We start from the raw sequence: 57,386 nt of genomic DNA on the forward strand, positions 1-57,386 counted from the left end.
AGCCGCAATGGGAGTAAGGATCGCGTCTCGTGGACTCGGAGATGTTTACAAGAGCCGGGTCCCGCCCCTGGACGCCGCCGCGATCGACAGCCTGATCTCCGACGACGTCGCCCCGTACGTCCAGCCCGGCAACGACCGCCCGGCGGGGCTGCACGAGACCGGCCAGGACCCCGACCCGGCCCCCGCGGCCGAGGACCGCCCCCGGCGGAACCGGGGGGACGGCGCCCTGCGGATCGGCGTGCTGCTGCTGAGCGTGGCCACCGTCGGCAACGTCCTGCTCGCCTGGCTCGACGCCGCCGGCTGACCGCGACCGTCTGCCGCCGGTCGCGGCTGACCTGCGCGTCGGCGACCGGGTCTACGGTGCCGACATGGACCAGGTGCTCAGTCCCGAGGAGTTCCGCGCCGCCGAGGGCGTCGACGACTGGCGGGTGGTGCGGGGCGAGGCCCGCGCGCAGTTCCGCACGGGGTCGTTCACGACGGGTGTCGAGCTGGTGGACGCCGTCGGCGAGCTCGCGGACGCCGCCGACCACCACCCCGACGTCGAGCTGCGGTACGGGTCGGTGCTGGTGCGGCTGGTCTCCCACGACGTCGGCGGTCTCAGCGACCGGGACGTCGCGCTCGCCCGCCGGATCTCCGCGGCCGCCCGGGAGCTCGACGTGCCGGCCGACCCCGCGGCCCTGGAGCCGACCTCCCCGGGGCCCGTCGACCGGGACGAGCAGGGCCGCCCCGAGCCGCCGCTGGACGGCGACGAGGCCGCCACGCTGATCGGGTACCTCGAGTTCCAGCGGGCGACGCTCGCGTGGAAGACCGAAGGGCTGGACGCCGCAGGGCTCGCCGCGACGATCCACCCGACCACCATGACGCTCGGCGGGCTGCTCAAGCACCTCGCGTACGTCGAGGACGACTGGTGCACCCGGACGCTGCACGACCGTCCGCGCCCGGAGCCGTGGGCGTCAGTCGACTGGCAGGCCGACCCGGACTGGGACTGGCACTCCGCCGCGGACGACTCCCCGGAGCAGCTCCGGGACCAGTGGCGCACGTCGGTGGACCGGTCCCGAGCCGCGCTGGCCGAGGCGCTCGCGGAGGGCGGGCCCGGGTTCCGCGCGCGCCGGACGTGGCCCGACGGCCGCGCCCCGAGCCTGCGATGGGTCGTGACGCACCTCGTCGAGGAGTACGCGCGGCACAACGGGCACGCCGACCTGCTCCGCGAGGCGGTCGACGGGCGGACCGGCGAGTAGCGCCGGTTCAGTGACCTGCGTCACTCCGGGCGGACGCCCGGAATGGTCGCCGCGGGCACGGCCGTTGCGGCTCACGTGAGCCTCCTGATGTCGCCCGTGACCCTCCGTGGCACCACGTTCCGCAACCGCGCCTGGCTGGCGCCGATGTGCCAGTACTCCGCCGGCGCGGACGGCGTGCCGACCGACTGGCACCTCGCGCACCTGGGCGCCCGCGCGGTCGGCGGGTTCGGCCTCGTGCTGACCGAGGCCACCGCGGTGGTCCCCGAGGGCCGGATCACGCCGAACGACGTCGGCATCTGGTCGGACGAGCAGGTCGCGGCGTGGCGCCGGATCACCGACTTCGTGCGGAGCCGCGGGGCCGCCGTCGGCGTCCAGCTCGCGCACGCCGGCCGCAAGGCGTCGACGTACCGGGGCTTCGGCGAGGGCTCGGGCACCGTCCCCGCCGCGGACGGCGGCTGGACGACGGTCGGCCCGTCGGACGTCGCGTTCGCCGGCTACGACGCGCCGCAGGAGCTCACGGCCGAGCAGGTCGCGGACGTCCCGGGCCAGTTCGCCGCCGCCACCCGCCGGGCGCTCGACGCCGGCTTCGACCTGGTCGAGGTGCACGCCGCGCACGGGTACCTCCTGCACCAGTTCCTGTCCCCGCTCTCGAACCTCCGCACCGACGCCTGGGGCGGCTCGCTGGCCGACCGCGCGCGGCTGCTGCTCGACACGGTCGACGCGGTGCGTGCTGTGCTGCCGGAGGACCGGCCGCTGCTGGTCCGGGTCTCCGCGACCGACTGGACCGAGGGCGGGCTGACCGTCGAGGACGTCGCCCAGGTGGCCGTGTGGCTGCGCGAGCACGGCGTCGACCTGGTCGACGTCTCGACCGGCGGCAACGTCCACGCCACCATCCCGGTCGGCCCCGGGTACCAGGTGCCCGCCGCGCGGACGGTCCGGGAGACCGCCGGCGTCGCGACGTCCGCGGTCGGCCTCATCACCACGCCGGAGCAGGCCGAGCAGGTGCTCGCCGAGGGCTCAGCGGACGCCGTGATGCTCGGGCGCCCGGCGCTGTTCGACCCGCACTGGCCGCTGCGCGCCGCGCACACCCTGGACGACAAGACCCCGGTGCTCGCGCACGACGGCGGTCCCGGAGCGGCCGTCCTGCCGGGCGAGCCGACGGGCTGGCCGGTCCAGTACGCGCGGGGCGCCTGGGGCTGAGCCGTCAGGCGGGGTCGAGGACGAGCCCCGTGACGACCGTCAGCACCATCAGCGCAGTCCCGACCGTCCCCGCGACGATGCCGAACACCGCGCGGCCCCGCCCGTGGCCGCCGGTGCTCGCCCGGCGCAGCGCCCACAGCCCGAACCAGATCGCGAACGGCCCGAGCACCCAGATCCCCAGGCCGAGCAGCCCCACGTAGCCGGCGACGATCGACTGCCACGACCGCCCGACGGGCAGCACCCAGTGCAACGCCTCCCGCGGCCCGGGACCCGACCGGGCCGGGGCGTGCGGGTACCAGGGCACGGCGCCGGCAGCGGCGGTCGTGCGCGCGGGCGCCGACCAGCCGGGAGCGGGCGCGGCGTACGGGTGGCCGACGGGTGCCCACGCCGCTCCGGGGGCCACGGCGACGGCGGCCGGCGGCGGCGCGACAGGCCGGGCGGGGTCCGCGACGACCCGCTCGGTCCACGCCGCGCCGTCGAACCACCGCAGCACGCCCGGCGTCACCCCGTCGGGGTACCAGCCCGGCGCAGGGGCCGGCGTCGACTCCACCATGCGCAGGTCCTCGGCACGACGGGCCCGCCGCATGACCCGGGCGGGCGGATGTCCCACGTTCGGCGCAGCGGGCGCCGCCTCGGTACGGTCGTCACCGCGCACCGCCGCGCACGACCCGCCGACCCCGCGGACCACCCGCCCGCACCCGCCCGACGCATCAGCCCGACGCACCCTCAGGAGCCCGCATGACCGACGCACCGCACGGTGCCGCACCCCGCTCGCACGCCCGTGCGGTCACGGCGCTGCTGCTGCTGGGCGCGGCCCTGGTCGTGCTGGCCGTCACCGACCTGGGCGAGCGGTTCGCCGCCGCCCTGTGGATCGCTGCGGTCGTCGCGCTCCTGGCGGCGCTGGCCCTGGAGGTCCGGGACCTGCGGCTGCGACGTCGACCGGCCGGCCGCCGGCCGCGCTGACCCACGCGGGGCGCACGGACCGGCGTGTCGCCGGCGCGTCGCCCCCGCGCCGTAACCCGCCGGACACCTCCGGCGCGTACCTTCCCTCCACCGGGCGCGCCGCGGCTCCCGGACACGACCAGCGCGACCAGGAGGGGGCACGGGCGCATGTTCGAGCACGTCGACCCCTTCATCGGGACCGAGGCCACCGCGCTGCCGCCGCAGACGGGCCTCGCCGCGACGTGGTGGTGGCCGAAGCCGCAGGTGGGGAACACGCACCCCGGGGCCACGTACCCGCTCGGGATGGTCAGCGCGTGCGCGTACTCCGGGGCCTACCCGACCGGGTACGGCCGGTACGACCTGTCGACCGAGGGCCTGCCGCCGACGCTGCACACGACGCAGCGGGCGTCGGGGTTCACGCACTTCCAGCAGTCCGGCACGGGCGCGATCCGCAAGTACTACAACTACGTGCGCGTCACCCCGATGCTGCAGCCGCTCGACGACCTGGGCCGGCTGTACGAGCTCATCGACGAGCGCGCCGAGCCCGGCTACTACGCGGCGACCCTCGACTCCGGCATCCGCTGCGAGGTCACCGTCGGCCCGAAGTCCGCCGTGCACCGGTACACGTTCCCCGCGCACCGCGACGCCCGGCTGGTGATCGACCTCAGCCTCGGCGGGCTGGACATCCCGTACGGCCGGACCGTCCCGCTGCGGGCGCACCTGGAGTCGGTGGCCCCGGGCGTCGCGCAGGGCGAGATCACCGTCGAGGGCGCCCCGCTGGCGGTGCACGTCGAGTGCGACACCCTGCAGTGGCGGCAGCTGCTCTGGTACGACCGGCGGCTGATGCCCGGCGGCACGCGGCTCGACTTCGACCGCATCCGGCCGACCACGCTGCGCCCGTTCGGGCTGATGTGGGCGGGGCCGAGCGAGCCCGGGCAGGTCGTCGAGCTGCGGTTCGGGTTCTCGCTGCGCGGGGTCGAGCAGGCGCGGGCGAACCTGCTGCGCGAGTGCGGCCCCGGTCCGTCGTCGTTCACCGAGCGCCGCGCCCGGACCGCCCACGCCTGGCGGCACGAGCTCGCCAAGGTGCAGGTGGACACCCCCTCGGCGGACAAGCAGACGGTGCTGTCGACGGCGCTCTACCACTCGCTCATCAAGCCGTGCCTGGCGCCCGACGAGAGCCCGTTCTGGCCGACCGACACCCCGTTCGCCTACGACATCGCGACCATGTGGGACATCTACCGGACGCAGCTCCCGCTGCTCACGGCGCTGATGCCGGACAAGGCGGTCGAGCTGGCCACCGCGATCCTGCACATCGCCGAGGAGGAGGGGAACTTCCCGATCGGCTACCGGATGGCCCGCGGCGCTGACCGGTTCTCCCGGCAGGGCAGCGCGCTGGCGCACACGTTCCTCGCGGACCTGTGCGCCCTCGGGCTGCCGTTCGACTGGGACTGGGCGCTCGTGCACCTGCACAACGACCTGCGCCGGACGTACGGCGAGGAGTTCCTGCTGCACGGCCGGACCCACCCGATCAGCCACACCCTCGACATCGCGTTCGGTTACTTCTGCACCGCGGTCATCGCGCAGCAGGTGGGCGACCGCACGCTCGTCGGGCAGTTCGCGCCGCTCGCCGCCCGCTGGCGCAACGCGTTCGACCCGGCGACCGGGCTGCTCCGTGACTCGACGTTCTACGAGGGCGGCCGGTGGAACTACTCCTTCCGCCTGCTGCACGACATGGCCGCCCGCATCGACCTGGCCGGCGGTGACGAGGCCTTCGTGGCGCTGCTCGACCGGTTCTTCGGCTACGGCGCCGACCCCGTCCAGCAGCCCGGGCTCGCTCCCACCGAGGACGAGATGCTCGCCGGGTACGGCCTGCACCGCTTCGAGGGCCTGAACAACGAGCCCGACATGGAGGCGCCCTGGGCCTACCAGTACGCCGGCCGGCCGGACCGCACCGCGGACGTCGTGCACGCGATCACGCAGCAGCAGTTCGGGACCGGCCGCGGCGGTCTGCCCGGGAACGACGACTCCGGCGGCCTGTCGTCCTGGTACGTGTGGGCGACGCTCGGGCTGTTCCCCGTCGCCGGGCAGAACCTCTTCCTGCTCAACGCGCCGGCGTGGCGCGAGGCCCGCGTCGACGTCGGCGGCAGGCCGCTGACCATCGAGACCACCGGGTTCGTCGAACCCGAGCCCGACCGTCCCGCCCAGCACGTCCAGCGGGTGCTGCTGGACGGCGCCGAGCTGGGCCGCACGTGGCTCACCGGCACCGAGCTCCATGCGGGCGGGCGGCTGCAGGTCGACCTCGGCCCCGAGCCGGGCCCGTGGACCGCCGCCGCCCGGCCCCCGTCCCTCAGCACCCTGCCCCACGCACCCGTCCTCGGAGGCACGCCGTGACCGACTCCACCCTCATCGCCGCGACCGACGTCGCACCGCCCCGCCGCGTGGACCGCCGGCTCGTCATCGTCGTCCGCGCCGACCCGGTCATCTGCGGGCACTCCGGCGAGGCGCGCAACCTCGCGGAGGCCGCGCTCGACCGCGGGTTCGACGAGGTCCGCATCGTGACCTGGCCGATCGACCGCCTGCAGGCCGCGGGACTCCCGCTCAAGCCGCTCGACCGGGTGCTGCCGTACCGGGACGGCGTGGTCGTCGAGCGCCCCGACCCGGTCGGGGACTACAAGGTGCCGGACGGCCGCTGGGTCGCGGGGCTGATCGGGCGCCTGGTGGAGCTGTTCACCGACGGGGTGCCGACCGTCGCGCTGTCGCTCTACCTGAGCCCGCACGCCACCGCCGTCGCGGACGCCGTGCACGTCGCCCGCCGCACCGGCCTGCCCGTGAACGTGACGACCGTCGCGGAGGCCGTGGGCTCCGACGTCACGAACGTCGTCCGCGCCTGCGTCGAGGCGGACCGGTTCGGTGCCGCCGCGCACGTGCTCTCCTCCTACCTGGAGCACGACGTGTGCCTCGCCGTCTCGGAGTACACCCGCGACCTGATCGTCGCCGAGGCGGAGGCCGTCGACGCGAAGCACGGCACCACGTTCGCCGCGCAGTGCCGCGAGCGCGTCCGCATCTCCTACCCCGCGGTCGACGTCGCCCGGTACCTGTCCCGCGACGACGCCGAGACCGACGCCCTGCTCGCCGCGCGGGGCCTGGACCGGGACGGCTACGTGCTGTACCTGTCGCGGCTCGCGGCGGCCAAGGGCGTGGACGACCTCATCGACGGCTACGCCGCCAGCACCGCGCCGGGCACGCACCGGCTCGTGATCGCCGGCAACGGCCCGGACGCCGCCCGCCTGCGCGCGCACGCCGCGGCGTCGCCCGTCGCCGACCGCGTGCTGTTCCTCGACGACGTGTCCGACGACGAGAAGCCGCACCTCATGGCCGGCGCCGCCGCGTACGTGCTGCCGAGCAAGCCCCGGCCGGAGTTCGTGGAGACGTTCGGGATCGCGCTCGTCGAGAAGATGCTGTCCGGCGGCGGGCCCGTCATCACCACGGAGACCGGCGGCATCCCCGAGGCCGTCGGGGACACCGCGCTGATCGTGCCCGTGGACGACCCCGCGGCGATCGCCGCCGCGCTCGACCGGGCGCTGCGCATGGCACCGGAGGAGCGCGCGGCGCTGGGCGAGCGGGCGCGGGAGTTCGCGCTGCGGTTCGACCGCGCAGCCGTGCTGGACGCGATCCTCGCGCAGGTCGCGGAGGTGGCGCCGGCGCGGTGACGGGCGCGGCGGCCGGCGCGCCGGCCGTGGTCCACAGCCGCGAAGTCGGGCTGGACAGCGCAGAGCGCGGTGCGGCTAGCGTCGGCGGGACCGCGGACGACGGCCACCTGGGCCGGCACCGCCGCGCCGAGGAGGACCGATGCACCCCATCGTCGAGATCTGGACTCTCGAGGAGATCGCCGACCGCACGTCCTCCCTGCTGGCGGAGGCCGGGCTGGACCTCGAGACGCTCCGGGAGCGCGGTGAGGACGGGATGCTGTCGCCCGAGCAGTGGCCCATCCTGCGCGAGCTGGAGAGCCTCTTGATCCTCGTCGGGCGATGACGAGCTCCTCCGTGGACGACTTCGAACTGCTCGCCCGGGTGGAGCGGTTCGCCGCCGAGCTCCACGACACCGTCGCCGCGGTGCTCCCGGGTGAGCCCGGACCGTTCGTGGTCCGGAGGACGCCGGACGAGGTCCACGACGTCTCGGTACGCCAGAGCCCCGACGAGGGCATCCCGCTGACCGTCGACGGCCACGTGGTGCTGCGGCAGTTCCTCAGGTACCGCTGTGCGTGGGACCACACCCGCGGGTTCGTCGCCGTGCGCTGGTCGAGCCTCTCCGTCGCCGCGGACGGCTTCGCCGAGCCCCTGTTCCGGTACGACTACGACGAGTCCTCCGACGGGAAGGTCCCGGCCGCCCACCTCAACGTGCACGGCCACCGGGACGAGCTGGTCTTCGCCATGATTGCGGCCGGTCACCGGTTCCGGGGACGATCCCGGGCTGCGAGCGTCCGCCGCGGCCGCGTGCCGCGGGTGTCGACCCTGCACTTCCCGCTCGGCGGCCACCGGTTCCGGCCCGCGCTCGAGGACGTGCTCGAGATGGTGGTGCGGGAGTTCGGGCTGGACGCACGCGACGGCTGGGAGGGCGCGATCCGGGCGGGGCGGGAGCGGTGGCGGGACGTCCAGCTACGGGCGGCGGTGCGGGACGACCCCGCGGCGGCGACGGCGGCGCTCCTGGCCCTCGGCTACGCGGTCACGCCACCGAGAGTCCTGCCCGAGCAGCGCGGGAGGACGGCGGCGGTGTGACCGGGCGCCGCACCGCCGACGCCGCCACCGATGCCGGGATCAGTCGCAGTAGTCGCAGACGCCCGTCGCGGGCAGCGCCATCGAGCAGGTCGGGCACAGCCGCACGACCTCCTCGCGCTGCACGGCGCGGGGCTTGGCGGGCGCCGCGGCCCGCGCCCGGGGGGCGGCCGCGGCCCGGGTGCGCGCCGGTGCGGCCGCGCGAGCGCCGGCGGGCTCCGGCAGGTCGAAGCCCCGCCTGCGCAGCAGCGCCTCGATCGCCGGGTCGCCCCCGTGGAACTCGTCCACGGACGCCAGGCGGCCCGTCGCGAAGCGGTGGGCGACGCCCACGATCGCGACGCTCGGGTACCGGCGCCCCTCGTGCTCGAAGGTGCTGCCGGTCAGGGGGTAGCCGTAGACGCCGAGGAAGTCCTGCGCACCACGGGTGTCGTGCTCGGCCATGGCCTGGAGGATGTGCTGTCGCGTCACGGCGGAGAGGGTCGCCACGAGGTCGTACCTTACGTCGTCGGGCGACCGGCACCGGCCCCGGACGGGTCCTCCGACGGCCCCCGGGCCGGCCCTTCCCCGCGCGGACCAGCGCGGGAGCCGGTAGGAACGACGACATGACCCGCGTCGGCTTCCACAACTCGCACGAGCAGGTCCACCCCAGCGCGCTCCTCGCCGCGACCCAGCACGCGGAGGAGGCCGGCTTCGACGCCGCGATGTGCTCCGACCACTGGGCGCCGTGGAGCACCAACCAGGGCCACTCCGGGTTCGCCTGGACCTGGCTCGGGTCGGCCCTCGCCACGACCCGGCTGCCCTTCGGGGTGGTGAACGCCCCGGGCCAGCGGTACCACCCGGCGATCATCGCGCAGGCCGCGGCGACGCTGGCGGCCATGTACCCGGGCCGGTTCTGGGTCGCGCTCGGCTCGGGCGAGAACATGAACGAGCACATCACGGGCGACCCGTGGCCGCCGAAGCCGGAGCGGGACGCCCGGCTGCGGGAGTGCGTCCAGGTGATCCGCGCGCTGCTCGCCGGTGAGGAGGTCACCCACCACGGCCTGGTCACGGTGGACCACGCGCAGCTGTGGACGCTCCCCGACGTGCCGCCGCGGCTGATCGGCCCGGCGGTGACCGCCGAGACCGCGCGGGCGCACGCCGACTGGGCCGACGGTCTGGTCACCGTGAACCAGGAGCCGGAGAAGCTGCGCCGGGTGATCGGCGAGTACCGGGACGCCGGCGGCCGCGGCCCCGTGATCCTGCAGGCGCACGTGTCGTACGCGACGGACCCGGACGAGGCGTGGCGGCTGGCCCGCGAGCAGTGGGCGGGGAACGCGGCCGGACCTCCGGCGGCGTGGGACGTCGCGACCCCGGAGGGGTTCGACGAGCTGGCGCGGACGGTCGACGACGAGACGCTCGGGACCTCGGTGGTCGTCGAGCACGACCCGGAGCGGCTCCGCGACCGGCTGGTCGAGCTGGTCGAGATCGGGTTCGACGAGGTCTACCTGCACCAGGTGGCCACGGACGTGGTCCCGGACCACGACAAGCACGACGACGCGACACCGACCGTGACGCACCCGCCGTCGTCCCTGGACGCGTTCATCGACCTGGCCGCGGAGCACCTGCTGCCGGCCCTGAAGGCGCTGGACGCCGGGACCGGGGGGGACGACGCGTGAGGATCCGCGACACCGGCGACCTGTGGTGGAAGAACGCCGTCGTCTACTGCCTGGACGTCGAGACGTTCATGGACTGGAACGACGACGGCATCGGCGACCTCCCGGGCCTGGTGCAGCGGCTCGACCACCTCGCGGACCTGGGCATCACCTGCCTGTGGCTGATGCCGTTCTACCCGACGGCCGACCGTGACGACGGCTACGACATCACGGACTTCTACTCGGTCGACCCCCGGCTCGGCGACGCCGGTGACCTCGTGGAGCTGATCCGCACCGCCCGGGACCGGGGCATCCGCGTGATCGCGGACCTGGTGGTCAACCACACCTCGGACCGGCACCCGTGGTTCCGGTCCGCCCGCAGCAGCCCCGACAGCCCGTTCCGGGACTTCTACGTGTGGCGCACCGACGAGCCGCCGCCCACCTCCGACCAGGTGGTGTTCCCCGACCAGGAGCAGGGGATCTGGACGTTCGACGAGCAGGCCGGGGCCTGGTACCGGCACCGGTTCTACCGGCACCAGCCGGACCTCAACACGGCGAACCCGCAGGTGCGCGACGCCATCGCGAAGGTCGTCGGCTACTGGGCGCAGGTCGGGCTGTCCGGCTTCCGGGTGGACGCGGTGCCCTTCATGCTCGCCGACACCGCGAAGTCGCCGGCCGACGACATCGAGCACCCGCACGAGTTCCTCAAGGCCCTGCGTGCGTTCCTGACGCGCCGCACCGGGGACGCGATCCTCATGGGCGAGGTGAACCTCCCGTACGAGGAGCAGCGGCTGTTCTTCGGCGACGGCGACGGCGACGGCTCCGCCGAGGGCGACGAGCTGAACCTGCAGTTCGACTTCGTCGCGATGCAGCAGCTGTACCTGTCGCTGGCCCGGCAGGACGCCGGGGCGGTCGCCCAGGCGCTGCGCGACCGCCCGGAGATCCCGCACGACGCGCAGTGGGCGACGTTCGTGCGGAACCACGACGAGCTGACCCTGGACAAGCTGTCGGACGACGAGCGCGCGGAGGTGTTCGCCGCGTTCGGCCCGGACGAGGACATGCAGGTCTACGGGCGTGGCCTGCGGCGGCGGCTGCCCCCGATGCTCGGCGGCGACCCGCGGCGGGTCCGGATGGTCTACTCGCTGCTCTTCACGCTCCCCGGGACGCCGGTGCTGTTCTACGGCGAGGAGATCGGCATGGGCGAGAACCTGGCCGCCGACGGCCGGCTGGCGGTCCGCACCCCCATGCAGTGGACCTCCGGGACGAACGGTGGCTTCTCGGCGGCGCCCCGCCGCCGGCTGTCCGGTCCGGTGGTCGAGGGCGGCTTCGGCCCCGAGCACGTGAACGTCGCGGACCAGCGCCGGGACCCGGACTCGCTGCTCGCGTTCGTGCAGCTGCTGGTGCGCCGGTACCGCGAGTGCCCGGAGCTCGGCTGGGCGTCCCGCGCGGAGATCCTCGACCAGCCGCACGCCGCCGTGCTCGCGCACCGCTGCACGTGGCAGGACGCGTCGATGGTCGCCCTGCACAACCTCGGGCCCGAGGCCGTCACCGTCCCGCTCCGGCTGGCCGACACGGTCCGCACCCCGGGCGAGACGGGGCCGGCCGACGGGACCGCGTCGCGCGCGAGCGGCGCCGACGGGGACCCGGCGGTGCGCCTGGTGGACCTGCTCCAGGACGGCGAGACGGAGGTCGCCCCGGACGGCCGCGTCGAGGTCGAGCTGCCCGCCTACGGCTACCGCTGGCTGCGGGTGGTGCGCCCGGGCGCCCGCCGGCTGCTCTGACGCCGGGCCGGCGCCGGGCGGCGCCAGGCCCGCGCCAGGCCCGCGCCAGGCCCGCGCCGGGCCCGCGCCGGGTCGTCAGCCCCGCGTGACCGACCAGCGGCCCGCCGCGAGGTCGAGCAGGCGCGGCAGGATCACGTCGCCCGCGACCCGGAGCCCGTCGTGCAGGTGCTCGTTCGTCACCCACACCTGGGCGTTGCCGACGGCGTCCGCGGTGCCGAGGGCCAGGTCGAGGTCGACGTACGGGTCGTCCACGTACTGCACGGCCGCGACCGGCACCTCGTTCGACGCGAGCCGCTCCGGGTCGTAGAGCGCGGGCCAGGACGTGCGGGCCGCGAGCGCCTCGGCGGCCGCACGGAAGGGTCGCAGCGCGCGGATCTCCTCGAACATCCACGGGAACACCGCCTCGCCGGTCAGCCCCAGCGGCCGGGCAACGGGGTCGAGCCCGGGGTGCCGGTCGAGCTCCGCCTGCGCCGCCCAGCCGCCCGCGCGCTCGCCCTGGTGGTAGATCACCTCCTGCAGCACCGCGTACAGCGGGTTGGCGTCGAACCCGGTCTGCGTCTGCACCGCCAGGGCGAACGCGGCGTCCGGTGCCCCGCCGGCGTCGGGGTCCAGGGTGTCGAGCAGCCAGTGCAGACTGTCGACGCCGGTGCTCATCCCGAGCGGCATCCCGAGGGTCTGCAGGCGGCGCACGGTGAACGGGTCGCCGTCGGGCAGCACGACGTCCCCGGCGGCGAGCCGGTCCGCGAGCGCCCCGAGCCGTGCCACGTCGCCGGGGTACCGGCGGGCGAACGCCGCGACCCGCGCGGCCTGCCGGGGGAACGTCCGGGCGTACACGTCCTCGGCGGTGGCGTCGACGCCCGGCAACCCGCCGGTGACGTAGCAGGCGGTCAGCGCCCCGGGGTGCCGGGACAGGTACGCGAGCGTGAGGAACCCGCCGTACGACTGGCCGAGGGTCGCCCACCGGCGGCCGCCGTAGACCGCGTGCCGGACGACCTCCGCGTCCTCGACGATCGCGTCCCCCCGGAAGCACGCCAGGTAGTCCGCGGCCTCCTCCCCGGAACCGAACCGCGCCATGGTGCGGCCGTCGACCCGCCCGGAGCGGCCGGTGCCGCGCTGGTCGAGCAGCACCACCCGGTGCGTGCGCAGCGCCGTCGACCACCACCCGCCGCCGAGCGGGCGCGGGCCCATCCCGCCGGGTCCGCCCTGCAGGAACAGCAGCAGCGGGAGGTCCTCCGCGTCGCGCGCCGGGTCGACGACCTCCCGCGCGAACACCTCGATGTCGGGGTAGCGCGTGGGGTCGGCGCGGTCGACGGGGACGGGCACGCGGTGGTCGCGGACCAGCACCGGGGGGACGGCGACGGAGGTGGTCGTGGTCATCCCCGCACCCTAGGCCGACCCGGTCAGGCCCGGGGCGGCGCCGTGCTGCTCCGCGGGACGAGCGTGGTCGGCAGCCGGACGTGCTGCTCGTCGACCGGTGCGCCCTCGAGGAGCCGCAGCAGCAGGTCCACCGCACTCGCGCCGAGCTGCTGGATCTCCTGCCGGACGGTGGTCAGGGCCGGGGCGGTGGACGCCGACTCCGGGATGTCGTCGAAGCCCACGACGGACAGGTCCTCGGGGACGCGGCGCCCGAGGCGGTGCGCGGCGTCGAGGATGCCCATGGCGGACAGGTCGTTGGCCGCGAACACGGCGGTCGGCGGGTCGGCGAGGGCGAGCATCGCCTCGGTCGGCGCGGACGCGGCGTCCCGCCGGTACTCCGCGACGTGCATCAGCAGCGGGTCGACGTCGATCCCGGCCTCCGCGAGCGCCTGCCGGTAGCCGGCCTCGCGCAGCCGGGAGGACTCGAGGTCGGGCCGGCCGCCGAGGAAGCCGATCCGCCGGTGCCCCAGGTCCAGCAGGTGCCGGACGGCCAGGACCGCCCCGCGCTGGTTGTCCGAGTCGACGGTGGGCAGCCCGCCCGGCCCGGCGTGCGGGTCGACCGCGACCACGGGGACGCCGGCGTCGACCTCGACGACGGTCGGGGTGACGAGCACCGCCCCGTCGATGAGCGTTCCGCTGAGCCGGGACAGGTAGCGCTGCTCCCACCCGGCCTGCCCCGGCCGGCCGCCGCCGCCGGTGTACGCGAGCAGGGCGTAGGGCGTCCCGGCGAGCGCGGCGCCGGCGCCCTTGAGGATCTCGGTGCTGAACGGCTCGAACTCGGCGACGAGGATGCCGATGACGTGCGTCCGGTGGGAGCGCAGGCTGCGCGCGACCAGGCTGGACTCGTACCCGAGGTCCGCCACGACCTGCTGCACGTGCGCGGCGGTGGTGCGGGCGATGCCGTCCCGCCCGTTGATCACCTTGGACACCGTGGCCACCGAGACGCCGGCCTCGCGGGCGACGTCGGTGATCGTCACGCGATTCCTCATGTCCTGATCGTAGTGGTTGCGAAACCGTTATCGACATCGGTTGACACGTCAGTTCCACGGCTGCCAGAGTCGGCCCTGCAACCCCAGTCAGCGACGACGAGGAGCCCGTCATGGACGACGAGCGAGACCACGCACGGCACCGGTCGACGGGTCGCCCGGGCGCCACGCCGAGCGACTGAGCGCAGCACCCCGACGCACCAGGGCGTCGTCCGGCCCCCGGGCCGGCGCCCCGCGTCCGTACCTCCGGTCCCCCTCCCGGGGAGGCCGTCACTCTGTTCAACTCAACGAAGAGGGCAGATCTGATGAAGGCAAGGAAGACCCTGGCGGTCCCGGCCGTCCTCCTCCTGGGCGCACTGGGCCTCAGCGCCTGCGGCTCCGGCGGCGACGACTCGGGCTCGAGCGGTGGCGGGGACGTCGAGATGACGTTCTGGCACAACTCGACCACCGGCCCCGGCAAGGCGTACTGGGAGAGCACGGTCGCCGACTTCGAGGAGGCCAACCCGGGCGTCACGATCACCGTCCAGTCCATCCAGAACGAGGACATGGACGGCAAGCTGCAGACTGCCCTGAACTCGGGCGACGCGCCGGACATCTTCATGGCCCGCGGCGGCGGCAAGCTCGCCGACGTGGTCGAGGCCGGCCAGGCGCAGGACATCACCGACCTGATCGACGACTCGACCCGCGAGGCGGTCGGCGACGCGGCGCTCAACGCGTTCTCCGTCGACGGCAAGGTCTACGGCATGCCGACCGCGGTCCTGCCCGGCGGCATCTACTACAGCAAGGACCTGTTCGCGCAGGCCGGCATCACCGAGACGCCGACCACCTTCGCGGAGCTCGACGACGCCGTCACCAAGCTCAAGGCCGCCGGCATCCAGCCGATCGCCCTGGGCGCCAAGGACGCCTGGCCCGCCGCGCACTGGTACTACTTCTTCGCCCTGCGCGAGTGCTCGCAGGAGACGATGGACACCGCCGCCAAGGAGATGTCCTTCGACGACCCGTGCTGGACCGCCGCCGGGGAGGACCTGGAGGAGTTCGCCGGGACCGAGCCGTTCAACGAGGGCTACCTGACGACCACCGCCCAGCAGGGCGCCGGCTCGTCCGCCGGCCTGATCGCCAACCACCAGGCCGCCATGGAGCTCATGGGCGCCTGGGACCCGGGCGTCATCGCCTCCCTGACCGCCGACCAGAAGCCCCTGCCGGACCTCGGCTGGTTCCCCTTCCCGGCGGTCGACGGCGGCGAGGGCGACCCCACCGCGATGATGGGTGGCGTCGACGGCTTCACCTGCTCGGCCGAGGCGCCGCCGGAGTGCGCGGACTTCCTCAACTTCTTCATGCAGAAGGAGTACCAGGAGGGCTACGCGGAGGCGTTCGTGACGCTCCCCGCCAGCAAGGAGGCCCAGGGCGTCGTCACCGACCCCGCCCTGGCCGACGTGCTCGCGTCCTACAACGACGCCGCCTACGTCACGGTCTGGCTGGACACGATGTTCGGCCAGAACGTCGGCAACGCGCTGAACGCGGGCGTCGTCGAGATGCTCGCCGGTGACGGCGACGCGGCCGGGATCGTCGAGGCCGTGAACGCGGCAGCAGCCAAGGAGTAACCAGCACCATGAGCGACTACTCGCAGGGCGAGGGCCCGCTGGTCATGACGTCGCCCGGTGGTCGCTCCGCGGGCGGGGACGGTGCCGTCACGGCGCCGTCCCCGGCCCGCCGGCCGCGCCGCCGCGGGGGTGACTGGCGCCAGCGCCTGGAGATCACCCTCCTGTCCGGCCCGGCCATCCTGATCTTCCTGGCCTTCGTCATCTTCCCCGTCGTGATGGCGGCCTACTACGGGTTCTTCAAGTGGAAGGGCTTCGGCGCCCCCACCGACTTCGTCGGCCTGGAGAACTACGCCACGATCCTGCAGGACCCCACGTTCCTCGACGCGCTCCGGCACAACGCGGTCATCGTGATCCTGTCCCTGGTGCTCCAGGGGCCGGCCGCCGTGATCCTCGCGCTGCTGCTCAACCGCAGGATGCGCGGGCGCTCGATCATCCGGGTCCTGATCTTCGTCCCCTACGTGATCTCCGAGGTCATCGTCGGCACGGGCTGGAGCCTCATGCTCCAGACCACCGGGGCCGTGAACGACCTGCTCGGCAAGATCGGCCTCGAGGGGTGGGCCGTCGACTGGCTGTCCGACCCGGACGTCGCGATCTGGTCGCTGATGATCATCATCACCTGGAAGTACATCGGCTTCGCCGTCATCCTGTTCCTGGCCGGGCTGCAGTCCATCCCGGAGGAGCTGCACGAGGCCGCCGCGATCGACGGGGCCACCTACTGGCAGGCCCAGCGGGCCATCACGCTGCCGCTGCTCGGCCCGACCATCCGCATCTGGGCGTTCCTGTCGATCATCGGGTCGCTCCAGCTGTTCGACCTCGTCTACATCATCTGGGGCCAGTACGTCGCCGCCACGGCGGGCACGTCCACCATGGCCACCTACATGGTCGTCAACGGCCGCAACGCCGGGAACTACGGGTTCGGCAACGCCGTCGCCGTGCTCCTGTTCCTCATCTCGCTGGTCATCGCGCTGACCTACCAGCGGTTCGTGCTGCGGCGGGACACCGAGGGCGCGCTCACCGAGAGGAAGAAGTGATGGCCGCCACCGCCGTGCAGGCAACCCCGCTGCCCTCCCCGACCGCGACGCCGCGCCGCCGCCGGTCGACGCTGGACCGGGTCAACCCCATGGTCTACGTCGTCGCGTGGCTGCTGGTCGGCGTCTGCATCGGGCCCGTCGCGTACATCGTGCTCGGCGGCCTGCGGACCAACTCGCAGATCACGCAGGACCCGTCGGGCTTCCCCAGCACGTGGGAGTTCGGCAACTACGGGGACGTGCTCACCAGCTCGCTGTTCTGGCAGCAGTTCGGCAACTCGGTCATCTGCGGCATCGCGACGACCATCGGCGTGGTGGTCCTCGGGGTGATGGCGAGCTTCGTGCTCGCGCGCTACCAGTTCCGGGGCCGCGCGGCGATGTACTCGCTGTTCGCTGCGGGCCTGATGTTCCCGATGACGGTGGCGATCACGCCGCTGTACATCATGATCCGGAACCTCGGGCTGATGAACTCCCTGGGCGGCATCATCCTGCCGCAGATCGCGTTCGCCCTGCCGACGACCATCATCATCCTGGTGCCGTTCCTGCGGGCCATCCCCAAGGAGCTGGAGGAGGCCGCGTCCATCGACGGCGCGAGCCGGCTCGGGTTCTTCTTCCGGATGGTCGTCCCGCTGTCGGTGCCCGGCGTCGTGACCGTGGGCATCCTCGCGTTCGTGGCGAGCTGGAACAGCTACATGCTGCCGCTGTTCGTCCTGAACGACGAGTCGGCGTACACGCTGCCGCTCGGCGTGCAGTCGTTCGCGTCGCAGTACTCCGTGGACACGGCGCGGGTGCTCGCGTTCACGTCGCTGTCGATGATCCCGGCCCTGGTGTTCTTCTCACTGTTCGAGCGGCGGATCGTCGGCGGCCTCACCGGCGCCGTCAAGGGCTGACCCCCCGGCCGACCCGTCCGCCCCCGCTCCGCTCCACCTCGACGAAGGAGAAGGACCGCGTGTCCGAGATCCCTGCCCTGCCCACCGTCTCCGAGCGGGTCCGCGCCCTGCACGCGCAGATGACGCTGGAGGAGAAGCTCGCCCAGCTCGTGGGCTACTGGCTGGACCAGAACGGGACCGTGGCCCCGATGCAGTCCGAGATGGCCGCCGGGCAGAAGGACGCCGGGCTGCTGCCCGAGGTCACCCGGCACGGCCTGGGGCACTACACCCGGGTGTACGGCACCCGGCCCGTGGAGCCCGCCGAGCGGGCCGCGTGGCTGTGGGCGGAGCAGCGCCGGCTCAAGCGGGAGACCCGCCTGGGCATCCCCGCGCTGGTGCACGAGGAGTGCCTCACCGGCCTGGCCGCGTGGCAGGCCGCGACGTTCCCGACCCCGCTGGCGTGGGGCGCGGCGTTCGACCCCGACCTGGTCCACGAGGTCGGCCGGGCCATCGGCGACTCGATGCGCGAGCTCGGCGTGCACCAGGGCCTCGCCCCGGTGCTCGACGTGATCCAGGACCCGCGCTGGGGCCGGGTCGACGAGTGCATCGCCGAGGACCCGTACCTGGTCGGCACGGTCGGCACGGCGTACGTGCGCGGCATGCAGGAGGCCGGGGTGCACGCCACCCTCAAGCACTTCGTCGGGTACTCCGGCTCCCGGGCCGGCCGGAACCACGCGCCCGTGTCCGCCGGTCCGCGCGAGGTGGCCGACGTGTACCTCCCGCCGTTCGAGATGGCGGTGCGCGACGGCGGCGTCCGCTCGGTGATGAACGCCTACACCGAGATCGACGGCGTGCCCATGGCGTCGGACCCGACGTACCTGACCGGGGTGCTCCGCGAGCGCTGGGGCTTCGACGGCGTGGTCGTCGCGGACTACTTCGCCGTCGCGTTCCTCGAGGTGATGCACGCGGTGGCCGCGGACCGGGGCGACGCGGCTGCCCAGGCGCTGACCGCCGGCATCGACGTGGAGCTCCCGACCGGCGACGCCTACCTGGAGCCGCTCGCCGAGCGCGTCCGCTCGGGGCTGCTCGACGAGGGCTACGTCGACCGGGCCGTGCTGCGCGCCCTCGCGCAGAAGGAGGAGCTCGGGCTGCTCGACCCCGACGCGTACGAGGACGAGCCCCCCGCCACGGTGGACCTCGACTCCCCGCGGCACCGCGAGCTCGCCCGCCGCCTGGCGGACGAGTCGGTGGTGCTGCTCGCGAACGACGGGCTGCTGCCGCTGGCCGGCGGCACGGGCCCGGCGCCCGCCCGGGTCGCCGTGGTCGGGCCGAACGCCGCCCGCCCGCAGGCCCTGATGGGCTGCTACTCGTTCGCGAACCACGTGCTGGCGCACCACCCGGACGTGCCGCTCGGCTTCGAGATCGCGAGCGTCCTCGACGCGCTCGGCCCGGCCTTCGACGAGGCCGGCGCCCCCCGGCCGGAGATCGTGCACGCCCCCGGCTGCGCCGTCGAGGGCGACGACACGTCCGGCTTCGCCGCGGCCGTCGACGCCGTCGCGTCCGCGGACGTGGCCGTCGTGGTCGTCGGCGACGACGCCGGCCTGTTCGGCCGCGGGACCGTGGGCGAGGGCAACGACGTCGAGTCCCTGGAGCTGCCCGGCGTGCAGCGCCGCCTGGTCGAGGAGCTGCTCACCACCGGGACCCCGGTCGTGCTCGTGCTGCTCACCGGGCGGCCGTACGCGATCGGCTGGGCGCTGGACGGCGAGGGCCCGCGCCCCGCGGCCGTCGTGCAGGCGTTCTTCCCCGGCGAGCGGGGCGGCGAGGCGGTGGCCGGCGTGCTGACCGGCGCCGTGCACCCCTCCGGCCGGCTCCCCGTGTCCCTGCCGCGGTCGACCGGGTCGCAGCCCTACGGGTACCTGCACCCCCTGCTCGGCGGCCCGTCCGACGTCACGGCCGCCGACTCCACGCCGGTCCGGCCGTTCGGCTTCGGCCTGACGTACACGACCTTCGGGTACGACGACCTGGTGGTCGACCCCTCGATCGCGGCCGGCGGCACGTTCACGGCCGCCGTCACGGTCACCAACACGGGCGACCGCCGCGGCACCGAGACCGTCCAGCTCTACGCCCACGACGTCCTCGCGACGATCACGCGCCCGGTCGCGCAGCTGCTCGGCTACGCCCGCGTCGACCTGGAGCCCGGCGAGCAGCGCCGCGTCACGTTCACCGTGCCGACGACGCGGCTCGCGTTCTCCGACCGGCGGATGGTGCGCGTGGTGGAGCCCGGCGACGTCGAGGTGTGGGTCGCCTCGCACGCCGGCACCCCCGCCGGGCGCGAGCTCGGGGACACGACCGGCGGCGCGATCAGCAGCCACCGCGCGGGCGAGCGGCACACGTTCCCCGGCACCGCGACCCCCCGCGCCGTCCTCGCCGTCACGGGCGACGTGCACGAGGTCACCGGCGAGGACCCGCGGTTCGTCGAGGTGAAGGTCACCGCCCTGTGACGCAGGTCGACAACCCGGTCCTGCCGGGCTGCTACCCGGATCCCTCGATCTGCCGGGTCGGCGACGACTACTACCTGGTCACGTCGACGTTCGAGTACCTCCCGGGGCTGCCGGTGCTGCACAGCCGGGACCTCGTGTCCTGGGCGCAGGTCGGGCACGTCGTCGACCGCCCCGGCCAGCTCGACTACGCGGGCATCGGGTCCTCCGGCGGCCTGTACGCCCCGACGATCCGGCACCACGACGGCACGTTCTGGGTGGTCTGCACGCTCGTCGACCGCGACGACCCCGCGCGGGGCGGGCACTTCCTGGTCACCGCGACCGACCCGGCGGGCCCGTGGTCCGACCCGGTGTGGCTGGACGCCGACGGCATCGACCCGTCGATCTTCTTCGACGACGACGGCCGGGTCTGGGTGCACGGCACCCGCCTGGCCCGCGAGCCGCAGTGGCACGACCAGACCGAGGTGTGGATCCGGGAGCTCGACCCGGCGACCCTGGCGCTGACCGGCCCGGAGCACGTGGTGTGGACCGGGGCGCTCCGGGACGTCGTCTGGGCGGAGGGCCCGCACCTGTACCGGGTCGACGGGGCCTACTACCTGCTCGCGGCGGAGGGCGGCACCGAGTTCCACCACGCCGTCAGCGTCGCGCGCGCGGACCACGTCACCGGCCCGTACGTCGGGCACAGGGGCAACCCCGTGCTCACGCACCGGCACCTGGGCCGCGGCAGCGACGTGGTCGGGGTCGGTCACGCCGACCTGGTCCAGGCGGCCGACGGCAGCTGGTGGGCCGTCCTGCTCGGCATGCGCCCGTACGGCGGATACCACTACCCGCTCGGGCGCGAGACGTTCCTCGTGCCCGTCGTCTGGGAGGACGGCTGGCCGGTGTTCGCCCCCGGGGCGGGCCGCGTCCCCGCGTCGGTCGACGTGCCGTTCGCCCGGGCGTGGCGCCCCGGCGTCGTGCAGGGTCGGGCCTCCGGGGTCGTGCGGCCCGACGACCCGCGGTGGACGTCGCTGCGCGCGCTGCCGTCCGAGGTGGCGACGCCGCTCCACGACGGCTGGGACCTGCCGCTGCGGCCGACCACCCTCGCCGACCCCGAGGCGTCCGCGTTCCTCGGCGTGCGCCTGCAGCACCGCGCGGCGGACGTCCGGGCCACCGTGCACGCCGACCTGGCCGCTGGCGAGGAGTGCGGGATCGCCGTGCGGCAGTCCGAGGACGACCACGTGCGGCTCGCGGCGGCGCCGGACGGGGACGGGTCGTGGCGGGTCCGCGCGGTCCACCGGCAGGGCGGCACGGACCGCGTGCTCGGCGAGACGGCGCTGCCCGCGGCCGGGTCCGACGCGGACCTGGTGCTCACGGCCCGGGTCCGCGGCGTCGACGTCGACCTGCTGGCCGCCGCCGGCACCGGGGAGCCCGTCGTCGTGGCGCGGGCCGACGCCCGCACGCTCGACTCCGTGTCCACCGGCGGGTTCCTCGGCCTGTGGGTCGGGGTGCACGCCACCAGCCACGGCCGCCCGACGACGAGCCACGTGCGGCTGCGCACGCTGGAGTACCTGCCCGTCCTGTGACGCACCCGCGCCACCCACGCCCTGGAGAGCCGACGTGTACGTCGACCTGCCCGAGCCCGCGCTCTGGTCCCACCGCAGCGCCCTCGTCGACCCCGAGGACTTCGACGCGTTCTGGCGCGGGACGCTCGCGACGTCGCGCGCCGCGGCCACCGCCGTCGACGTGCGCCCCGTCCCGACGCCGCTGCGGACGATCGACACGTTCGACGTGACGTTCCCCGGCTACCGCGGCGACCCCGTACGGGCCTGGTACCGGCGGCCGGCGGGCGTCGCGGCCGACCTGCCCCTCGTCGTGCAGTACGTCGGGTACGGGGGCGGCCGCGGTCACGTCCTGGACAACCTCGGCTGGGCGTCGGCCGGCTTCGCGCACCTGTACATGGACACCCGCGGGCAGGGGTCCGGCTGGAGCACCGGCGACACCCCCGACCCGTGGGGCACCGGTCCCCAGGCGCCCGGGGTGATGACGCGCGGCATCGGCGCCCCGGAGACCTACTACTACACGCGGCTCATCACGGACGCGGTGCTGGCGGTCGACGCGGGACGCGCGCTGCCCGGCGTGGACCCGGGGCGCGTGGCCGTCGTCGGGGGAAGCCAGGGCGGGGCGCTGGCCATCGCGGCCGGTGCGCTCGCCGACGTCACCGCCGTGGTCGCCGACGTGCCGTTCCTGTGCGACGTCGCCCGCGCCATCGGGATCACCGACAGCCACCCGTTCGCGGAGGTCCGGGAGTACCTCGCCGTCCACCGCAGCCACGAGGAGCAGGTGCTGCGCACGCTGTCCTACGTCGACGGGGTGGCGTTCGCCCGCCGCGGCACCGCACCCGCCCGGTTCACGGTCGCGCTCATGGACACGATCGTGCCGCCGTCCACCGTGGTCGCCGCCCACCACGCCTGGGCCGGGCCGAAGGAGCTCCGGACGTGGCGCTGGAACGGCCACGAGTCCGGCGGCCCCGAGGAGCACGCGGAGGCCGTCGCGTACGTCACGGGCGCGCTGGGCGCGTAGCGGGCGGGTGCCGAGCGGGCGCCGGGCCGGCGCCGAGTGGAGCGTCCGGGCCGACACGCACCCGGCGTGTCGGGTCGAACGCTCCACTCGACAGCGCGGGCCGGGGGCGACGCGCGCGGCCGGCAGGGCACGGGCGTGTTTCCGCGACGTAGCCTCCGCCGCCCGGGGTAACACCTGCGTGAACTCCCGTCCGGCGTCCTTGTGGCCGACGACGGCGCCCGCCGAGACTCGGCTCGGGCCGACGGTCCGGCAGCGACGCGACACCCCGGGGGGCACCTGTGACGACCGACGACCCGACCGGGAGCACCGGTCTCGCGGACCCGGACCCGCCGTCCGGCCGGCTGCCGGTCGGCGCCCCGGCACCCTGGTGGCTGCACGCGGCGCTGTGCGCGGCCTGGGGCTGGGAGCCGGCACGGACGACGATCGACCTGATGGCGCTGTCCCACAACGCGACGTTCCGGGTGGCGGTCGACGGGACGACCGTCGCGGTGACCCGGGTCGCGCGCCCCGCCTACATGGAGGACACCGCGTCGGTGGAGTCCGAGGTGGCGTGGATGGCCGCGCTCGCCGCGTCGGGCACGGTCCGCGTCCCGACCACCGTGGCGCCGGTCGACGGCCGGGCCGTGGCGATGGTCGCCGGCGCCGACGAGCGGCACTGGGTGTGCCTCACCTGGGCCTACGTCCCGGGGCAGCCGCTCGACGACGTCCTGCCGGGCGCCGCGGACCCCGCCGCGTGGCACCGGCGGGTCGGCACCACCGCCGCCCTGCTGCACGAGCACGCGCTCGGCTTCCACCGGCCCCGCGACTTCGTCCGGCCCACGTGGGAGCCCGCCGACCTGGTCGGGCCCGACAGCCGGTGGGGTCCGTGGGAGGCCGCCTGCCTGCCGCCGGCGGACCTCGCGCTGCTGCGCCGGGCACGGGACGCCGCCCTCGACGCCTTGCACGACGCCTCCCGCGCGCCCGACGCGTGGGGCCTGGTGCACGCGGACCTGCGGCCGGGGAACCTGCTGCTCGACGGCGACGCGCTCACGATCATCGACTTCGACGACTCCGGGTTCTCCTGGTTCGTGCTCGACCTCGCCGCGCACCTGTCGTACGTCGAGCACCTGCCCGACGCGCCCGCGCGGGCCCAGGCGTGGGTCGCCGGCTACCAGGACGTGCGCCCGCTGACCAGCCACGACGCGCGCACGGCCTGCGCGCTGTCGATGCTCCGGCGGCTGCAGCTGCTCGGGCGGACCGTCACCGACCCCCGCGGCGGGCCGTCCGGCGCGCTCCGGGCCGAGCAGCCGGCCGGGACCGTCCTGGTCGCCGAGCAGTACCTGCGGTCCCCCACGTGGCTGCTGCGGTGAGGCGGCACGTGCCACGCTGGGCCGATGACCGACCAGTTCCCCGGGCCCGGTGACCTCGCGCGCCTCACCGCCCTGATCCGCGAGTTCAGCCAGGAGCGCGACTGGGAGCAGTTCCACGACCCGAAGTCCCTCGTCCTGGCGCTCGTCGGGGAGGTCGGGGAGCTCGCCGAGCTCGTGCAGTGGCTGCCCGCGGGCGACGCCGTCCAGCACTTCGCGGACCCCGACCGGCACCGCCGCGCGGGCGAGGAGATCGCCGACGTGCTCGTCTACCTGCTGCGGCTCGCGGACGTCCTGGGTGTGGACGTGCTGCAGGCGACGCTGGACAAGCAGGCCGAGGCGCGTCGCCGGTTCCCGGCGGACTCCGTGCGGGGCGTCGCGCCGCGCAAGGACTGACGGCTCAGGTCGCCGGGCGCCGCCGCGGCAGCCCGATCCGGTCGAGGTCGCGCGCAAGCCGCACGGTCGCCGCGCCCGCGGTCGCCCGGGCCTGCGCCGCCAGGGGCTCCAGGTCCTCGTACCGGCCCGAGAAGTGGGTGAGCACCAGCGCCCGGGCGCCGGCGCCCGCCGCCAGCGCGCCCGCCTGGCCCGCCGTCAGGTGCAGGTACTCCGCCGCCAGCGCCGCGTCCTCGTCGGCGAACGTGCACTCCGCCAGCAGCAGGTCCACCCCGTCCGCGAGCGCCTCCGCCCCCGCGCACGGCGCCGTGTCCATGACGACGGCCACCCGCTGCCCGCGGCGGGGGACGCTCACGTCCTCGAGCCGCACCCGCCCGGACCGCCCGGACCGCTGCAGCTCTCCGACCGCCGGGCCGGTGATCCCCGCCGCAGCCAACCGGTCCGGCAGCAGCGTGCGCCCGTCCGGCTCGACCAGCCGGTAGCCGAACGCGGCGACGCGGTGCCGCAGCGGCTCCACGACCAGGCCGTCCGCGACCGGCCCGGGCTCGGCGTGCGGGTGCAGCCGCAGGTCCAGCCCCGGCGTCGCCAGCCCGACGAGCGCCCGGACGACGGACTCGCCCTCCGCCGGGTAGTGCAGGTCCACGGGGTGCTGCACCCCGTCCAGCACCATCCGCGACAGCACACCCGGCAGGCCGTAGCAGTGGTCGCCGTGCACGTGCGTGAGGCAGATCCGCGTGATCCCGCTCGGCGCCACGCCCGCGAACGTCATCTGGCGCTGCGTGCCCTCCCCCGGGTCGAACAGCAGGCCCTCCCCGTCCCAGCGGAGCAGGTAGCCGTTGTGGTTGCGCGACCGGGTCGGCACCTGGGAGGCCGTCCCGAGGACGACGAGCTCGCGCACCACGGGCCCAGTGTGGCGCCAGGTCGGGTGCGGGCGCCCGGCGACCCGCACGTCCCCGCGGCACCGAGCCGTCCCCAGCTGGGAGACGGGTGCGTCGTCCCCAGGCCATGACGTCACGCGGGGCGGCGGCCGGCCGGTGCCGACAGGCTCAGGCGCGGGCGGCACGCCGGGTGCCGCCCCAGCAGCGGGAGGCGAGCGTGACGAGTCCGGACGTGGTCAGCACCCCCACGGCGTACCAGAGCAGGTCGGTCGCCACGAACGTCGTGCCGAGCAGGTACCGCAGCGGCGCCCACGCCTGGACGGCGGCGGCCGGTCCCCCGGTCGCCTGCGCCGCCTCGACCGCCCAGCACAGGCCGATCGCGATGGCCGCCTGCGAGCGGCGTCGCAGCGCGGGCCACGCCAGCCGGACCAGCAGCAGCACCAGCGCCGCGTACAGCGCGTCCCCCAGGGCGTCCCCGACCGGGCCGGACCCGGAACGCGCGGACGCGAGCCCCGCCACCACCACGAGCCCGCCCGCCACCGCGGTGCTCACCCACGGACGCCGGAGACGCACTCCGGTCGCCCTCCCCCGCGCGGTGGTGCGCTCGCTGGTCATGTCGCCTCCCCGCGTCAACCTAGGCGGGCGCCTCGGCCGCGGGGCGACGCGCCGGGCCGTGCGGGGAGGAGGTGCTGTGTCGGTGCTGTGTGCGACCGTTCCGCGGTGATCCGCCCGACCTCCCGCGCCCGCCGTCCGTCCTCCGGAACCGGGAGCCGCGGCCGCCGGATCGGGTGGGCGTGGCTCGTCCTCGTGGTGTCGGTGGCGCTCGGCGCCGGGCTGCCCGTGTGGTCGCAAGCACGCGAGTCCGCACGGTTCCCGGTGACGGCGGCAGACCTGGACCGGGCCCGCACGGAGCTCGACGGCCTCCCCGTGAAGGGCCGCGCGCCGAAGACCGGGTACTCCCGTGAGGAGTTCGGGCCCGCGTGGGCCGACGTCGACCGCAACGGGTGCGACACCCGCAACGACGTGCTCGCGCGCGACCTCACGGACGTGGTGCTGGAGGAGGGCACGCATGACTGCGTCGTCCTGGCCGGCACGCTCGCCGACCCGTTCAGCGGGGAGAGCATCGCCTTCGAGCGGGGGCCCCGCAGCGCCGACGTGCAGATCGACCACGTGGTGCCGCTGTCCGACGCCTGGCAGAAGGGCGCCCAGCAGTGGGACGCCGAGAAACGCCGGCAGTTCGCGAACGACCCCGCGAACCTGCTCGCCGTCGACGGTCCGCTGAACTCCGCGAAGGGCGACGGGGACGCGGCGACCTGGCTGCCGCCCAGCACCGGCTACCGGTGCGCGTACGTCGTCCGGCAGGTCCGCGTGAAGGCGGCCTACGGGCTGTGGGTGACGCAGGCCGAGCACGACGCGATGGACCGGCAGCTGGACGGGTGCGCCGTCGCGGAGTGACCAGCGCGCGCGGCGGCGTCGCGTCAGAGCAGCGGCCGGTCCAGGATCCACGAGCCGCCGAGCACCAGCGCCCCGCCGCACACGAGCAGGAACGCGCACACCCAGAACCCGCCGGGCAGCGGCGTGAGCCGGCCGAGGATGTCCGCGTCCGACGTCCCCCGCCCGCGCGCCCGCCGCCGCTGGGACTGCATCTCCAGCACGGCGCGCGGCGACCCGAGCAGCAGGTACCAGGTGACCGCGTACGCGACGGCGACCTGCACCGGTTCGGAGCCCCACCATGTCACGCCGACCAGGACCACGCCGGTGACGAGCACCGCCCACAGCCCGTACCAGTTCCGGATCTGCACCAGCAGCAGCGCCAGCGCGAGCACCAGCGCCCACAGCAGGCCCACCGCGTACCCGCGGCCGAGCAGCCAGGCGGCACCGAGCCCGAGCACCGCGGGGCCGACGTAGCCGGCGAAGGCCGTCGCGACCATGCCGGGGCCACGCGGCCTGCCGACCGAGACCGTGAGGCCGGAGGTGTCGGAGTGCACGCGGATCCCGGACAGCCGTCGCCCGGACAGCACCGCGACGAGGCCGTGCGCCGCCTCGTGCACGATCGTCAGCACGTGCCGCGACAGGTGCCAGAGCCACGGCACCACCAGGCACACCAGGGCGAACGCGAGGGTGCCGAGCACCACCGCCTCGCCCGGGGCGGGCTGGACCGTCGTCGCGCGGTCCCAGATCTGGCCCGGCAGCGCCCGCAGCGTGTCGCCGAGGCCGGTCACAGCTGGTCGACGGTGACGTCGTCGAGCTCGACCACGAGGTGCAGGCCGTCGGCCTCGACGGTCGCTCCCGTGATCTGCGCGCCGGCCGGCATCTGGTCCGCGACGTCGAACTCGGTGAAGCGGGAGGCGAGGCCGTCGGGGAGCAGCGAGGCGTCGATGCTCAGGCCCGCGAGGGAGGCGCTGGTCACCGCGGCCGTGAGTCCCTCGGCGCCGGCGGGCGCCACCGTGAACGCGACCGACGCGGGGACACCCGCCGCCGCGCCGCCCGCGACCAGCGTCTCGCCGTCGACCGTGAGCGTGAGGTCCCAGCCGGTCCGCTCGCGCAGCAGGCTCTCGAGCGCCGCGGTCGGGACCGTCGCGGTGGCGACGACGTGCTCCGCGCCGCGCGGCTCCTGCACGGCGACGCCCGTGGCGGTCACGTCCAGGTCGACGACGGACAGCCCCTGCACCGTGGCGGTGGGAGCGGTCATCCGGACGTCGTCGAGGGTGCCGCCGAGCACCTGCGTGAGGAACGGGAAACCCTCGATGCTGACGTCGAGGTCGGACGCGGAGAGCTTCGAGCGGACGGCGTCCGCGGCGACGTCCTGCGCGATCGAGTGCGTCACGCGGTCGGCGAGCAGCGCGCCGCCTACCAGCACCACGACCGCGATGACGGATCCGACGAGGCAGCCGACGCGGCGGCGGGAGGTGCGGGTGCGGGTCACGCCCCGAGGGTACGAGGCGGACGAGCGCGGGGGGCCGGAACGGCGCGGCGTCCGCAGGACCTTCACCGGTTGCGGCTCCCCGGACCCCGACGTTGACTCGATCCGGGACACGACCTTTCGACGACGGGAGCGGACATGGGCATCGGGGACTTCGTCGACAAGGCCAAGCGGGCCGTCGCCGGGCGCGAGGACCAGATCGCGGGCGCGATCGACAAGGCCGCGGGGGTCGCCAAGACGCGGACCTCGGCGTCGACCGACCGGAAGATCGACCAGGCGAGCAGCAAGGCCCGGGACTTCCTCGAGAAGCAGAAGCGGGCCGGTGGCTCCGGCCACCCGCCGACGGGACCGGCCGACCCGACCGGCCCGACCCACCCCAACGGCCCGTCGGCGCGCTGAGGCGGAGCCGGATGACCACCACCACGACCCCCGACGACCGGCCCGTCCTCCTGGTGCTGCACGGCGCCCGCGGGGACCTGGCGCAGCGCATGGTCTACCCGGGCATCGCGCAGCTGGCCCGGCGCGGCCTGCTGCCGGAGCACTGGCTGCTGATCGGCACCGGCCGCAAGCCGGTCGACGACGGCGAGTTCGCCGAGCTGGTCCGCGACTCCCTCACCGAGCACGGCGACGCGGACCACGCGGACGTCCTGGACGGGCACCTGCGGTACGCCGCGACGTTCACCGAGGACGACCCGGGCGAGCTGGTCGACGCGATCGGCACGGCGCGCCAGGAGCTCGCCGAGGCGGCCGACGACGGCGAGGTCTCCGTCGTGCACTACCTCGCGGTCCCGCCGTCGGCGTTCGCGCCGACCACGCGAGGGCTGCGCGCGCACGACCTGGCCGACGGGGTGCGGGTCGTCTACGAGAAGCCGTACGGCACGTCCCCCGAGTCGTTCGACGAGCTCGACGCGCTGGTGCACGAGGTGCTCGACGAGGACCAGGTGTTCCGGATCGACCACTTCCTCGGCAAGGAGGCGACGCAGAACCTGCACGTGCTGCGGTTCGCCAACGAGCTGTTCGGCGGGGTGTGGAACCGGCGGCACGTCGCCCAGGTGCAGGTCGACGTGCCGGAGACGCTGGACGTCGCGGACCGTGCGGACTTCTACGACGAGACCGGCGCGGCGCTGGACATGCTGGTGACGCACCTGTTCCAGGTCGCGGCGGAGGTCGCGATGGAGCCGCCGGCCCGGATGGACGCCGCGCACCTCGCGGCGGCCCGCGAGAAGGTCATCGGCTCCTTCCGCCCGCTCGACCCCGGGAACGACGTGGTGCTGGGCCAGTTCGAGGGGTACCGGGACATCGACGGGATCGCGGACGACTCGACGACGGACACGTTCGTCGCGGCCCGGCTGTGGATCGACAACGACCGGTGGCGTGACGTGCCGTTCCTGCTGCGGACCGGCAAGCGGATGGCGGCGTCGGGCCAGCGCGTCACGCTCGTGCTGAAGACCCCCGACGAGCTGTTCGGCGAGCCGACCGGCCCCGGCCGGATCAGCGTCTCGCTGGCGGGCGACGGCGGGATCGACATCACGACGACCGTCAAGCAGCCCGGGCCGGACCTGCGTCTGGCGACCGGTACCGCGTCGCTGGCGCTGGACGACGTGTCGCCCGGCGAGCCCCTGCCGCCGTACGCCTCGCTGCTGCACGACGTCCTGGCCGGCGACCGCACGCTCTTCACCACGCCGGGGGGTCTGCGGGCGGCGTGGGCGGCCTTCGCCCCGCTGCTGGGCCCGGGCCGCCCGGAGGCCGAGCCGTACGAGCCGGGGACGTGGGGACCCGCCCGGGCCGACGCGCTCGCCGGCCCGGACGGGTGGGTGCTGGGTCGGGGCTGACGCCCGTCACTCGTAGCTGACGGCGTCCAGCACCCGCATCCGCGCCGCCCGGGTGGCCGGCCAGAGCGCGGCCAGCACCCCGACGACGACCGCGAGCGCCAGCATCCCGCCGAGGCTGCCCCACGGGATCACCAGCTCGGACAGGCCCTGCTCGGCGTACACGGTCGGCAGGGCGGAGGCGAGGCCGACCCCGACGACGAGCCCAACCACCGTCCCGAACACCGCGGTCAGCACGGACTCGACCATCACCGTCCCGGCGAGCTGGACCCGCCCGAGGCCGACGGCCCGCAGCAGCCCGATCTCCCGGGTCCGCTCGATGACCGACAGCGCCAGCGTGTTCACGATGCCCAGCACCGCGATGACGACGGACAGCCCGAGCAGCGCGTACAGGATGACCAGCACCTGGTTCACCTGGTCGGCGAGGTTCGACACGAACTCGTCCTGCGTGAGCACCGAGACGACCACGTAGGGCGCGACCGCCGCGGTGACGTCGTCCTGCAGCTCGGCGGTCGTGACGCCGTCCGCGGCGCTGACCAGGACGGTGTCGACCGTCTGCTGCTCCGGGGGGGCGAGCGTGTCGAGGACGTCCTGCGCGACCACCACGGCCGATCCCAGCACGTTGCTGGAGAACACCGCGCCGATGGTCAGGTCCTGCGGCCCGGTCGCCGACGCGACGGTCAGCGTGTCACCGACCGCCCACCCGTTCGCGTCGGCGGCCGCCTCCTGCACCCCCGCCCGGCCGTCGCCGAGCGTGGCGAGGTCGCCGTCGATGGTCTCGGCGTCGACGGACCGCCCGAACAGGTCGTCCGGCACGCCGGCCACGTACTGCAGGGCGGCGTCGTCCCCGTCGGCGCCCACGGACAGCGGCGCGAACGCGATGGCGTCCGACGTCCCGACCTCCGGGAGCGCCTCGACGTCCGCCACGGCGCCCGCGGGGATCTGGAAGGTCGCGGACTGGAGCACCAGGTCGGCGTGGGTCTGCGACTCGACGACGCCCGCCACGGACTGCTGCGCGGACACCGCGATCACCGACACGGCGCCGACGAGCGCCATGCCGATCATGAGCGCACCGGCCGTGTTGGCCGTGCGGCGCGGGTTGCGGACCACGTTCCCGCGGGCCAGGCGACCGACGGGCCGGATCAGGCGGACGAACGGCCACGCCAGCACACCGATCACGCTGCGCGCGAGGCTCGGCGCGAGCATCAGCGCCCCGACCAGGACGGCGGCCGCACCCGCCCCGAGCGCGGTCCCGGCGCGCTCGGCCTCCGGGTTCAGCACCGCCGCGAGCACCCCCGCCACGCCCGCGCCGGCGACCACCAGGCCGAGCACCGCCCGGACCCGCATGGACCGCTCCGGCACGGTCACGTCGTCCCGCATCGCCTCGACCGGCGGGACCAGCGCCGCGCGCCGGGCGGGCACGGCCGCGGCCAGCACGCTGACGAGCGTGCCGACCACCAGGGAGACCCCGATGGTGGCGGCGTCGACGGGGATGTCACCCGCGAGGTCCATGCCCATCGCCTCGAACACGGCCTTGAGCCCCTGCACGAGGCCCAGCCCGCCGGCGATCCCGATCGCGGAGCCGAGCAGCCCCACGACGGCCGCCTGCACGAGGATCGACGCGAACACCTGCGCCGGGGACGCGCCGACCGCCCGCAGCAGGGCGAACTCCCGCATCCGCTGCCGCACCGACATCGCGAAGGTGTTGGAGATGATGAACGCCCCGACGAACAGCGCGATCGCGGCGAAGACCAGCAGGAACGTCGTGACGAAGCCCAGCATGTCGTCGATCGCGGCCTTGTTGTCCTCGCGGAGCTCTGCACCCGTGACGGCCTGGAGGTCGCCCGTGGCGAACGGCTCCAGGCGCTCGACGAGCTGCTCGGGCGTGGTCCCGTCCGCGGCGTACAGCGCGATGTCCGCGACGCCGCCGTCCGGGGCGAACAGGTCGAACCCGGTGTCCTCGTCGACCAGCACGATCGTCGCGCCGGCCATCGGGCCGCCCAGGTCGATCCGGCCCACGATCTCGACGTCGGTGACCTGGCCGGCGAGCACGGCCGTCGTGGTGTCGCCGATCGCGAGGCCCGACGACTCGAGCGTGGCCGTCTCCAGCGCGACCTCGCCCGCGCGCTCGGGGCCGCGGCCCTCCGCGACGTCGATCGACGGGTCGTCCGGCACCCACGGGAACGCGAAGCTCGGCGCCTGGGTGCTCTGCACGGCCGTGCCGTCCGCCCCCACGAGGACGATCGACCCCTGGGCCTCGGGGATCGCGTGCGCGACCCCGTCGAGGTCGGCGATCTCGGCGGCCAGCTCCCGCGGGACGGTGCCGGTGACCGCGGCGTCCTCCACCATCGAGGCCCCGTCCGCGGGCTGCGGCCGGAGGTAGGCGTCGGCCGGTGCCGCGGCGTCGACGATGCCGTCGAACGTGCTCGACATCATGGTCCGCAGCGAGAAGGTGCCGGCGACGAACGCCACGCCCAGCGCCACGGCCAGCAGCGACAGCACGAAGCGGACCAGGTGCGCGCGGATCCCGCGCAGCGCCACGCGGCCCATCAGACGACCGCGCCGTCGGCGACGTGCGCCCCCACCGGCGCCGCGGCGACCGGGCGCAGGGCGGCGAGCGCCGCGAGGACGGTGTCGGGGGTCGGGTCGGTGATCTCCCCGACCAGGCGCCCGTCCGCGAGGAACAGCACCCGGTGCGCGTAGGAGGCGGCGGTCGGGTCGTGCGTGACCATGACGACGGACTGCCCGAGGTCGTCGACGGACCGGCGCAGGAAGCCGAGCACCTCGCCCGACGACGTGGAGTCGAGGTTGCCGGTGGGCTCGTCGGCGAAGACGACCGCCGGGCGGGACACGAGCGCCCGGGCGCACGCGACGCGCTGCTGCTGGCCGCCGGACAGCTCGGCGGGCTTGTGGTCGAGGCGGTCCGCCAGGCCCACGGCCTGCACGACGGCGTCCAGGTGCGCGCGGTCGACGGGCCGGCGGGCGATGTCGAGCGGCAGCGTGATGTTCTCCAGCGCCGTCAGGGTCGGCACCAGGTTGAACGCCTGGAACACGAACCCGAGCCGGTCGCGGCGCAGGCGGGTCAGCTGGCGCTCGTTCATCTGCCCGACCTGCAGCCCGTCGACGACCACGGAGCCCGAGTCGACGCGGTCGAGGCCCGCCATGCAGTGCATGAGGGTCGACTTGCCGGACCCGGACGGCCCCATGATCGCGGTGAGCTCGCCCCGGCCGAAGTCGACGTCCACCCCCGCCAGCGCGCGCACCGCGGTGTCGCCCTTGCCGTACGTCTTGACCAGGCCGCGGGCGCTGGCGATCGGTGTGACGTCGTCGCTGGTCATGGTGTCCTGTTCCTTCGCGTCGAGTGGTGGCCGGTCGATCGTCCCGCCGTGCGGGACGCCACCGGCATCCGTGAGCACCCTGGTCGGTCCCTGATCCGACCCCGGGGCCGAAGGTCCCTCACCCTGACCCGGAGACCCGGGCCGGAGTGTGGCGTGTGTCACACCGCGGATCTAGTGTGGTGCACGAGGTGCTCCGATGGCGTGGTCGCTGCTGATCTGGATGGTGCTACCGGCGTTCACCTTCGCCGCCCTGCTGCGACTCGCCCCGGGCGCCGAGGTGTCGCCACGGCGGCGCGCGGCCCGGGAGCGGCACCGGGCGCGGGTGGCCGGGGTGCTCGACCGGGTGGCGTCGCGGGTCCGGCACGGGAACCACGCGCCGCCGGCGCCCGACCCGTTCGACGCGCTGCACGTGCAGATGCGGCTGGGCATCGTGGCGGACCACCTGCAGCGGCTGGAGGAGGACCGGCACGCCTGGGCGCGGGCGGAGCGGATCATCGCGAGCCAGCTGGCGTACGACGCGCTGCTGGCGGACGCGTGCAAGCTCGCCGGCGTGGAGGTGCTGCCGCGGGCCAAGGGCGACCCGTGGGAGCGGATGCGCGAGGAGGTCGAGCTCGCCGCCCGCGGCTGGACGTGGTGACGCGCGGCGTCAGCCCGCGACGACGGTCAGGGTGCTCGACCCGTCCCCCCGCCGCCGGACCTCGATCCGCTCGGCGACCGCCTGCTTGAGCGCGTCCACGTGCGAGACGACGCCGACGACCCGGCCCCCGGCGCGCAGCCGGCCGAGCTCGGCGAGCACCGCGTCGAGCGTGTGCGGGTCGAGCGTTCCGAACCCCTCGTCGATGAACAGGGTGCCGAGCTCGACGCCGCCCGCCTCGGCGGTGACGACGTCCGCCATGCCGAGCGCCAGGCACAGCGAGACGTAGAAGGTCTCGCCGCCCGACAGCGTGCGCGGGTCGCGGGCGGAGCCGGTGGTGTGGTCGACGACCCGCATGGCCAGGCCGGTCCGCCGGGTGCTGACGTCCTCGCGCTCGTCGCTCCGCTCGAGCTCGTACCGGCCGTCGGACATCACGCGGAGCCGGTCGTTGGCCGCCGCCACGACGTCCTCGAACCGCCGGACCAGGACGTACGTGGCCAGGGAGAGCGCGCGGGCGTTGTCGGCGTCCGCTCCCCCGGCCAGCCGGGCCATCCGGCTCACGGGCGCCGCGTCGGCCTCCGCCGCGGCGAGGGCGCCGGCCGACGCCGTGACGTGCGCGGCGGCCTCGGTCGCGCGCTCGACCCGGTCCCGCACGGACCCGAGGGCGGCGCCGGCGGTGTCGGCGGCGGCGAGCGCCTCGGTCACCTCGGCGTCGAGCTCCGCGGCGTGGGCGGTGAGCTCGTCGGGGTCCGCGGCCGCGAGGTCGGCGAGCTCGGGGTCGCGCAGCCCGTCCTCGACCCGCGCGACCGCCGTCCGGTAGGCCTCGACGGTGCGCTCGACCGCCGCGACGTCGCCGGTCTCGGCGATCGCCGTGCGCGCGCCGTCCTCGTCGGCGAAGCCGTGCTCGTCCAGCACGTCCGCGAGCTCCGCGGAGCGCCCGGTGACGGACGCCGCGGCCTGCGCGTACCGGGCGAGCGCGTCGGTCACGGAGTCCGCCGCGTCGACGCGCGCCTGCTCGGCACCCTGCCGCGCGAGCACGGTGGGGTGGTCGTCCCGGGCTGCCTCGACCTCGTCGTGGTCGCGTGCCAGGTCCTGCTCGGCACGGTCCAGGGCGTGGCCGGCGGCGGCGTGCTCCTCGGCGACCGCGGCGCGGGTCGCCCGCAGCTCCTCGGTGTCGCGGTCGTGCGCGGCGAGGTCCCGGCGGAGCCGGTCCCGGGCGGTCGCGGCGGTCTCCGCCTCCGCGAGCGCGGCGCGGCGCTCCTGCACGGCGGCACGGGCGACGTCCTCCTGCCCGGCGGCGAGCCCGCCGGTGCGCTCCCGCAGCGCGGCGCACCGCTCGGTGAGGGCGACGACGCGTGCGTCGCGGTCCCGCACTGCCTCCTCCGCGGCGCGCCGGCGGTCCTCCGCGGCGGCGACGTCGTCCTCGTCGACGTGGTCCGCGTGCAGCGGGGCCGGCCGCGGGTGCTCGGTGCCCCCGCAGACGGGGCAGGGGTCGCCGGCGGTCAGGCCCGCGGCGAGCTCCCCGGCGAAGCCGTCGAGGCGGGCGGTGCGCAGCCGCGCCTCTTCCTGGACGGCGGCGACGGCCGCTGCCGCCGCCTCGCCGCGGGCGGACTCCGCCCGGGTGAGCTGGTCCTGCGCCGCGGCGAGGTCGCGCACGGCGGCGAGCACGGCCTCGGCGTCGGCGAGCTCGTGCGCGCGTGCCGGCGCGGTCGCGGCCAGGTCGGTCGCGGCCTCGAGGGCGTCGGCAAGGGCGGTGCGGGCTGCCGGGCGGGCGGCGAGCAGCTCGTCGGCCTCGGCCATCGTCGCGGCGCGCGCCGCCTGGACGCCCCGCAGCCGCTCGACGTCCGCGCGCCGGCGGGCGAGGGCCTGCTCCAGGTCGACGACCCGCCGGAGCGTGGCGACCAGGGCGGCGCTGGCCGCCCGCACCGCGAACAGGACCGTGGGCAGCGCCGGGTCGGCCAGCGCGGCGTCGACGTCCCGGGGGGCGAGGCCCGCGGGTGCGGCGTCGAGCGCCGCGCGCAGCTCCTTCTCCGTCCCGGCGAGTGCGGCGCGCGCGTCGTCGAGCCCGCGCAGCACCGGGCGGACGACCGCGGCACGGCGGGCGCGGTCCAGCCGGGCGACGTCGGCGGCGTGCGCGTCCGCACCGGCCGCCAGCCGGTCCTGCTCGGCGACGAGGGCGACCCGGCGCCGCACCAGCCGCAGCCGGCCCGTCGCCTCGTCCGAGGCGGCCCTCGCGGCAGCCGCCCGGTCGGCGGCGTCCCGTGCGGCGGCGCGCGCCCTGCCGTACTCGGCGCGGAGCACATCCAGGCGGGCCTCGACGAGCGCGCCCAGCCCGGCCGGGTCGTCGGCGGCGGCCTCCCGCAGCGCGGCGGCGGTCTGGTCGTCCGCACCGGACGCCCCGGCGAACCGGGCGGTGCACTCCTGCACGCCCGCGCGCGCGTCGGCGAGGCCGCGCTGGGCCTCGCGCCGCATCTCGTCGAGCCGCTGCTGGACCCGCTCGTACACCTCGGTGCCGAAGATCCGCTGGAGCAGCCCGCGACGCCGCTCGGGGTCGGCGCGCAGGAACGAGGCGAACTCGCCCTGCGGGAGCACCATGGTCTGGGTGAGCTGCGCGCGGTCGAGGCCGACGATCCGGGTCAGCTCGGCACCGGCCTCGTCGAGGCGGGTCGACATCAGCTCGCCGGCCGGCTCGGTGCCGTCGGCCGCGGGTGCCTCGGGTGCTGCCGTCAGCCGCCAGAGCTTCACGGTCGCCTGCTGCCGAGCGCGTCCGGTGCCGCGGCGCTTGGCCCGCTCGTACGCCGGCGTCCGCCGGACCCGGTAGACGCCGGAGCCGGTCTCGAACACCAGGTCCACCACGGTCTCGGTGTCGTCCGCGGCGAACGCCGAGCGCAGGCGGTCCTCGCTGGCCGCGGCCGACGCCACCTTGCCGTACAGCGCGAACACGATCGCGTCGATGACGGTCGACTTGCCCGCGCCGGTGGGCCCCTCCAGCAGGAAGAGGCCGCCCGCGGACAGGGCGGCGAAGTCGACGGTGTGCCGGCCCGCGAACGGGCCCACGGCCTGCAGGGTGAGCGAGTGCAGCCGCATCAGGCGCTCCGCTCCGCCGCGGCGACGTGCTCGTACGCCTGCCGCAGCACCGCGGTCTCCGCGTCGGTCGGCCGCCTGCCGCTGACGTGCGCGACGAACTCCGCCGCGACCTCCAGCGGGTCCCGCGCGGCGGTGACCTCGGCCGGGCGGGCGCCGGCATCCTGCACCGGCGGCTGGTGCTGCACGACGAGGGCGTGCGGGAACCGGGCACGCACGCGGCGGTACAGGTCGGCGGGACGGTGCGCGTCGGTCACCGTGACCCGCACCCAGTCGTCCAGGTGCGGCTCACCCGCGGCTCCCAGCAGCTCGTCGAGCGCGCCCGCGAGGTCGGTCATCCGGCGCGGCACCGGCGCCGGCACCAGGCGCACCTCGGCCGGGCCCGACGCACCGAGCTCGACCAGCGCGGTCGACTTCGTGTGCCGGGCCTCCGAGAACGAGTACGCGAGCGGCGACCCGGAGTACCGCAGGACGGTCGGCGCCCCGGGGTCGCCCACGCGCTGCGGGCCGTGCAGGTGCCCGAGCGCGACGTAGTCCACGCCGTCGAACACCGCGGCGGGGGCGTGGTCCACACCGCCGACGCGGATGTCCCGCTCGGACTCCGTCGCGGCGCCCCCGACGACGAAGGCGTGGGCCAGGACGACGGAGCGCGGCGCGGGGCGTCCGGCGGCGGCCGACGCGTCCCGGCGGGCAGCGAGGTCGGCCCGCACCCGGTCCATCGCCGCGCCCAGGACGGCGGCGTGCGACCGGGCGAGCGGCTCGTCGCCGTCCGCGAGCGTGTGCCGGGCCGCGTCGGGGTCGAGGTAGGGCAAGCCGTACACCAGCACGTCGGCGTCCTCGCCGTCCGCTCCGGGCAGCACCACCGGCCGGCCGACGTCCTGCGGGCGGGCGAGCACGCGCACCCGGTCCTGCATGAGGTCGGCGCCGAACCCGAGCCGGATCGCGGAGTCGTGGTTGCCCGGCGTCACGACGACCACCGCGTGCTCGGCCAGCCGCCGGAGCGCGTCCGACAGCTGCGCGACGGCCTCGACCGGGGGGATCGCCCGGTCGTAGACGTCGCCCGCCACCAGCACCGCGTCCACCCGCTCGTCACGGACGACGTCGACCAGGTGGTCGAGGAACGTCTGCTGGTGCGCCGTCAGGTCGACGCCGTGCAGGGTGCGACCGAGGTGCCAGTCGGAGGTGTGGAGCAGCCGCATGCCCCGAACGTAGCCGCCGGCACCGACATCACCGCGCAGCGCCGGCGTCACCTGTGGACGAGCGGCGTGGCGCCGGCCTGTGGTCGTCTCGGCACCCCCACGTCGCGCGGCGGACGGCCCGGGGGTCAGGCGATCGCGCGCTCGGGCTCCAGCTCGAGCTCCCCCGCCATGCCCAGCATGTCCAGCTTCTCCAGCACCTCGCGGTGCGGGTCGCGCAGCGTCAGGGTCTGCCCCGTCTCCGTCGCCGCCAGGTGCAGCTGCAGGATGAACGCCAGGCCCGAGGAGTCGATGAACGTCACCCCGGTCGTGTCCACCACGATCGGCGCGGTGCTCGCGAGCGCCTGCGCCATCGAGCTGCTGGCCTCGGCCCGCAGCGCGCCGTCGACCTCGCCCCACAACCGGACCACGGTGCGTCCGTGCACGGCGGTCACGTCGATCCCCCCGACAGGGGTGGGATCCTCGGTCAGGTCCATCGGTCCTCGTCTTCTTCGTCGTTCGTGGGGCCGCGGAGATCATGGACCGTCCGCGCCTGCCCCGCACCCGCAGGCGTCGTCCTCATCTGCGTCAACGCGACGCCCGCCGCCATCGTTCCCCGACCGTGCGGGGCGCATTCCAGGCGGGGAGGTCACTCCCCGGCGTCGGGTACCGGCTCGGTGACGTCCGCCACGGTCGCGCCCAGCGCCCGCACGAGGTCGTCCCCGTCCACCGTCGCGCCGACGCCGTGCCCCCCGCCGCCGATCGACGCGGGCCGCCCCGGGACGCGGGAGTCCGCGACGACCGGCCACGCGCGCAGCGACCCGAAGGGCGTGATCGTGCCCCGCTCGTAGCCGGTGACCTCCTTGGCCGTCGCCGCGTCGGGCATCGACATGCGGCTCACGCCGAGCAGCGTCCGCAGCTTCGGCCACGAGATGGTCCGGTCCCCCGGCACGAGCACGAACAGGTAGTCGTCGTCCCCGCGGCGCACCACCAGGGTCTTGACGATGCCTGACGGGTCGATGCCACGGGCGGCGGCGGCCTCGGCGAGGGACCGTGCGGGCCCGTGCCGCACGATCCGGTACGCGATACCGGCGTCCTCCAGGGCCTGCGCCGCGCGCTGCTCACCCTCCGTGGGCGGCACCGCGCCGTCGTCCGTGCTGGTCATGCCCGCCACCCTACGAGGGGCCTACGACACGAGCCGCCCGTCGACCACCTCCGCGCGCGTCCCGTGCCACGTCCGCCGCAGCCACCGGTCGTGCGACGCGACGACCACGGCACCCGGGGCGGACCGCAGCGCGTCGGCCAGCTCGTCCGCGAGCGCGAGGGAGATGTGGTTGGTCGGCTCGTCGAGCAGCAGCAGGTCGGGCGCCTGGGCGACGAGGAGCGCCAGCACGACCCGCCGGCGCTGCCCGACCGACAGCTCGCGCAACGGCCGGTCCACGTCGCGCGGGGCGACGAGCCCGAGCTCCACCAGCGGGACCGCGTCGGGCACGCCGTCCGTGACGAGCCCGTAGACCCCGCGGGGGGTGCGCGGGTCGTCGGCGAGCCCCACGTCCTGCTCCAGGAGCGCGACCCGCGCACCGCGCGCCCGGTGCACGGTGCCCCGCGCCGGGCTCAGGTCCCCGGCGAGCAGGTGCAGCAGCGTCGACTTCCCGGAGCCGTTGGGCCCGGTGACCAGCAGCGCGGTGTCGCGGTGCACGTCGAGCGCGTCCACGACGAGCCGCCGCGGCACCTCGGCGCCCCGGACCGCCACCACGGACCCGTCCGTGCGGGCGGCGGCGGTGAGGGTGCCGCGGAACCGCAGCTCGCGCGGCGGGCGGGGCACCGGGGCGGCCTCGAGGTCGGCGAGGCGCCGGCGGGCGTCCCGCACCCGGTGCGCCACCTGGTGGCCCACGCGGTCGCCGTACCGGCCGTAGGCCATCTTGTTCCGGTCCGTCATGGCGCGACCGGGAGCCACCGCGCGGGCGGTGCCGTCGCCGGCCAGCGAGGCCCGCAGCAGCGCCACCTGCTCCCGCTCGGCCTCCCAGCGCTCCTGCCACTGCCGCCGGGCGGTGCGCTGGGCGTCGAGGTAGTCGGCGAACCGGCCGCCCACGACGCGGGGCCCGCCCAGCACCGGGTCGAGGTCGAGGACCTCGGTGCAGACCTCGTCCAGGAACACCCGGTCGTGGCTGGCGAGCACCACCGCGCCGGGGAGCTCGACGAGCGAGGCGGCCAGGAACTCGGCCGCGGCGTCGTCCAGGTGGTTCGTCGGCTCGTCGAGCAGCACCGCACCGGGCCTGCGGACCAGCACCGCCGCGAGCGCGAGGCGGCTGCGCTGACCCCCGGACAGGGTGCCGCTCGGCCGCGCCGGGTGGACGCCCGCCAGGCCGAGGCCGGCCAGGACGCGCTGCGCACGCGCGTCGGCGTCCCACACCTCGGCGGCCTGCGCCCGGGCGAGGGCGAGGTCGTACCGGGTGGCCGCGTCGCCGTCCGGGCCGTCGTCGCCGGTGAGCGCCGTCGCCGCGCGCTCGAGGTCGTCGGCCAGGGCCCGGACCGCCGAGAGTGCCTCCTCGACCACGTCGTGGAGCGTCGCGTCCGGACCGAACGGCGGCTCCTGGTGCAGGTGGGCGAGGTCGGCCGGCCGGTGCACGGTGCCGGCGTCGGGCCGGTCCGCACCGGCGAGCAGCCGGAGCAGCGTCGACTTGCCCGCGCCGTTCTCGCCGACGACCCCGAGCCGGTGCCCGGGCGCGACGGCGAGGCTGACGTCGGTGAGCACCCGGCGGTCGCCGAACAGGCGGGACACGCCGACGGCGCGGAGGACGGGGGACTCGGGGGTGCGGACCTCGGGGTCCGCGGGGCTGCCGGGTACCGGCACGCAGATCACCACCAGCGGCGCCGACGCCGCGTGCGCGGGGTCGGCAGAGTCGGGACGTCGGGACTCGGGGCCGCTCAGATCCACATGGTGACGACGCTACGTCCGAGGCGCGGGACGGGTCGAGGGATTTCCGGGCGGTTGCGCGGGACGGCGGAGGCGGCGGCGGGGCGAGTCCCGAGGTCAGCGTCGCGCCCGGGGGCTCCGGCGCGCGCGCGGCGTCATTGGCCGGGGCAAGCACTCCTTGACCATCCCCGGGACGGGTGACGTACTGAGCACCGGCGGGGACGGCCGGTCGGGAGCGGTGCCGGCGGGTCCTCGTGCAACAGGGGGTGTCGATGATGCATCCAGGAACCCGGCGCGTGAGCGTGCCCGCCGTCCTCGCGGCGCTGGCGCTGACCGTCCCGATCGGCAGCGCGGCTGCGGCCGAGGACGACCCGGCGGTCGAGAGGGCCGTCACGGAGAGCCTGCAGGAGGGGCTCTCGTTCCCCACGGACTTCTGGTGGGACGAGTCCCCCGACGACACGGCGCGGGCCCGGGCGCTGGTGCGGCAGATGACCCTCGACGAGAAGGTCGACATGCTGCACGGGGAGCTCAACAACTACTACGGGTTCTACAACCGGCCGCTCGAGCGCCTGGGCATCCCCGCCCTGACCATGGCCGACGGGCCGGCGGGCGTGCGGATCGCCAACCCCGACGTCAACGAGCAGCAGTCGACGCAGCTGCCGTCCCCGCTCGCGCTCGCCGCGACGTGGGACACGGCCCTGGCGCAGGAGTACGGCCGGCGCTCGGGCGACGAGGCCCTGCGCACCGGGCACAACGTCCTGCTGTCCCCGGCGGTCGACATCGCGCGGGTGGCCCAGGCGGGGCGTGCGTTCGAGGCGTTCGGCGAGGACCCGCTGCTGTCCGGCACGCTCGGCGCGGCCGGGATCCGCGGCATCCAGGCCAACCCGGTGGTCGCGGACATCAAGCACTACAACGTCTACACGCAGGAGCAGAACCGCCTGGCGGGCGGCAACGCCGTCGTCGACGAGCGGACGCTCCAGGAGATCTACACCCGCCCGTTCGACATCGGCGTCCGCGACGGCCGGCCCGGCTCGGCCATGTGCGCGTTCAACAAGGTGAACGGCGCCTTCGCGTGCGAGAACGACGAGCTCCTCAACCAGATCCTCAAGCAGCAGCTCGGGTTCCAGGGCTGGGTCATGAGCGACTACGGCGCCACGCACAGCACCGTCCCCGCGATCCTCGCGGGGCTGGACCAGGAGATGCCCGGCAACACCACGCCCGAGGTCGGGCCCGGCACGTGCTTCTTCTGCGGTCCGCTGCTCGACGCGGTCCGGTCGGGCCAGGTCCCGATGTCGCGGATCGACGACGCGGTGCTGCGGATCCTGCGGCCGGTCGTCGCGCTCGGGCTGCTGGACAACCCGGCGACGGTCCGACCGCTGCCCGAGGCCGCGAACTCCGCGTTCGCCCGCTCGGTGTCCGAGCGTGCCTCGGTGCTGCTGAAGAACGACGCGGGCGCGCTGCCGCTGGCCGCGACCGTCGGCTCGATCGCCGTCATCGGCACGGACGCCGACGCGGTGGTGCAGGGCGGCGGCTCCTCGCAGGTGATCCCGACGCAGACGGTCAGCCCGCTGCAGGGCATCCAGGCGCGCGTCGGCGCGGGGGTCTCCGTGACCCACACGCCCGGCACCGACCCGGTGACGTCCGCCGCGCTGCTCCCGGGGCCGGACGCGATCCCGTCCGACTTCCTCACGTCGGCGCTGGGCGACGGGGAGGGCCTGCGGGTCGAGTACTTCGACACCCCCGACCGGTCCGGCATGCCGGCGGTCGACCGCACGGAGCCGTTCGCCGGCATCTTCGGCGGGTTCTTCCTGTTCGAGGGCTTCAACGCGCAGTCCCCGCACTTCCCGCTGCAGGACAACGAGCACAACGCGTCGATCCGCTGGACGGGCACGCTCACGCCGCCGGTCTCCGGGACGTACGAGCTCGCCGTCACCACCAACGGCACCAGCACGGTGTACCTGGACGACGAGCCGGTGCTGACGACCGGGCCGTCGGGCGACCCCGCGGTCACCACGGCGTCGGTCGACCTGACCGCCGGCACGACGTACGCCCTGCGCGCCGAGTACACCAACGACTCCCCGCAGGGCACCGACGCCGGGGCCGCGTTCCGGCTCGGCTGGACCCCGCCGGAGCCGGTCGTCACGCCCTCCGTGCAGGCCGCGGCGCAGGCCGCCCGGTCCGCGCAGACGGCGGTCGTCGTGGTCCGCGACTACTCCAGCGAGGGCGGCGACAAGCCGAGCCTCGACCTGCCGAACGGGCAGGCGGAGCTGATCCGGCAGGTCGCCGCTGCCAACCCGCGCACGATCGTCGTGCTCGAGGCCGGCGGCGTCGTGCAGACGTCCGACTGGGACGGTGCCGTCCCGGCCGTCCTGCACAACTGGTTCGGCGGGCAGGAGCAGGGCAACGCCATCGCGCGGATCCTGTTCGGCGACGTCAACCCGTCCGGCCGGCTGCCGGTCACCATCCCCGTCGACGAGGCGTCCACCCCGGTCAGCGACGCGTCGCAGTACCCGGGTGACGGGCTGGACCAGCAGTTCAGCGAGGGCATCTTCGTCGGGTACCGGGGCTACGCCGAGCAAGGCATCGAGCCGCAGTACCCGTTCGGGCACGGGCTGTCCTACACGTCGTACGCGTACGCGAACCTGCGCACCGCCGCCGTCCCCGACCCGGACGGCGAGGGCACGCAGCTCCAGGCCACGGTCGACGTCACGAACACCGGGGCGGTCGCCGGTACGGAGACCGTCCAGGTCTACGTGGGGAACCTGCCGACCCGCCGGGTCAGCAGCGCGTCCGAATCCCTGGCCGGGTGGGGCACCGTGACGCTCGCGCCCGGGCAGACGCAGGCGGTCACCGTGACCCTCAGCCCGGAGTCGCTGTCCTACTGGGACGTCGACCTCGACGCCTGGCGGACCCCGACGGGGACCATCCCGGTGCTGGTCGGGGCGTCCGTGCAGGACATCCGGCTGCGCGGGTCCATGGCGATCTCGGACCGGCTGCTCCGGTAGCCGCACGCAGGGTCGCCACGCCGGGACCGGTTCCTCGACGCACCGGTCCCGGCGTCCGCGTGCCTCCGGGCGCGCGTGCTGGGAGATCGCCCTGATCGCCCTGCGCGAATCGGGATCGCCGCGCACGGCCCGTGCGGTGACAATGGAGGCCCGTGACTGCCACCGACCCGACCTCCGCCGCGCCCGCACCCCGGGACGACGCGCGCCCCGGGGACGCCCCCGAGCGGACCGACGCGCCGCGGCGACGCGGGCGGCGCGGGGGACGCGGCGGCCGTCCGCGCGAGGCGCAGCCGACCCGCACCACCGAGGCCCGCACCGAGGGGCGCGAGTCCCGCAGCCAGGGGCGCGACGCCCGCGACCAGGGCCGTGACGGCCGCGCGCAGGGCCGCGACACCCGCAACCAGGGCCGTGACGGCCGCGCGCAGGGCCGCGAGGGCCGGACCCGGCGCCTCGCCGCGCTCGCCGACGCCCGCCGCGCGGTGGCGCTCCCGCCGGTCGTCTACCCCGAGCAGCTGCCCGTGTCGGCCCGCCGCGCGGAGATCGCCGCCGCCATCCGCGACCACCAGGTCGTGATCGTCGCGGGCGAGACCGGCTCCGGGAAGACGACGCAGCTGCCCAAGATCGCCCTCGAGCTCGGCCGGGGGCGCGACGGCCAGATCGGCCACACCCAGCCCCGCCGGATCGCCGCGCGCACCGTGGCGGAGCGGATCGCCGAGGAGCTGGGCACGAGCATCGGCGAGCTGGTGGGCTACCAGGTGCGGTTCACCGACGAGTCCTCGGAGCGGACGCTCGTCAAGGTGATGACCGACGGGATCCTGCTCGCGCAGATCCAGCGCGACCCGGAGCTGCGCGCCTACGACACCCTGATCATCGACGAGGCCCACGAGCGCTCGCTCAACATCGACTTCATCCTCGGCTACCTGGCGCAGCTGCTGCCCCGCCGCCCCGAGCTCAAGGTCGTCATCACGTCGGCGACGATCGACTCGGCCCGGTTCGCGGCGCACTTCGCCGGGCCGGCCACCCCCGAGCACCCCGAGGGCGCGCCGGCCCCGGTCGTCGAGGTCACCGGCCGCACCTACCCGGTCGAGATCCGGTACCGGCCCCTGTCCCCCGACCGGCCGACGGACGACCCCGACGACCTGGACGACGCCGCCCCCGCGCGCCCGGCCGCCCGCGCGAAGACGCCGCCCGCGCCGGCCCGCGGCGAGGAGCGGGACCTCATGACGGCCATCTGCGAGGCCGTCGACGAGCTCGCGACCGAGGGCCCGGGCGACGTCCTCGTGTTCCTGTCCGGCGAGCGCGAGATCCGCGACGCCGAGGAGGCCCTGCGCGGGCACCTCGGCCCGCGGGTCCAGGACGCGCGCCGGCCCGACGCGGTCGAGCTGCTGCCGCTGTACGGCCGGCTGTCGGCCGCCGAGCAGCACCGCGTATTCCAGCAGCACGGCACCCGCCGCGTCGTCCTCGCGACGAACGTGGCCGAGACCTCCCTGACGGTGCCGGGCATCCGGTACGTCGTCGACCCCGGGACCGCGCGCATCTCCCGGTACTCGAAGGCCACGAAGGTGCAGCGGCTGCCCATCGAGCCGATCTCGCAGGCGTCGGCGAACCAGCGGTCCGGCCGGTGCGGGCGCGTGGCGGACGGCATCGCGATCCGGCTGTACTCCGAGGAGGACTTCGCGTCGCGCCCCCGGTTCACCGAGCCGGAGATCCTGCGCACGTCCCTAGCGTCCGTGATCCTGCAGATGATCTCCGTGGGCGTCGCGGCCGGGCCGGACGACGTGGCGGACTTCCCGTTCGTGGACCCGCCGGACGTGCGGGCGGTCCGCGACGGCGTGCAGCTGCTCACCGAGCTCGGCGCGCTGGAGCAGGGACCCGGCGGGACGCGGCTGACCGACACCGGCCGCGCGCTCGCCCAGCTGCCGATGGACCCGCGGCTGGCCCGGATGATCGTCGAGGGAGGCCGGCGCGGCGTGGCCCGCGAGGTCATGGTCATCGCGGCGGCGCTGTCGATCCAGGACCCGCGGGAGCGCCCGGTCGAGCAGCGCCCGCAGGCCGACCAGCTGCACGCCCGGTTCGCGGACCCGACGTCGGACTTCCTCACGTACCTGAACCTCTGGCAGTACGTGCGGGACGCGCAGCGGGACCTGTCGGGCTCGGCGTTCCGGCGGATGTGCCGGTCCGAGTACCTCAACTACCTGCGGCTGCGCGAGTGGCAGGACGTCGTCACCCAGCTCAAGGAGCTCGCGAAGCCGCTGGGCATCACGGTGAACCCGCCGCGGCGCACCGACCGGGACCTCGCTGCCGACCGCGACCCGGCGACCGAGGGCCGCGGCGCCCTGCGCCTGGAGTGGGACGCCGACCGCGTGCACGTCGCGCTGCTCGCGGGCCTGCTGTCGCAGATCGGGATGCAGGAGGCGTCCGACCTGTCGGGCGGCGCTCCCCCGCGCGGCAAGGGCGGCCGGGACGGCGGCCGGACACCCGACCGGCGCGCGCGGAACGAGTACCTGGGCGCGCGCGGCGCCCGGTTCGCGATCTTCCCGGGCTCCGGCCTGGCCAAGAAGCCCCCGGCCTGGGTGATGGCGGGCGAGCTCGTGGAGACGTCCCGCCTGTGGGGCCGCGATGTCGCCCGCATCCAGCCGGAGTGGGCCGAGGACCTCGCGGTGCACCTGGTGAAGCGGTCGTACTCGGAGCCGTCGTGGTCCTCCAAGCAGGGCGCGGCGACGGCCCTGGAGCGCGTGACGCTCTACGGCGTCCCGATCGTCACCGGCCGGCGCGTGCTGTTCGGCAAGGTCGACGCCGAGCACGCCCGGGAGCTGTTCATCCGGCACGCGCTCGTCGAGGGCGACTGGACGACGCACCACGCGTTCTTCGCGGAGAACCGGCGCCTGCTCCAGGAGGCGGAGGACCTGGAGGCGCGGTCCCGGCGCCGCGGCCTGGTGGTCGACGACGACGCGCTGTTCGACTTCTACGACGAGCGGATCCCCGACGACGTCGTCTCGGCCCGGCACTTCGACCAGTGGTGGAAGGGCGCCCGGCGCACGCAGCCGGACCTGCTGAGCTTCACGCGCGAGCTGCTGGTCGCCGACGACGCCGGGGTGGACGAGTCGTCGTTCCCGTCGACCTGGCCGCAGGGCGACCTCGCGCTGCCGCTGACCTACCAGTTCCAGCCCGGAGCCGACGCGGACGGCGTCACGGTGCACGTGCCGCTCGTCGCCCTGGCCCGGGTGCGTCCCGAGGGCTTCGACTGGATGGTGCCGGGGCTGCGCGAGGAGCTGGCGACCGCCACCATCCGCGCCCTGCCGAAGCCGGTGCGGGTCCAGCTCGTGCCCGCGCCCGACGTCGCGCGGGACGTGGTCGCCTGGCTCGACGCGCACACCGCGTCGTGGGAGGACACCGTCCGGGCGGCGGACGCGGCGCCGTCGTTCCACGACGCGTTCCGGCAGGCGGTGCGTGCCCTGCGGGACGTCGACGTGCCGGCCGACGCGTTCGACGACGACCGGCTGCCGCCGCACCTGCGCGTGACGTTCCGGGTGGTCGACGACCGCGGGCGCGTGGTCGACGAGGGCAAGGAGCTCGCGGTGCTGCAGCGGCGGCTCGCGGCGCGCACGCAGGACGCCGTCAGCACCGCGGTGCGCAGCGCCGTCCGCGACGCGATGCAGGACGCCCGGGCGGCGGACGGGTCCCGTTCGCGGGGGGCGGACGGCTCCCGGGCGGTCGCGGCCCCGGCGCCGCGGCCCGCCGCCGGACCCCGCGCCGCCGCGCCGCCGGCCCTGCCCGGGTTCGACGGCGCCGACCTCACCACCTGGCCCGCGGACCTCCCCGGCGGGACGCTCCCGGAGCGGGTCGAGACCCAGGACCCGAGCGGGCTGACCGTCCGCGGCTACCCCGCGCTGGTCGAGCACGGGCGTGGCGCCGCGGCGACCGTCCGGGTCGAGGTCCTCGCCGACGCCGGCGAGCAGGCGCTGCGGCACCGCGCCGGGCTCCGCCGCCTGCTGCTGCTCGACGTGGGGCTGGCCACCGGCCGGATCACGTCCCGGTGGACCGGCACCGAGGCGCTCACCCTCGCCGCCAGCCCGTACCCGAGCACCGACGCCCTGGTGGCGGACGTGCAGCTCACGGCGGTCGACGCGCTGCTCGGCGAGCACCTGGCCGGGCGCCCGGCGACCACGGTCCGGAGCGCCGACGCCTACGCCGCCGCCCGCTCGTTCGTCCGCGACCGCCTCGAGGACGCGGTGCACCGCGTCGTGGGCGACCTCGTGCCGGTGCTCACCGCCGCGCGCGAGCTGGACGGGGCCGTGCGCGGCACCCGGTCGCTCGCGCTGCTCGGGACCGTGCAGGACGTGAAGGCCCAGGCCGAGGCGCTGGTGCACGACGGCTTCGTCTCCGAGACCGGCGCCGGGCGGCTGCCCCGGCTGAGCCGCTACCTCCGCGCCGCGGCGTACCGGCTCGACCGGGCCTCGTCGAACCCCGCCCGGGACGAGCAGCTCGCGTGGCAGGTGCGGGACCTGGAGCAGCTGCTCGGCCAGACCCGCGCCCGCGTCACGTCCCGCACGCCGGTCCCCGCCGACCTCGCCGCCCTGACCGAGGTGCGGTGGCTGCTCGAGGAGCTCCGCGTGAGCCTGTTCGCCCAGCAGCTCGGCACGCCGGTCCCGGTCAGCGAGAAGCGCATCCGCAAGGCCCTCGCGGCGCTGGCGTAGCAGTCCCGGACGCGCCGCGGGCCGGACGCGCGCGAGGTCGTCACCCCGGCGCGAGGTCGTCCGTCAGACGTGACGACCTCGGCCGGGAGTGACGACCTCGGCGGGGGCGGGGCTGCTCAGGCCTCGTGGGAGAGGCGGCCGTAGTCCTGGTCCTTCGTCTCGCGCGTGAGGATCAGCGCGACGAGGGTCAGGACGGCGGCGCCCGACAGGTACACCCCGACCAGCCAGGTGCTGCCGTCGGCCGCCGACCACAGCGCCAGCGCGACGATCGGCGCCAGCGCGGCACCCAGGATCGACGACACGTTGTAGGCGATCGCGGAGCCGGTGTACCGGACGTTCGTCGGGAACAGCTCCGGCAGCAGCGCACCCATCGGGCCGAAGGTCGCGCCCATGAGCGTGAACCCGAACACCAGGAACGCCTGCGTCATCGCGCCGGTGAACGCGACGTCCTCCCGCACGGTCAGGAACAGGCTGAAGCTCAGGCCGAACACGATGATCAGGGACGTCACCCAGAGCAGGAGCTTGCGGCGGCCGACCCGGTCGGCCAGCGGGCCGGCGAGCAGCGTGAAGATCCCGAAGAACACCACGCCGATGATCTGCATGAGCACGAAGTGCACGTAGGGGATGCCCAGGCCGCCGGGCTCGCCGTCCTCCGGCGCCACCGCGCGGGTGCCGTAGGTGAGCGTGAAGTTCGTCATCAGGTAGAACAGCACGTACGTCGCCAGCATGATGAACGTGCCGAGCAGCGTGGCGCGCCAGTGGAACTTCAGCGTCGTGCCGAGCGGGATCTTGGTGATCTGCCCCTTCTTCTCCGCGGCGGTGAACGCCTCGGACTCCACCAGCCGCAGCCGCACCCACAGGCCGATGACGACCATGACGGCGGAGAACAGGAACGGCACGCGCCAGCCCCAGGACATGAACGCGTCGGAGCCCTCGCCGAGCACGCCGTTGATGACGAGGAATAGGCCGTTCGCGATGATGAACCCGAGCGGCGCGCCGAGCTGCGGGAAGGTGCCGTACCAGGCGCGCTTCCCGGCCGGGGCGTTCTCGGTGGCGACCAGCGCCGCCCCGGACCACTCGCCGCCGAGCGCGAAGCCCTGCGCGAGCCGGAGCACCAGCAGGGCGACCGTCGCCGCCACGCCGATGTGGCCGAACGTCGGCAGCACGCCGATGAGGAACGTCGCGACGCCCATGGTCAGCAGGGACAGCACGAGCGTGGTCTTGCGGCCGCGCCGGTCCCCGAGGTGGCCGAAGAAGATCGCGCCGATCGGGCGTGCGACCATCGCGGCGCCGAACACCGCGAAGGACGCGAGCAGGGCCGTGGTGTCGTTCCCGGTGGGGAAGAACAGCTTGGGGAACACGAGCACAGCGGCGGTCGCGTAGACGTAGAAGTCGTAGAACTCGATGGTGGTGCCCACGAGGCTCGCCGCGATCACGCGGGACGGCGAGTTCAGCGGCCGCGGGGCGGCCGGCGTGGTGGTGGGCACTGCTGGTGCTGACATGGCGGGAGGGCTCCGGTTCGGCGACGGTCGACGGCACGCGGACCACCGTGGACGTCCCGGTGGTGGTCGGCTCGCAGGTCGGCTCAGGTGACGCTCGTGGTGCTCCAGCGCGGGATGGACCTTACGCCGTCTCAGTGCGTAGACGCATCTGGTCCACATGTCGGACGGTCGGCTGATCGCCGGGTGCCGAGCCGACCACAGGCCGGCCGGCCCGCGCGGGCTGTGGAGGACGCCCGCGCGGTGTGGGCGCCGTGGGGCAGAGTGACGGCCATGACGAGCGCAGACACCCCCGACGACGGCCCGCTCCCGCCGGGCGACGTGCACCCGGTCACCGCCGCCACGGCCGGACCGACCACCCCCGGCCGCCGGTGCTTCGGCGACGGCGACCCGCTGTACGAGCGCTACCACGACGAGGAGTGGGGCCGACCCGTTCACGGGGAGCGCGAGCTCTACGAGCGCCTGACCCTCGAGGCCTTCCAATCCGGCCTCGCCTGGATCACCGTGCTCCGCAAGCGCGAGGCGTTCCGCGAGGCCTTCGCCGGCTTCGACGCCGCGGTCGTCGCGACCTACGACGAGCACGACGTGGAGCGCCTCATGTCGGACGCGGGGATCATCCGGAACCGCGCGAAGATCGTCGCCGCCGTGGCGAACGCGCGGGCGCTCCTCGACCTGCACGACGCGGGCGGGACCCTCGACGAGCTGTTCTGGTCCTACGCCGTGGACCGCGCGGACGCGCCCCGCCCCCGCAGCTTCGCGGAGGTGCCGGCGACCACGCCGTCGTCCGTCGCGCTCGCGAAGGAGCTCAAGCGGCGGGGGTTCCGGTTCGTCGGGCCGACCACCGCGTACGCGGCGATGCAGGCGTGCGGGATCGTCGACGACCACCTCGCGGACTGCCCGGTCGTGCTGGCCCGCACCGCGGGCTGACCGGAGAAACACACCAGGCTGTCTAGTGCCTCCTTGCCTTGAAAGTCTAGTGCGGACAGGACTACTCTCGTGATGCGCACGGAGGTGCTCCGGCGTCTTCGTCGCGCCGCCCGTTCTGCGGACGTGCCGTTCGAGGTGGTCGAGCTGACCAACCACACGGGCGTGATCGTGGGCGGACGGCGGTCGACGCTGGGGCGCCACGCGGAGATCGACGACGTCACGGCGCGCCGGTTCTTCGACCAGTTCGCGGACGTCCTCGGGAAGGGATGGTGGCGATGACCGTCTACACCGTCACCGCGGAGCGCGGGCGCCGCTGGTGGTCGCTGCAGTGCGTCGAGCACCCCGGGGCGCTGTCCGAGGTCGCCCGGCTCGACCAGGCAGCGGACGCGATGCGGGAGGCCATCGCCTTCGTCGCCCAGGTCGACCCCGCGAGCGTGGAGATCACCCTCGTGCCGGCCGTCCCGGCGGAGGTGGGCGGGCACGTGGAGGCCGCGGCCCACTACCGGGAGCAGGCCCACCGGGCGAACCGCGAGGCAGCGCGCGAGTCGCGCGCCGCCGCCCGCGCGCTGCGGGACGCCGGCCTCTCCGTCCGTGACGTCGGCACCGTGCTCGGCGTCTCGCACCAGCGGGCGCACCAGCTCCTGGTCGGCTGACGCGAGGACGTGCCGGCGTGCGCCCCCCGGTGCCGCGCTGACTCGGTCGCCGCGCGCCGGCTCACCGGTCCGCGAACCGCGGCACCGGCAGCCCGTCGACCGTGACGTCGCACCCGAGCACCGCCCCGCCCAGCGGATCGCCCTCGGCCGCGGCGGTCGTCACGAACAGCCGCCCCGCACCCGGCGCCCCGAACCCCGGGCACGTCACGTTCGGCGTCGGCGCCTCGACCACGCCGAGCGGCGTCCCGTCCGGCGAGACCCGCAGCACGCACCCGGCGCCGTACACCGCCAGCCACAGGCACCCCTCGGCGTCCACCGCGGTGCCGTCGGGGGTCGGCCCGTCCGGGTCGAACGCGAGCAGGACCTCCGGCTCGCCGCACGTGCCCGATGCGACGTCGTACGACATCCGGAACACCACCCCGGCCGCGGTGTCCGTCAGGTAGGACGTGCCGCCGTCGGGGCTCCACGCCAGCCCGTTCCCGACCCCGATCCCCGTGTGCACGGCCTGGACGTCGAGCCCGTCCCCACCGGCGGACGCGCCGGCTGCGACCCGGTAGACCGTGCCGTCACCCGGCGACCCGTCCCGCGGCATGCTCGCGACCCAGAACCGCCCGGCAGGGTCGCAGCCGCCGTCGTTGAACCGGTACCCGGCCGGCATGTCGCGGGGGCGGGTGACCGGCCCGAGCGTGGTGCCGTCGTGGACGCCGAGCCCGTCGGCAGTCGCGAGCAGCAGCCCGCCGGACACCGTCGGCCACGCGACGCCGACCTGCGACGGGACGTTCGACAGGCTGTCCCGCAGCGGGTCGCCGCCGGCCCACCGGTGCACGGTGCGGCCGTCGATGTCGACCCAGACCAGCGCGTCCGCGGACGCGTCCCAGAGGGGTCGCTCCCCCAGGTCCGCGCGCGCGTCCCCGAGCACCTCGGCGCGACCGGTCACGGTGCCGGCAGCCCGGGCGGCGGCCACCAGGTCCGGGACCCGCAGGCGGGTGGCGGGCAGCGGGACGGCACGCAGGTCGGTCATCGGCCGACCCTGGCACGCCGCCCCGCGACCCGCACGCGCTGCAGCCGGCGATGTGGTCCCGGTCACGAGTAGGTGACGCATCAGGGGCACTGGACACCCTCCGGGGCGGGCTCTACGGTTGCCACACCATCCAGAGCGGCCGAGAGACCTGGCTCGTCGACGTCGCAGCAACCCCCCTCCTCGTGAGGGTGTGGGTGCTTCCGCCAGGTTCGATGGAGCTGACGATGAGCAGTACCGGCGCACCCGCGCACCCCACGGCCGACGACGCGGTGGCCGACGGCCTCGGTGCCGTCGACCGCCCCACCGTGTCGTTCGAGCTGTTCCCGCCGCGGAACCCGGACGCCGCCCCGCGGCTGTGGTCCACGGTGCAGCAGCTCGCCGCGGCGCGCCCGGACTTCGTGTCCGTCACCTACGGCGCGTCCGGCAGCACCCGGCAGACCACCCGGGCGCTCGTGCGGCGGCTGCTGCGCGAGACGTCGCTCAGCCCGATCGCGCACCTGACCTGCGTGGGCACCTCGCGGGAGGACCTGACCCGCACGGTCGAGGAGTTCCTCGACGAGGGCGTCCGCTCGTTCCTGGCGCTGCGCGGCGACCCGCCCGCCGACGAGTCGTGGCGGCCGCACCCCGAGGGCCTGCCGACGGCGAGCGACCTGGTCGCTCTGCTCCGGGAGATCGAGCGGCGCCGGTGCGCCACCAGCCCCGCGCAGGCCGTCCGCGCGGCGAGCCGCCCGCTGTCGGTCGCGGTCGCCGCGTTCCCGCGCGGCAACGCCGGGTCGGGCAGCACCCGGGAGCAGGACGTCGCCGCGCTGCTGGCCAAGCAGGAGGCCGGCGCCGACTTCGCGATCACCCAGGTGTTCTACGACGTCGACTCGTACTGCGAGCTCGTGGCGCTGGCCCGGGACGCGGGCGTCGTCGTCCCGATCATCCCGGGGATCATCCCGATGACCGACCCGGCCCGCCTGCGCCGCGTCCAGCAGCTCACCGGCGTGGAGGTGCCGGCGCAGGTCCTGGAGGTGCTCGACGCGTTCGACCCCGACGACCCCGTCGACGTCGGCCGCCGGCACCGCGCGGGCACCCGCCTGGGCGTCGACCTGGCGAACGCCGTGCTCGACGGCGGCGCGCCCGGCGTCCACCTGTACACCTTCAACACCCCGGGCCCCGCGCTGGACCTGCTGGAGGGCGCCGGCCTCGGCGGCGACGCCCCCAGCGCCCACAGCCGCGTCACCGCGGCCCCCCTCGACGACCCGACCCCCGTTCCCACCAGCTGAGGCGAGACATGACCGAGCACACGCACCCCTTCCCCGCCGGCACGATCCTGGGCTACCCCCGCATCGGACCGCGCCGCGAGCTGAAGAAGGCCCTGGAGGCGTTCTGGGCCGGCCGCACGACCGCCGAGGAGGTCGAGGCCACGGCCGCAGACCTCCGCCGCCGCACCCGCACCCACCTGGCCGGGCTGGGCCTGGACACCCGCCTGCCCGCGATCCCCAGCGCGTTCTCCTTCTACGACCACGTGCTCGACGCGGCGACCGTGCTGGGCGCGGTGCCGGAGCGGTTCGCCGACCTGACGACGGCCGACGGCGGGCTCGACCTCGCCGGGTACTCCACCGTCGCCCGTGGCCGCGGGGACGACCTGCCGCTCGAGATGACCAAGTGGTTCGACTCGAACTACCACTACCTGGTGCCGGAGATCGGCCCGACGACCACGTTCCGCTACGCGAGCGACCGTCCGGTGCGCGAGCTCGCCGAGGGGCTGGCCGACGGCGTGCTCACCCGCCCGGTGCTCGTCGGGCCGGTGACGTTCCTGGCCCTGGCGAAGCCGACCGAGGACGCGCCGGAGGACTTCCTGCCGATCGACCGGCTCGCCGACGTGCTGCCGGTCTACGCGGAGCTGCTGCGGGACCTCGCGCGCGCCGGCGCCACGTGGGTGCAGCTCGACGAGCCCGCGCTGGTGTCGGAGTCGACGGGTGTGCCCGCCGACCGGCTGCTCGCCGCGGCGGCCGAGGCGTACCGGGCGCTGGCCACCGCGCTGCCCGCCGCCGAGCGCCCCGCGATCCTCGTCGCCGCGCCCTACGGCGACCTCCGCGACGCCCTGCCCGTGCTGGCCGGCACCGACGTCGAGGGCCTCGCGATCGACCTCGTGCGGGGCGACGTCCCGGCGGAGCCGGTGCCGGGCCTGGGGTCGAAGGTGCTCGTCGGCGGCGTGGTCGACGGCCACAACGTCTGGCGCGCCGACCTCTCGGCCGCGCTCGGCACCCTCGAGCAGCTGGAGGGCCTGGGCGCCGCGCAGGTCGCGGTCGCGAGCTCGACGTCGCTGTTCCACCTCCCGCACGACGTCGAGGAGGAGCAGCAGCTCGACCCGACCCTCCGGTCGTGGCTGGCGTTCGCGGACCAGAAGGTCGGCGAGGTCGTCACCCTGGCGACGGGCCTGACCGAGGGCCGCGAGGCCGTGCACGCGGAGCTGCTCGCCGCCGCCGACGCCCGCCGGAGCCGCGCCGAGGCGCCGGGCGTCGTCCGCCCGGAGGTCCGCGACCGGCTCGCCGCGCTGCCGGCGGACGCGTTCCACCGCGGGCCGTTCGACGCCCGCCGCGACGCGCAGGCCGCGCGCCTGCGCCTGCCGGCCCTGCCCACCACGACGATCGGGTCGTTCCCGCAGACCCCGGAGATCCGGGTGGCCCGCGCCGCGTTCGGCCGCGGGGAGCTGACCGCCGCGCAGTACGAGGACGAGATGAAGGCCGAGATCCGCCGCGTCGTCGAGCTCCAGGAGGAGATCGGCCTGGACGTCCTGGTGCACGGTGAGCCCGAGCGCAACGACATGGTGCAGTACTTCGCCGAGAACCTCGACGGGTTCGACGTGACGCAGCACGGCTGGGTGCAGTCCTACGGCTCGCGCTGCACGCGCCCGTCGATCCTCTGGGGCGACGTGTCGCGCCCGGCACCGATCACCGTGCCGTGGACGACCTACACGCAGTCGCTCACCCCGAAGCCGGTCAAGGGCATGCTCACCGGGCCGGTCACGATCCTCGCGTGGTCGTTCGTCCGCGACGACCAGCCGCTCGCCGACACCGCGAACCAGGTGGCCCTGGCGCTGCGGGACGAGATCGCCGACCTCGAGGCCGCCGGCACCGCGATCGTCCAGGTCGACGAGCCCGCCCTGCGGGAGCTGCTGCCGCTGCGTGCCGAGGACCACGCCGCCTACCTGGACTGGTCGGTGCGGTCGTTCCGCCTGGCGACGTCGGGCGTGCGGCCGGACACCCAGATCCACACGCACCTGTGCTACTCGGAGTTCGGCGAGGTGATCGGCGCGATCGACGGCCTGGACGCCGACGTGACGTCGATCGAGGCGGCCCGCTCGAAGATGGAGATCCTGGCCGACATCGCCGCCGAGGGCTACCCGCGCGGCATCGGCCCGGGCGTCTACGACATCCACTCGCCGCGCGTGCCGAGCGAGGCGGAGGTCACCGAGCTGCTCTCGGAGGCCGTCCGCGCGATCGACCCGGCGCAGCTGTGGGTGAACCCGGACTGCGGGCTGAAGACCCGGCGGTACGCCGAGGTCACGCCGTCGCTGGAGCACATCCTCGCGGCGACCCGCACGGTGCGGGCAGGCCTGGCGGTGCCGACCGCCTGACGGTCCCGGACGCGACGACGCCCCGGTCCCCCGCGTGGGGGGCCGGGGCGTCCTGCGTGCCGTGCCGCGGGCTCAGGCGTTCGCGTGCTGCTCCGGCTGCGACGCGTCGGCCCGCTGCTCGATGGTCGCCGGTGTCCCACCGGTGGTGACCTCGATGCGGCGCGGCTTGGCCTCCTCGGCCACGGGGATGGTGAGCGTCAGCACGCCGTCGGCGTACGACGCGGAGATGGCGTCGAGCGCCAGGCCGCGGCCCACCGTCAGCTGCCGGGCGTAGGTGCCGACGGGGCGCTCCTTGGCGAGCCACTGCACGCCGTCCTCGGTCCGCGCGGTGCGCTGGGCGCGGATGGTGAGCGTGCGGTCGTCCACGTTCACGTCGATCGAGCCCGGGTCGGCACCCGGCAGGTCGACGTGCAGGACGTAGTGGTCACCGGCGCGGTACAGGTCCATCGGCATGGTCGCCGCAGCCCTCTGCGAGCCGAGCACCTGGTTCATGAGCCGGTCCATCTCCTGGAACGGGTCGAATCGCGTAGCCACAGCCCGTCACCTCCTCCGAGCGATCGGGCCCCGGACGGTCCGGGACCGCGGTGCTGTCCCGGGCGCCTGGTCGGCCCGGGAGGGCTACGGCACCTGTTTTAGCACTCTCGGGTGTCGAGTGCCAGATCGCTACCAGCGTGTTCGCTCAGAGGTGAACGCGCTGGTCAGGCGCTGCGTGCGTCGCCCTCCACGCGCCGTCCGAGCGCGTCCACGATGCGCACGTCGGCGTCCAGCCACGGCACGGTGAGCCACTGACCGCGGGGCAGCCAGCGCAGCGCGTCGTGCTCGACCAGCGGCTCGGGCGTGCCGGCGACGACCTCCGCGAGCCAGAGCCGCATCGTGTACCGCTCGGTCAGCCGCCAGCAGCCGTCGTCCGGGCCGGGC

General features: G+C 75.3%; 47 protein-coding genes, 1 pseudogene and 1 riboswitch. Of the genes and pseudogenes, 29 read left to right on the forward strand and 19 right to left on the reverse strand.

Features of this window, described 5'->3' with window-relative positions; all coding sequences use genetic code 11:
* The 3 genes from KJP73_RS07290 to KJP73_RS07305 form a co-directional block, all read left to right on the forward strand.
* The coding region (locus KJP73_RS07290; RefSeq protein ID WP_213282138.1) for a hypothetical protein at positions 1-304 on the forward strand (304 nt) is incomplete at its 5' end.
* A gap of 64 nt (positions 305-368) precedes the next feature.
* Positions 369-1,238 (forward strand): DinB family protein, encoded by an 870-nt coding sequence (locus KJP73_RS19625; protein ID WP_349628297.1) that lies wholly within the window; start codon positions 369-371, stop codon positions 1,236-1,238.
* Positions 1,239-1,325: 87 nt separating this feature from the next.
* On the forward strand, positions 1,326-2,438 hold the full coding sequence (locus KJP73_RS07305; protein WP_213282139.1) for an NADH:flavin oxidoreductase/NADH oxidase: 1,113 nt from the start codon (positions 1,326-1,328) through the stop codon (positions 2,436-2,438).
* A 4-nt stretch (positions 2,439-2,442) separates the two neighbouring features.
* Here the strand turns inward: KJP73_RS07305 and KJP73_RS07310 are convergent, their stop codons facing one another.
* On the reverse strand, positions 2,443-2,991 hold the full coding sequence (locus tag KJP73_RS07310) for a DUF2510 domain-containing protein (protein ID WP_213282140.1): 549 nt from the start codon (positions 2,989-2,991) through the stop codon (positions 2,443-2,445).
* Between the two features lie 185 nt (positions 2,992-3,176).
* Here KJP73_RS07310 and KJP73_RS07315 point away from each other — a divergent pair, with 185 nt between their 5' ends.
* The 5 genes from KJP73_RS07315 (at position 3,177) to KJP73_RS07335 (ending at position 8,155) form a co-directional block, all read left to right on the forward strand.
* Positions 3,177-3,401 carry a hypothetical protein gene (locus KJP73_RS07315; protein ID WP_213282141.1) on the forward strand — a complete coding sequence of 75 codons (225 nt, stop codon included), beginning with the start codon at positions 3,177-3,179 and terminating at the stop codon, positions 3,399-3,401.
* 147 nt (positions 3,402-3,548) lie between these two features.
* Complete coding sequence (locus tag KJP73_RS07320) at positions 3,549-5,771, forward strand: glycoside hydrolase domain-containing protein (protein ID WP_213282142.1); 2,223 nt, start codon at positions 3,549-3,551, stop codon at positions 5,769-5,771.
* Positions 5,768-7,090: a glycosyltransferase gene (locus tag KJP73_RS07325; protein ID WP_249669187.1), complete on the forward strand. Its 1,323-nt coding sequence runs from the start codon at positions 5,768-5,770 to the stop codon at positions 7,088-7,090. Before KJP73_RS07320 ends, KJP73_RS07325 begins: the two co-directional genes overlap by 4 nt.
* Before the next feature lie 139 nt (positions 7,091-7,229).
* The gene (locus tag KJP73_RS07330) at positions 7,230-7,412 is read left to right on the forward strand and encodes a hypothetical protein (RefSeq protein ID WP_213282143.1); all 183 of its coding nucleotides are present in this window, start codon (positions 7,230-7,232) and stop codon (positions 7,410-7,412) included.
* Entirely contained in the window at positions 7,409-8,155 is a 747-nt protein-coding gene (locus KJP73_RS07335) for a hypothetical protein (RefSeq protein ID WP_213282144.1), read from the forward strand. Before KJP73_RS07330 ends, KJP73_RS07335 begins: the two co-directional genes overlap by 4 nt.
* Positions 8,156-8,194: 39 nt before the next feature.
* On the opposite strand, the gene KJP73_RS07340 is transcribed toward KJP73_RS07335, so the two are convergent.
* On the reverse strand, positions 8,195-8,620 hold the full coding sequence (locus tag KJP73_RS07340; RefSeq protein ID WP_249669188.1) for a hypothetical protein: 426 nt from the start codon (positions 8,618-8,620) through the stop codon (positions 8,195-8,197).
* 134 nt (positions 8,621-8,754) lie between these two features.
* Here KJP73_RS07340 and KJP73_RS07345 point away from each other — a divergent pair, with 134 nt between their 5' ends.
* Together KJP73_RS07345 and KJP73_RS07350 are read left to right on the forward strand one after the other, a co-directional pair.
* Positions 8,755-9,807, forward strand: a complete 1,053-nt coding sequence (locus KJP73_RS07345; protein WP_213282146.1) for a TIGR03885 family FMN-dependent LLM class oxidoreductase — start codon at positions 8,755-8,757, stop codon at positions 9,805-9,807.
* The gene (locus KJP73_RS07350; RefSeq protein ID WP_213282147.1) at positions 9,804-11,564 is read left to right on the forward strand and encodes an alpha-amylase family protein; all 1,761 of its coding nucleotides are present in this window, start codon (positions 9,804-9,806) and stop codon (positions 11,562-11,564) included. The genes KJP73_RS07345 and KJP73_RS07350 overlap by 4 nt, the downstream gene beginning before the upstream one ends.
* Positions 11,565-11,639: 75 nt before the next feature.
* Here KJP73_RS07350 and KJP73_RS07355 read toward each other — a convergent pair whose 3' ends face one another.
* Positions 11,640-12,941 (reverse strand): alpha/beta fold hydrolase, encoded by a 1,302-nt coding sequence (locus KJP73_RS07355; RefSeq protein ID WP_213282148.1) that lies wholly within the window; start codon positions 12,939-12,941, stop codon positions 11,640-11,642.
* Between the two features lie 23 nt (positions 12,942-12,964).
* Positions 12,965-13,969: a LacI family DNA-binding transcriptional regulator gene (locus KJP73_RS07360; protein ID WP_213282149.1), complete on the reverse strand. Its 1,005-nt coding sequence runs from the start codon at positions 13,967-13,969 to the stop codon at positions 12,965-12,967.
* Positions 13,970-14,271: 302 nt separating this feature from the next.
* Between KJP73_RS07360 and KJP73_RS07365 the strand changes: the two genes are divergently transcribed.
* The 8 genes from KJP73_RS07365 (at position 14,272) to KJP73_RS07400 (ending at position 24,266) form a co-directional block, all read left to right on the forward strand.
* Positions 14,272-15,567, forward strand: coding sequence for an extracellular solute-binding protein (locus KJP73_RS07365; RefSeq protein ID WP_213282150.1), 1,296 nt, complete (start codon positions 14,272-14,274; stop codon positions 15,565-15,567).
* A gap of 44 nt (positions 15,568-15,611) precedes the next feature.
* On the forward strand, positions 15,612-16,598 hold the full coding sequence (locus KJP73_RS07370) for a carbohydrate ABC transporter permease (RefSeq protein WP_249669193.1): 987 nt from the start codon (positions 15,612-15,614) through the stop codon (positions 16,596-16,598).
* Positions 16,598-17,485 carry a carbohydrate ABC transporter permease gene (locus tag KJP73_RS07375; protein WP_213282152.1) on the forward strand — a complete coding sequence of 296 codons (888 nt, stop codon included), beginning with the start codon at positions 16,598-16,600 and terminating at the stop codon, positions 17,483-17,485. Before KJP73_RS07370 ends, KJP73_RS07375 begins: the two co-directional genes overlap by 1 nt.
* 119 nt (positions 17,486-17,604) lie before the next feature.
* Entirely contained in the window at positions 17,605-19,965 is a 2,361-nt protein-coding gene (locus KJP73_RS07380) for a beta-glucosidase family protein (RefSeq protein ID WP_213282182.1), read from the forward strand.
* The gene (locus KJP73_RS07385; protein WP_213282153.1) at positions 19,962-21,527 is read left to right on the forward strand and encodes a glycoside hydrolase family 43 protein; all 1,566 of its coding nucleotides are present in this window, start codon (positions 19,962-19,964) and stop codon (positions 21,525-21,527) included. The genes KJP73_RS07380 and KJP73_RS07385 overlap by 4 nt, the downstream gene beginning before the upstream one ends.
* A 34-nt stretch (positions 21,528-21,561) precedes the next feature.
* Positions 21,562-22,524, forward strand: a complete 963-nt coding sequence (locus tag KJP73_RS07390; protein ID WP_213282154.1) for an acetylxylan esterase — start codon at positions 21,562-21,564, stop codon at positions 22,522-22,524.
* 278 nt (positions 22,525-22,802) lie between these two features.
* Positions 22,803-23,873 (forward strand): phosphotransferase enzyme family protein, encoded by a 1,071-nt coding sequence (locus KJP73_RS07395; RefSeq protein WP_213282155.1) that lies wholly within the window; start codon positions 22,803-22,805, stop codon positions 23,871-23,873.
* Positions 23,874-23,897: 24 nt separating this feature from the next.
* Positions 23,898-24,266: a nucleotide pyrophosphohydrolase gene (locus KJP73_RS07400; RefSeq protein ID WP_213282156.1), complete on the forward strand. Its 369-nt coding sequence runs from the start codon at positions 23,898-23,900 to the stop codon at positions 24,264-24,266.
* Between the two features lie 4 nt (positions 24,267-24,270).
* On the opposite strand, the gene KJP73_RS07405 is transcribed toward KJP73_RS07400, so the two are convergent.
* Both KJP73_RS07405 and KJP73_RS07410 read right to left on the reverse strand, forming a co-directional pair.
* Entirely contained in the window at positions 24,271-25,161 is an 891-nt protein-coding gene (locus tag KJP73_RS07405) for a ribonuclease Z (protein ID WP_213282183.1), read from the reverse strand.
* 148 nt (positions 25,162-25,309) lie between these two features.
* The gene (locus KJP73_RS07410; protein WP_213282157.1) at positions 25,310-25,693 is read right to left on the reverse strand and encodes a DUF2809 domain-containing protein; all 384 of its coding nucleotides are present in this window, start codon (positions 25,691-25,693) and stop codon (positions 25,310-25,312) included.
* Positions 25,694-25,861: 168 nt separating this feature from the next.
* On the opposite strand from KJP73_RS07410, the gene KJP73_RS07415 reads away from it, so the two are divergent.
* Positions 25,862-26,596, forward strand: a complete 735-nt coding sequence (locus tag KJP73_RS07415; RefSeq protein ID WP_249669189.1) for an HNH endonuclease family protein — start codon at positions 25,862-25,864, stop codon at positions 26,594-26,596.
* A 23-nt stretch (positions 26,597-26,619) separates the two neighbouring features.
* Here the strand turns inward: KJP73_RS07415 and KJP73_RS07420 are convergent, their stop codons facing one another.
* Both KJP73_RS07420 and KJP73_RS07425 read right to left on the reverse strand, forming a co-directional pair.
* Entirely contained in the window at positions 26,620-27,363 is a 744-nt protein-coding gene (locus tag KJP73_RS07420; protein WP_213282159.1) for a M50 family metallopeptidase, read from the reverse strand.
* Positions 27,360-28,067, reverse strand: coding sequence for an LmeA family phospholipid-binding protein (locus KJP73_RS07425; protein ID WP_213282160.1), 708 nt, complete (start codon positions 28,065-28,067; stop codon positions 27,360-27,362). Before KJP73_RS07425 ends, KJP73_RS07420 begins: the two co-directional genes overlap by 4 nt.
* 135 nt (positions 28,068-28,202) lie before the next feature.
* Between KJP73_RS07425 and KJP73_RS07430 the strand changes: the two genes are divergently transcribed.
* Together KJP73_RS07430 and KJP73_RS07435 are read left to right on the forward strand one after the other, a co-directional pair.
* Positions 28,203-28,463: an antitoxin gene (locus tag KJP73_RS07430; protein WP_213282161.1), complete on the forward strand. Its 261-nt coding sequence runs from the start codon at positions 28,203-28,205 to the stop codon at positions 28,461-28,463.
* 11 nt (positions 28,464-28,474) lie between these two features.
* Positions 28,475-29,896 (forward strand): glucose-6-phosphate dehydrogenase, encoded by a 1,422-nt coding sequence (locus KJP73_RS07435; protein WP_213282162.1) that lies wholly within the window; start codon positions 28,475-28,477, stop codon positions 29,894-29,896.
* Between the two features lie 6 nt (positions 29,897-29,902).
* On the opposite strand, the gene KJP73_RS07440 is transcribed toward KJP73_RS07435, so the two are convergent.
* Both KJP73_RS07440 and KJP73_RS07445 read right to left on the reverse strand, forming a co-directional pair.
* Positions 29,903-32,443: an ABC transporter permease gene (locus KJP73_RS07440; RefSeq protein ID WP_213282163.1), complete on the reverse strand. Its 2,541-nt coding sequence runs from the start codon at positions 32,441-32,443 to the stop codon at positions 29,903-29,905.
* Entirely contained in the window at positions 32,443-33,231 is a 789-nt protein-coding gene (locus KJP73_RS07445; protein ID WP_213282164.1) for an ABC transporter ATP-binding protein, read from the reverse strand. Before KJP73_RS07445 ends, KJP73_RS07440 begins: the two co-directional genes overlap by 1 nt.
* Before the next feature lie 196 nt (positions 33,232-33,427).
* On the opposite strand from KJP73_RS07445, the gene KJP73_RS07450 reads away from it, so the two are divergent.
* Positions 33,428-33,868, forward strand: coding sequence for a hypothetical protein (locus KJP73_RS07450; protein WP_213282165.1), 441 nt, complete (start codon positions 33,428-33,430; stop codon positions 33,866-33,868).
* Between the two features lie 9 nt (positions 33,869-33,877).
* Here KJP73_RS07450 and KJP73_RS07455 read toward each other — a convergent pair whose 3' ends face one another.
* From KJP73_RS07455 to KJP73_RS07475, 5 genes are all read right to left on the reverse strand, one after another.
* On the reverse strand, positions 33,878-36,952 hold the full coding sequence (locus KJP73_RS07455; RefSeq protein ID WP_213282166.1) for an AAA family ATPase: 3,075 nt from the start codon (positions 36,950-36,952) through the stop codon (positions 33,878-33,880).
* The gene (locus KJP73_RS07460; protein ID WP_213282167.1) at positions 36,952-38,148 is read right to left on the reverse strand and encodes an exonuclease SbcCD subunit D; all 1,197 of its coding nucleotides are present in this window, start codon (positions 38,146-38,148) and stop codon (positions 36,952-36,954) included. Before KJP73_RS07460 ends, KJP73_RS07455 begins: the two co-directional genes overlap by 1 nt.
* 125 nt (positions 38,149-38,273) lie before the next feature.
* Positions 38,274-38,621 carry an STAS domain-containing protein gene (locus tag KJP73_RS07465; RefSeq protein ID WP_213282168.1) on the reverse strand — a complete coding sequence of 116 codons (348 nt, stop codon included), beginning with the start codon at positions 38,619-38,621 and terminating at the stop codon, positions 38,274-38,276.
* A gap of 152 nt (positions 38,622-38,773) precedes the next feature.
* Complete coding sequence (locus KJP73_RS07470) at positions 38,774-39,289, reverse strand: aminoacyl-tRNA deacylase (RefSeq protein WP_213282169.1); 516 nt, start codon at positions 39,287-39,289, stop codon at positions 38,774-38,776.
* A 21-nt stretch (positions 39,290-39,310) separates the two neighbouring features.
* The gene (locus KJP73_RS07475; RefSeq protein ID WP_213282170.1) at positions 39,311-40,978 is read right to left on the reverse strand and encodes an ABC-F family ATP-binding cassette domain-containing protein; all 1,668 of its coding nucleotides are present in this window, start codon (positions 40,976-40,978) and stop codon (positions 39,311-39,313) included.
* Between the two features lie 359 nt (positions 40,979-41,337).
* Between KJP73_RS07475 and KJP73_RS07480 the strand changes: the two genes are divergently transcribed.
* Positions 41,338-44,046 carry a beta-glucosidase gene (locus KJP73_RS07480; protein WP_249669190.1) on the forward strand — a complete coding sequence of 903 codons (2,709 nt, stop codon included), beginning with the start codon at positions 41,338-41,340 and terminating at the stop codon, positions 44,044-44,046.
* 152 nt (positions 44,047-44,198) lie between these two features.
* Entirely contained in the window at positions 44,199-48,743 is a 4,545-nt protein-coding gene (gene hrpA, locus KJP73_RS07485; RefSeq protein WP_213282172.1) for an ATP-dependent RNA helicase HrpA, read from the forward strand.
* A 116-nt stretch (positions 48,744-48,859) separates the two neighbouring features.
* Here the strand turns inward: hrpA and KJP73_RS07490 are convergent, their stop codons facing one another.
* Positions 48,860-50,245 carry an MFS transporter gene (locus tag KJP73_RS07490; protein WP_213282173.1) on the reverse strand — a complete coding sequence of 462 codons (1,386 nt, stop codon included), beginning with the start codon at positions 50,243-50,245 and terminating at the stop codon, positions 48,860-48,862.
* Between the two features lie 270 nt (positions 50,246-50,515).
* Between KJP73_RS07490 and KJP73_RS07495 the strand changes: the two genes are divergently transcribed.
* The 3 genes from KJP73_RS07495 (at position 50,516) to KJP73_RS07505 (ending at position 51,822) form a co-directional block, all read left to right on the forward strand.
* Complete coding sequence (locus tag KJP73_RS07495; RefSeq protein ID WP_213282174.1) at positions 50,516-51,169, forward strand: DNA-3-methyladenine glycosylase I; 654 nt, start codon at positions 50,516-50,518, stop codon at positions 51,167-51,169.
* 72 nt (positions 51,170-51,241) lie between these two features.
* Positions 51,242-51,448 (forward strand): ribonuclease PH, encoded by a 207-nt coding sequence (locus tag KJP73_RS07500; protein ID WP_249669191.1) that lies wholly within the window; start codon positions 51,242-51,244, stop codon positions 51,446-51,448.
* Positions 51,445-51,822: a hypothetical protein gene (locus KJP73_RS07505; RefSeq protein ID WP_213282175.1), complete on the forward strand. Its 378-nt coding sequence runs from the start codon at positions 51,445-51,447 to the stop codon at positions 51,820-51,822. The genes KJP73_RS07500 and KJP73_RS07505 overlap by 4 nt, the downstream gene beginning before the upstream one ends.
* Positions 51,823-51,883: 61 nt before the next feature.
* On the opposite strand, the gene KJP73_RS07510 is transcribed toward KJP73_RS07505, so the two are convergent.
* On the reverse strand, positions 51,884-52,843 hold the full coding sequence (locus KJP73_RS07510) for an SMP-30/gluconolactonase/LRE family protein (protein WP_213282176.1): 960 nt from the start codon (positions 52,841-52,843) through the stop codon (positions 51,884-51,886).
* A 123-nt stretch (positions 52,844-52,966) separates the two neighbouring features.
* Positions 52,967-53,062: riboswitch (SAM riboswitch) on the forward strand.
* Positions 53,063-53,067: 5 nt separating this feature from the next.
* Here KJP73_RS07510 and KJP73_RS07515 point away from each other — a divergent pair.
* Entirely contained in the window at positions 53,068-54,111 is a 1,044-nt protein-coding gene (locus KJP73_RS07515) for a methylenetetrahydrofolate reductase (RefSeq protein ID WP_249669192.1), read from the forward strand.
* 8 nt (positions 54,112-54,119) lie between these two features.
* Entirely contained in the window at positions 54,120-56,468 is a 2,349-nt protein-coding gene (gene metE, locus KJP73_RS07520; protein ID WP_213282178.1) for a 5-methyltetrahydropteroyltriglutamate--homocysteine S-methyltransferase, read from the forward strand.
* A 72-nt stretch (positions 56,469-56,540) separates the two neighbouring features.
* On the opposite strand, the gene KJP73_RS07525 is transcribed toward metE, so the two are convergent.
* Both KJP73_RS07525 and KJP73_RS07530 read right to left on the reverse strand, forming a co-directional pair.
* Positions 56,541-57,002 (reverse strand): Hsp20/alpha crystallin family protein, encoded by a 462-nt coding sequence (locus KJP73_RS07525; RefSeq protein WP_213282179.1) that lies wholly within the window; start codon positions 57,000-57,002, stop codon positions 56,541-56,543.
* Positions 57,003-57,166: 164 nt separating this feature from the next.
* Positions 57,167-57,386 (reverse strand): annotated as a pseudogene (locus KJP73_RS07530) (DNA mismatch repair protein MutT); the annotation flags it as partial.

Origin of the sequence: Cellulomonas hominis, from assembly GCF_901521055.1 — a bacterium.
In the GTDB taxonomy this organism is placed as follows: domain Bacteria; phylum Actinomycetota; class Actinomycetes; order Actinomycetales; family Cellulomonadaceae; genus Cellulomonas; species Cellulomonas endometrii.

Bases quoted from the DNA above. Each gene is read 5' to 3' on its own strand.
- KJP73_RS19625 (WP_349628297.1), top strand. From the start codon at position 369: ATGGACCAGGTGCTCAGTCCCGAGGAGTTCCGCGCCGCCGAGGGCGTC.
- KJP73_RS07305 (WP_213282139.1), top strand. From the start codon at position 1,326: ATGTCGCCCGTGACCCTCCGTGGCACCACGTTCCGCAACCGCGCCTGG.
- KJP73_RS07310 (WP_213282140.1), bottom strand. From the start codon at position 2,991: ATGGTGGAGTCGACGCCGGCCCCTGCGCCGGGCTGGTACCCCGACGGG.
- KJP73_RS07315 (WP_213282141.1), top strand. From the start codon at position 3,177: ATGACCGACGCACCGCACGGTGCCGCACCCCGCTCGCACGCCCGTGCG.
- KJP73_RS07320 (WP_213282142.1), top strand. From the start codon at position 3,549: ATGTTCGAGCACGTCGACCCCTTCATCGGGACCGAGGCCACCGCGCTG.
- KJP73_RS07330 (WP_213282143.1), top strand. From the start codon at position 7,230: ATGCACCCCATCGTCGAGATCTGGACTCTCGAGGAGATCGCCGACCGC.
- KJP73_RS07335 (WP_213282144.1), top strand. From the start codon at position 7,409: ATGACGAGCTCCTCCGTGGACGACTTCGAACTGCTCGCCCGGGTGGAG.
- KJP73_RS07345 (WP_213282146.1), top strand. From the start codon at position 8,755: ATGACCCGCGTCGGCTTCCACAACTCGCACGAGCAGGTCCACCCCAGC.
- KJP73_RS07355 (WP_213282148.1), bottom strand. From the start codon at position 12,941: ATGACCACGACCACCTCCGTCGCCGTCCCCCCGGTGCTGGTCCGCGAC.
- KJP73_RS07360 (WP_213282149.1), bottom strand. From the start codon at position 13,969: ATGAGGAATCGCGTGACGATCACCGACGTCGCCCGCGAGGCCGGCGTC.
- KJP73_RS07365 (WP_213282150.1), top strand. From the start codon at position 14,272: ATGAAGGCAAGGAAGACCCTGGCGGTCCCGGCCGTCCTCCTCCTGGGC.
- KJP73_RS07370 (WP_249669193.1), top strand. From the start codon at position 15,612: ATGACGTCGCCCGGTGGTCGCTCCGCGGGCGGGGACGGTGCCGTCACG.
- KJP73_RS07375 (WP_213282152.1), top strand. From the start codon at position 16,598: ATGGCCGCCACCGCCGTGCAGGCAACCCCGCTGCCCTCCCCGACCGCG.
- KJP73_RS07380 (WP_213282182.1), top strand. From the start codon at position 17,605: ATGACGCTGGAGGAGAAGCTCGCCCAGCTCGTGGGCTACTGGCTGGAC.
- KJP73_RS07400 (WP_213282156.1), top strand. From the start codon at position 23,898: ATGACCGACCAGTTCCCCGGGCCCGGTGACCTCGCGCGCCTCACCGCC.
- KJP73_RS07430 (WP_213282161.1), top strand. From the start codon at position 28,203: ATGGGCATCGGGGACTTCGTCGACAAGGCCAAGCGGGCCGTCGCCGGG.
- KJP73_RS07435 (WP_213282162.1), top strand. From the start codon at position 28,475: ATGACCACCACCACGACCCCCGACGACCGGCCCGTCCTCCTGGTGCTG.
- KJP73_RS07440 (WP_213282163.1), bottom strand. From the start codon at position 32,443: ATGGGCCGCGTGGCGCTGCGCGGGATCCGCGCGCACCTGGTCCGCTTC.
- KJP73_RS07445 (WP_213282164.1), bottom strand. From the start codon at position 33,231: ATGACCAGCGACGACGTCACACCGATCGCCAGCGCCCGCGGCCTGGTC.
- KJP73_RS07450 (WP_213282165.1), top strand. From the start codon at position 33,428: ATGGCGTGGTCGCTGCTGATCTGGATGGTGCTACCGGCGTTCACCTTC.
- KJP73_RS07455 (WP_213282166.1), bottom strand. From the start codon at position 36,952: ATGCGGCTGCACTCGCTCACCCTGCAGGCCGTGGGCCCGTTCGCGGGC.
- KJP73_RS07460 (WP_213282167.1), bottom strand. From the start codon at position 38,148: ATGCGGCTGCTCCACACCTCCGACTGGCACCTCGGTCGCACCCTGCAC.
- KJP73_RS07465 (WP_213282168.1), bottom strand. From the start codon at position 38,621: ATGGACCTGACCGAGGATCCCACCCCTGTCGGGGGGATCGACGTGACC.
- KJP73_RS07470 (WP_213282169.1), bottom strand. From the start codon at position 39,289: ATGACCAGCACGGACGACGGCGCGGTGCCGCCCACGGAGGGTGAGCAG.
- KJP73_RS07490 (WP_213282173.1), bottom strand. From the start codon at position 50,245: ATGTCAGCACCAGCAGTGCCCACCACCACGCCGGCCGCCCCGCGGCCG.
- KJP73_RS07495 (WP_213282174.1), top strand. From the start codon at position 50,516: ATGACGAGCGCAGACACCCCCGACGACGGCCCGCTCCCGCCGGGCGAC.
- KJP73_RS07500 (WP_249669191.1), top strand. From the start codon at position 51,242: ATGCGCACGGAGGTGCTCCGGCGTCTTCGTCGCGCCGCCCGTTCTGCG.
- KJP73_RS07505 (WP_213282175.1), top strand. From the start codon at position 51,445: ATGACCGTCTACACCGTCACCGCGGAGCGCGGGCGCCGCTGGTGGTCG.
- KJP73_RS07510 (WP_213282176.1), bottom strand. From the start codon at position 52,843: ATGACCGACCTGCGTGCCGTCCCGCTGCCCGCCACCCGCCTGCGGGTC.
- KJP73_RS07515 (WP_249669192.1), top strand. From the start codon at position 53,068: ATGAGCAGTACCGGCGCACCCGCGCACCCCACGGCCGACGACGCGGTG.
- metE (WP_213282178.1), top strand. From the start codon at position 54,120: ATGACCGAGCACACGCACCCCTTCCCCGCCGGCACGATCCTGGGCTAC.